This is a genomic window from Methylobacterium nonmethylotrophicum (assembly GCF_004745635.1).
GTDB lineage: Bacteria > Pseudomonadota > Alphaproteobacteria > Rhizobiales > Beijerinckiaceae > Methylobacterium > Methylobacterium nonmethylotrophicum.
This window is the reverse complement of the sequence record NZ_SRLB01000004.1, coordinates 340,181-397,851: the sequence shown is the minus strand read 5'-3', so window position 1 is coordinate 397,851 and position 57,671 is coordinate 340,181. Positions and strand designations below refer to the sequence as shown.

The window sequence follows — 57,671 nt, the reverse complement described above, 5'->3', positions numbered from 1 at the left end:
GGACGCCTCGCCGGCCTTCGGCCAGGGCCGGGTCGACGCCTGGTCGATGTGGACGCCCGCCGTCGACATCGCCCGCGACCAGTACGATGCCAAGACCATCTTCTTCGAGGGCACCGACCTCGACTTCCTGATCGACTACTCGTCCCTCGTCACCTTGCGCGACTTCGCGACCAAGAACTCCGCCCTCGTCCGCGCGGTGATCGACGCCTATGCCCGCGAGGGGCAGTGGATCAGCGACAACCCGGTCGAGGCCGAGACCATCGCCCAGAAGGAGGGCAAGTACGGCGACGCCGTGCGTGACCACCTCGCCAGCCTCAAGCGCCGGAACCGCTTCTACGAGGCCGACGACGCCGCCTTCCTGGCCGATTTCCAGAAGGCGGCCGACTGGCTCGCCGACCGGGCGATCCTGCCGCAGCGGGTCCGGGTCGCCGATCATTCCGTGCGGGTCTGACAGTCCCCTCCCCCGTCTCCGCCCGGAGCACGACCATGCCCACGCCCAAACCCGTCCGTCTCGGCGTCAACGTCCTCGCCTCCGGGCGCCACGACGCCGCCTGGAAGACCTTTTCGGATCCGGCCTCGCTGTCCACCGACATCGACGCCTTCCTGCGCATCGCCAGGATCGCGGAGCGGGCCAAGATCGACGCGCTCTTCCTCGCCGACGGGCCCGGCGGCCTCGTCGACGAGGCGCTGCACCGGCCCTGGCGCGCCCTCGACCCGGTGACGCTGCTCGCCGCCCTGTCGCAGGCGACCGACCATATCGGGCTCGTCGCCACCACCTCGACGATCTTCGGCCATCCTTACGCGGTCGCGCGCCAGATCGCCTCGCTCGACCACGTCAGCAAGGGCCGGGCGGCCTGGAACATCATCACCAGCCAGACTCCGGTGGCGCTCGCGGCTTATGGGCTGCCCCACGGCTTCGACCAGGAGGAGCGCTACCGGCGTGCCACGGAGTTCGTCGAGATCGTCACCGGCCTGTGGGACTCGCTGCCCCGCGACGCGGTCGTGGCCGACCCCGACCGCCACGTCTTCGTCGACAAGGCTCGCTTGCGCCCGATCAGCATCGAGGGCCACCATTTCAGCGCCCGCGGCGCGCTGTCGGCCCCGGTCGGCCCGCAGGGGCGGCCGGTCATCTTCCAGGCCGGGCAGTCGGAGGACAGCAAGGCGTTCGGGGCGCGGTATGCCGACGCCCTGTTCACCGGCCAGCGCCTGATCGGGCCCGCGCAAAAGTTCTACGCCGACGTCAAGGCGCTCGCCCGGGCGAACGGCCGCGATCCCGACCAGCTCCTCGTCATGCCGGGGCTGTTCCCGATCGTCGGCAGCACGGAAGAGGAGGCCCTGCGGCGCAAGTCCGACCTCGATGCCGGCCTCGACATCGAGTTCCTGCGGGCCGAGCTCGCCCGGCACTTCGCCCTCGATCCCGACGACCTGCCCCTCGACGCCCCCCTGCCCTACGACCTCATCGCGGCGGCCGAGCCGCGCGTGCCGATCGCCTCGCGCTGGCCGCGCAGGCAGATCCTCGCCGAGGCGGTCGAGCATGGCTGGACGGTGCGCCAGGCCGCGCTCAGCAACATCGTCGGCGGCCACCGGATGATCGTCGGCCCGCCGGAGGCGATCGCGGCCGACATCCTGCACTGGCTCGACAGCGGGGCGGCGGACGGCTTCAACCTCAACATCGACGTCCAGACGAGCGGGCTCGAGGACATCGCCGATGCGGTGCTGCCGCTCCTGCGCAAGGCCGGACGATTCCGCGACGACTATACCGGCCAGACCCTGCGCCACCATCTCGGGCTCGAGCCCTACACCGACCCGCGCGACGCCGAGCCCCTGCGCCGCACCGGTACCGGCCGATAGGAGCGCCCCCATGCTGCAGGGACACAAGCTCGACCCGGCCGCCGCGACCCGGCCCGACTGGAGCCCCGTCACGCGCCGCCTCGGCCTCGACGCGCTGTTCGCGGAGTTCGCCGCGGGGGCGGCCGAGCGCGACGTCGCGCGCCGCCCGATCACCACCGAGACGGCGGCCCTGAAGGCGCGGGGCTTCGGCGCCGTCCGGCTCGCGCCCGCGGAGGGGGGCGCGGGCGTGAGCCTGCCCGAGCTGTTCGCGCTCGCCCGCGACCTCGCCAGCGCCGACCCGAACATCGCCCACGTCTTCCGCAATCACTTCTTCGCCGTCGAGCAGCACCGGAAGACGCCGGCGGACCCGTTCTCCGCCCGCATCCTGGCGCTGGCGGGCGAGGGCCGGATGTTCGGCAACGCCGTCTCCGAGGCCGGCGGCGGACCCGCCGGCAGCCGCGGCCAGGTGCCGGGCGCGCGGCTCTCTCGCGACGGCGACGGCTACCGGGTCTCGGGCCGCAAGATCTACTCGACCGGCAACCTCCATGCCGACCACCTCTTCGTCTCGGCGATGGACGAGGCGAGCGGGCAGATCATGCAGTTCCTGGTCTCGACCCGGGCACCCGGCGTGATCCTCGACGACGACTGGACGGGCTTTGGCCAGAAGCTCACCGGCTCGGGCACCACGGTCTTCGCGGACGTGGCGGTCGCGCCCGAGGACCTGTTCGCGCTCCCCGAACGACAGGAGGGCGAGCCCTACCTCTACGGCTTCACCTTCCACCAGGTCTACCTGACGGTGGTGATCTCCGGCATCGTCACCCGGATCCTCCAGGACGCCCTGGGGCTGGTGCGGGGGCGCTCGCGAAACTACTACCACGCGCTCGCCGAGCACCCCTCGGGCGAGCCGGAAATCCAGGCGGTGATCGGCCGCATCGCCGCCCACCGGGCCGCGATCCTCGCGGTGACCGACCGCGCCGTGGCGGCCCTCGACCTCGCCTGGGCGCGTGCCGCGCATCCCGACGCCGAGGCCCTGTCGATCGCCGCCAGCATCGCGGCGGCGGAGGCCAAGATCGTGACCGACGAGGTCGCCGCCACGCTCGCGGGCCTGCTCCTCGACGTCGGCAGCGGCAGCGCCGTCGCGACCGAGCGGGCGCTCGACCGCCACTGGCGCAACCTGAAGGTCATCGCCGCGCACAACCCGCGGATCTACAAGGAGCGGGTCGTCGGCGACCACTATCTCAACGGCGCCCTGCCGCCGACCGGGGCGTTCTTCTGAGCCGGGCCTTCTGCACCCGCCTGACACCCAAGGGATCCGGATGACCAGGACCATCACCGCGCGGGACCTGCGCGCCCGCTGGGCCGAGGGCCGGGAGATCGCCCTCCTCGACGTGCGCGAGGAGGGGCCCTTCGCCGAGGCGCATCCGCTCTTCGCCCTCAGCGTGCCGGTGAGCGAGGTCGAGACGGCCGTGCCCGCCCTGTTGCCGCGCCTCGCGGCCCCGGTCGTGATCTACGATGCCGGCGAGGGCTTCGCCGCGCGGGCGGCGGCGCGGATCGCCGCCCTCGGCTATCGCGACGTCGCGATCCTGGAGGGCGGGCTCGCCGCCTATGCCCGCGTGGGCGAGGTCTATCGCGACGTCAACGTGCCCTCGAAGGCCTTCGGCGAGCTGGTCGAGGCCATCCGCCATACGCCGTCCCTGCCGGCGGCCGAGATCCGGCGCATCCTCGACGAGGAGCAGGACGTGGTGGTGGTGGATGCCCGCCGCTTCGAGGAATTCTCGACCATGAGCATCCCGGGCGGCCGCAGCCTGCCGGGGGGCGAGCTGGTCTACCGCATCCGCGAGGCGGCGCCCTCGCCCGACACCCTGGTGGTGGTCAACTGCGCCGGGCGCACCCGCAGTATCATCGGCACCCAGAGCCTGGTGAATGCCGGCCTGCCGAACCGCGTCGTGGCGTTGCGCAACGGCACGATCGGCTGGACGCTCGAGGGCCTGCCCCTCGCGACGCGCCGCACCGAGCGGGTCGCGCCGCCCTCCGCGGAGACGCGCGCCTGGGCGCGCGAGCGCGCGGGCGCCTGGGCGGCCCATGTCGGGGTGCCGGTGATCGGGGCGGAGGACCTCGCCCGGTTCCGCGCCGAGGCCGATGCGCGCACCCTCTACACCCTCGACGTGCGCGACCCCGCCGAATACGCCCTCGGCCATCCGGCGGGCTTCGCCTCCGCGCCGGGCGGGCAGCTCGTCCAGGCGACCGACGAGTGGCTCGGCGTGCGCGGCGCCCGTGTCGTGCTCTTCGACGACGACGGCGTGCGGGCGCGGATGGCGGCCTCCTGGCTCCTCCAGATGGGCTGGGACGTGTTCGTCCTCGCCGAGGATGCGGCGTTGCCCGAGACCGTCCCGGTGCCGGAGCCTGCCCGGGCGACCTGTCCGACGGAGCCGGCGCTGACGCCGGACGGCCTGGCGGCGCGGACCGACGCGACCGTGGTCGATCTCGCCCGCAGCCCCGCCTACCGGCGCGGCCACGTCCCGGGCGCCTGGTACGCCTCCGGGCCGGCGCTCGCCCGCGATCTCGCCGCACTGCCGGGCGACGGCCCGGTCGTGCTGACCTCGCCCGACGGGCGGGTCGCGGCGGCGAACCTCGCTGAGGCGCGGGCCGCGACGGGGCGCCCGGTCCTGCTGCTCGCCGGCGGCACCCGGGCCTGGACGGAATCCGGCCGGCCGCTCGAGACGGAGGGCCGCTTCCTGTCGGAGCCGATCGACGTCTACAAGCGGCCCTACGAGGGCACCGACAACGCCCGCGCCGCCATGCAGGGCTACATCGACTGGGAGCTGCAGCTCGTCGCCCAGCTCGCCAGTGACGGGATCGCCCGCTTCCACGTCGCCCGCGCTCCGGACCCGCGGCCGGCCTGACCCCGCGGCGCCCGATATGGGAAAGCCCCGTGATACCGCCGGGCCTTCGAACGGTCTCGTTCGCAGGCGCTGGCTCAGCCCGAACGGGTTCGCGCCGACAGGCGCCGGGCGCTGATGCGCCGAACGCCCTCGCATCGCTATGTCGATGCGAAGGCGCCAGGGTATGACGCGGCCGTTATCCGGCCGTCGGGGCCCGCCGACGATGGTGCGCCCGCGGCCTGTCGCGGCGAGGACGTCGACCGGATCGGTCGACGGATCGCCGCTCTCCGCCACGGCGTGCCGGCCAGGGCACCCTCCCTTCGCCGGACGGTTCACGCAGGACGACGGTGCCGACCGACACGGGCAGTACCGGCTCGAGGCGACGGTCCGCCGCCCCGGCCTGCCGCCGAGCGCCCGCACCGGCGTCGCCGAGGTCGCCGCCCTCATCGGTGCTGAGGTCGCGCCCCTGCCGGCACCGTCCCGACGGGCCGTGCCGGCGCGAGCGGCAGTACGCGCCAGGAGACAAGATAATCCTCGTCGATTTCAGTCGGCCGAGAGCGAAGATCTTCTACGCCCGGGTAGAAATAAAAAATGCTGCGTCAATTGACGATCCGAAATTCGTCTGGAATCCATTCGAGATCCGAAGTCGCCAGACAGTGCGGACGCTTCGGGCCAGATCAGGCGTGACGCTCCGGAAGGCCGGGCGGTCCTTGAGGAATGACGACGATGCGCAAGATCCTGTTTCGGCCGGCCCTCGCCGGCGCCGCCCTGGCGGCCCTGCTGCTTCCGGCGGCCCCCGCTCTCGCCAATGCAGGGGCGACGGCCGCGGCGGCCCCCGTCCGCGACGGCGAGAAGAGCCCGCTGGTCTCGACCGAGTGGCTCGAGAAGAACATCGACTCCCCCAAGCTGCGCATCGTCGAGGTCAGCGTCGATCCGGGCGTCTACGAGCGCGGCCACATCCCGGGCGCCCACAATGTCGCGTGGCACACCGACCTCGTCGAGACGGTGAGCCGCGACATCGCCGGGCCGGAAAAATTCGCGGCGCTGGCCCGCCGACTCGGGATCGACCGCGACACCACCGTGGTGCTGTACGGCGACAACAACAACTGGTTCGCCGCCTGGGGCGCCTGGGTCTTCGCGCAGTACGGCCTCGTCGACACCGTCAAGCTGCTCGATGGCGGGCGGAAGAAGTGGGAGGCCGAGAAGCGCCCCCTCGACACCCGCACGCCGGAGGTCGCGGCCTCCACCTTCGCCGTGACCCCGGCCACGACGGCGCTCAGGGCCCGCTTCACCGACGTGCTGGCGGTGGCGCGCAAGGAGAAGGACGAAAAGATCCTCGACATCCGCTCGCCCGACGAGTTCTCCGGCAAGGTGATCGCCCCGGCCGGCGTGCCGGAACTCGCGGTGCGGGCCGGCCATATCCCGGGCTCGGTCAACGTGCCGTGGGGCAAGGCCGTGAACCCGGACGGCACCCTGAAGCCGGTCGAGGAGCTGAGGAAGCTCTACGCGGAGGCCGGCATCGACGGCACGAAGCCGGTCATCACCTCCTGCCGCATCGGCGAGCGCTCGAGCCATTCCTGGTTCGTGCTGAGCCGGGTGCTCGGCTACCCGGCCCGCAACTACGACGGCTCATGGACCGAGTACGGCAACGCCGTCGGCGTGCCGGTGGTGAACCTCGCCGGCACGGTCTGGGGCGGCAAGTGACGTCGAGCGCGGCGGCCCTGCCGGCCGTCCCCGTCGGCGCGGGGATCCGCGCCGGCCTCGGCCTGACGCTCGCCGCATTCCTGGCGGCGAGCGCCTGGCACCTCTCGGGCGAGGCCGGCGGCACGCGCCTCGCGCTGTCGCTGGTCTTCGGGGCGCTGTTCGGCTTCGTGCTCCAGCGCTCGCGCTTCTGCTTCCTGTGCGTCTGGCGCGACCTCCTCGACCGCGGCGACCCGCGCGGGGTGCTGGGGATCCTCGCCGCGCTTGCCGTGGGGATGGCCGGCTACGCCGTGGTGTTCGGCGCCTGGCTGCCGGACCCGTCCGGGACGCGGCTCCCGCCCGGCGCCCATATCGGGCCGGTGGGTCCGGTCCTGGCGCTCGCCGGCCTCGCCTTCGGAGCCGGGATGGCCGTGTCCGGCTCGTGCCTGAGCGCCCATCTCTACCGCCTCGGCGAGGGCTCGCCGACGGCGCCGTTCGCGCTTCTGGGCGCCGCCCTCGGCTTCGTCCTTGGCTTCCTCACCTGGAACCCGCTCTACCTGTCCGGCATCGCGGAGGCGCCGGTGACCTGGCTGCCGCGCCATCTCGGCTACGCGGGCAGCCTCGTGGCCGGTCTCGCGGTCCTGGCCGCACTGGCCCTGTGGCTGCTGCGGCGGCCGCTCCCTCCCCGTCCGGTGCCGGACGCCGTCGATCCGCTGCGGGCGGTGTTCGCGGCGGTGTTCGTGGCGCGCTGGCCGACCTGGCTCGGCGGCCTGGCGGTCGGGGCGATCGGGACCCTGGCCTATCTGCGGCTCGGTCCCCTCGGGGTGACCGCCGAGATCGGCGGTCGCAGCCGGCAGGCCGCCGCGAGCCTCGGGCTGCTGCCGGAGCGGCTCGAAGGGCTCGACGGCTTTCGCGGCTGCGCCACGGCGCTCCGCGACGGGCTCCTCACCCCGAACGGCCTGTTCGTCGGCGGGCTCGTGGTCGCGTCCTTCGCGGCCGCTCTGGCGGCCGGCCAGTTCCGCCCGGTCCGACCCGGGCGGGGCCACGTCCTGCGCGGTCTCTCGGGCGGGATCCTGCTCGGCTGGGGCGCGATGACGGGCCTCGGCTGCAGCATCGGCACGCTGCTGTCGGGCATCATGGCGGGGGCGCTGTCGGGCTGGGTGTTCGGGATCGCGATGCTCGCCGGCATCACCGTCACGCTGCGCCTCGGCCGCGGGCTCCTGACGTGACGCGGCGCGGCCGGCGCGAATAAAAATAATCTCCTGGGAACGTGCGGTGCCTGAGCAAGACCGATCTCCACACGGCGTTTAATGTAAAAGAACGTTCCGGTTGACGGCGATACCGGAGAACGCCAGATATCCGATGCCGGATCGAGAGTATCCAGGCTCCCGCGACCGACGAGACCATGCCGATGATCAAGCAACGCGCCGGGCTTCTGCGCCGGCACGCCGCCGCCCTGCTCGGAGGCCTGGCTCTGCTGGCGGCTCTGCCGGCCGCCGCGGCCGAGGGACAGCTGCGCATCGCCAAGCAGTTCGGCGTCGTCTACCTGCTCCTCAACGTCGCCGAGGACCAGAAGCTGATCGAGAAGCACGGCCGGGAGGCCGGGCTCGACATCAAGGTCGAGTACCTGCAGCTCTCCGGCGGCTCGGCGGTCAACGACGCGCTGCTCTCCGGCAGCGTCGATATCGGCAGCGCCGGCGTCGGCCCGCTCTTCACGCTCTGGGACCGCACCCGCGGCCGCCAGAACGTCCGCGGCGTCGCCTCGCTCGGCAACTTCCCGTACTACCTCGTCAGCAACCGCCCCGAGGTGACGTCCATCGCCGACCTCACCGACAAGGACCGCATCGCCCTGCCGGCGGTCGGCGTCTCGGTCCAGGCGCGCATCCTGCAGATGGCCTCGGCCAAGCTGTGGGGCGACAAGGATTTCGCCCGGCTCGACCGCAACAGCGTGGCGGTGCCGCACCCGGAAGCCGCCGCCGCGATCATCAAGGGCGGCACCGAGATCACCGCGCATTTCGGCAACCCGCCATTCCAGGAGCAGGAACTGGCCGAGAACCCGAACGCCCGGGTGATCCTGAACTCCTACGACGTTCAGGGCGGGCCGGCCTCCTCGACCGTGCTCTACGCGACGGAGAAGTTCTATCAAAACAGCCCGAAGACCTACCAGGCCTTCCTCGACGCCCTCGACGAGGCGGCGCGCTTCATCGCCGCCGATCCGGAGCGGGCCGCCGACATCTACCTCAAGGCCAATGGCAGCCGGATCGACCGCACCCTGCTGCTCAAGGTGATCAGGAGCCCCGAGGTGAGCTTCAAGGTCGAGCCGCAGAACACGCTGGGCTTAGGCCAGTTCATGCACCGCGTCGGCGCGATCAAGAACGAGCCGAAAGCCCTGAGCGACTACTTCTTCGCCAATCCGCGCATCGGCGCGGGCAGCTGAAGGCAAACCGCATGACGCTCGTGATCGAGCGCGACGCACCTGCCGTGGCGCCCTCACCCCTGGCGGCGGCGCGCGAGATGCTGCGCCCCTTGCCCGACCCGCTGCTGCGCATCGCCGGGGTGTCGCTCGAGTACCGCACGCCGGGACGCGTGGTGCGGGCGGCGCACCGGATTGACCTCGACGTCTACGAGGCCGACCGCTTCGTGCTGCTCGGGCCGTCGGGCTGCGGCAAGTCCACCCTCCTGAAGGCCGTGGCCGGCTTCATCGCCCCGGTCGAGGGCGAGATCACGCTCGGCGGCGTGCCGGTGCGCAACCCCGGCCCCGACCGCATCGTGGTCTTCCAGGAATTCGACCAGCTGCCGCCCTGGAAGACCGTGGTCGAGAACGTCGCCTTCCCGCTGCGCGCCGCCCGCGGGCTCGGCCGCGCCGAGGCGCTGGAGCGGGCCCGCGCCACCATCGACAAGGTCGGGCTCACGGCCTTCGCCGGCAGCTACCCGCACCAGCTCTCCGGCGGCATGAAGCAGCGCGTCGCCATCGCCCGGGCGCTCGCCATGCAGCCGAAGGTGCTCCTGATGGACGAGCCGTTCGCGGCCCTCGACGCGCTCACCCGGCGCAAGATGCAGGAGGAACTGCTGGCGCTCTGGGACGAGGCCCGCATGACGCTCCTGTTCGTCACCCACTCGATCGAGGAGGCGCTCGTCGTCGGCAACCGGGTCGCCCTGCTCTCGCCCCATCCGGGCCGGGTGCGCGGCGAGTACAATTGCCACGAGTTCGACCTGTCGAGCCTCGGCAGCCGGGCCTTCCAGGCCGCCGTCAAGCGCCTGCACGACCGTCTGTTCGAGCCGGCTCCCGAGGCCGCACGATGAACCAGGCCCTCTCGCCGCCGATCCGCCCGGAATACGACCGGCCGCTGCCGCCCTTCGTCGAGGCGCCGGTCGCGCGTGCCCTGCCGCTGACGACCCGGCTGTGGCAGCAGGGCTGGCTGCGCCGCGGCCTGATCCTCCTGGCGATGGCCCTCCTCTGGGAGGGCCTGGCGCGCTGGCAGGACAACGACCTGCTGCTGCCGGGCTTCGGTGCCACCCTGTCGGCCCTCGTCGACGGCCTCGCCACGGGCGAGATCCTGGAGCGGACCCGGATCTCGCTGACCGTGCTGGCCCAGGGCTACGCCCTCGGCGTCCTCCTCGCCTTCGGGCTGACCTCGCTCGCGGTCTCGACGCAACTGGGCCGCGACCTGCTCTCGACGCTGACCGCGATGTTCAACCCGCTGCCGGCGATCGCGCTGCTGCCGCTGGCGCTGCTCTGGTTCGGGCTCGGGCAGGGCAGCCTGATCTTCGTGCTGGTCCACGCGGTGCTGTGGCCGCTCGCGCTCAACACCTATGCGGGCTTCCAGGCGGTGCCGGATTCCCTGCGGATGACCGGGCGCAATTACGGGTTGGAGGGGCTCGCTTACGTCGGCCAGATCCTGGTCCCGGCGGCGCTGCCGGCGATCCTGTCGGGCCTCAAGATCGGCTGGGCCTTCGCCTGGCGGACGCTCATCGCGGCGGAGCTGGTCTTCGGCGCCTCGTCGGGCCGCGGCGGGCTCGGCTGGTACATCTTCCAGAACCGCAACGAGCTCTACACCGACCGGGTCTTCGCCGGCCTGCTCCTCGTCATCGCGATCGGCCTCGTGGTCGAGACCGTGGTCTTCGCGAGCCTGGAGCGGGTGACGGTCCGGCGCTGGGGACAGGTGCGCTAGATTAGGCGAGAACCGGTCCCGACACACAAAGCGAGCCATGACACAGGACACGATGCGCCTCGGCGCCTTCTTCTACGCCACCGGCCACCACGTCGCCGGCTGGCGCCATCCGTCGAGCGAGGCCGATGGCGGGCTCGTCCTCGAGCGCTATGTCGGCTGGGCCCGGCGCGCCGAGGCGGCGAAGTTCGACCTGATCTTCCTCGAGGACGGCACCGGCATCCGCGACGCGGACCTGCGCTCCAGCGAGCGCACCGCCCGCTCGGCCCATTTCGAGCCCGTCACCCTGCTCTCGGCGCTGGCCGCCGTCACGAGCCGCATCGGCCTCGTCGCCACCACCTCGACGAGCTTCAACGAGCCCTACAACGTCGCCCGCCGCTTCGCCTCCCTCGACCACCTGAGCGGCGGCCGCGCCGGCTGGAACCTCGTCACCTCGGCGACCGACCTGGAGGCCGCGAATTTCGGCAACGACAGGATCGCCCGCCACGCCGACCGCTACGAGCGGGCGGAAGAGTTCGTCGACGTGGTGCTGGGCCTCTGGAACACCTGGGACGACGACGCCGTCGTGATCGACAAGGCGTCGGGCCAGTTCTCGAAGCCCGACGGCTTCCGGCCCCTCGATCACAAGGGCAAGCATTTCGAGGTCCGCGGCCCGCTCAACATCGCGCGCACGCCGCAAGGCCAGCCGGTGCTGGTCCAGGCCGGCTCCTCGGGCCCCGGCAAGGACCTGGCGGCGCGCACCGCCGAGATCGTGTTCACGGCCAACCAGACCCTCGACGAGGCGGTGGATTTCTACCGCGACCTGAAGGGCCGCATGGCCCGCTTCGGCCGCGCGCCGGACGACCTCAAGATCATGCCGGGCCTGTTTCCGGTCGTCGGCCGCACCGAATCCGAGGCGCGGGCGAAGTTCGAGGAGCTGCAGGCGCTGATCGATCCGGTCGTCGGCCTCGCGCTCCTGAGCCGCATGGTCGGGCACGACCTCTCGGGCTGCGATCCCGACGGCCCGGTGCCGGAGCTGCCCGCGACCGAGGGGGCCAAGTCGCGCCAGCAGCTGATGGTCGACCTCGCCCGCCGCGAGGGCCTGACGCTGCGCCAGCTCTACCTGCGCATCGCCGGCGCCCGCGGCCACTCGCAGATCGTCGGGACGCCGGCGCAGATCGTCGACGAGATGGAGGCGCGTTTCCGCGCCGGCGGCGCCGACGGCTTCAACATCATGCCGCCGACCCTGCCGGGCGGGCTCGACGACTTCATCGCGCTGGTCCTGCCCGAGCTGCGCCGGCGCGGCCTGTTTCGCACCGAGTACGAGGGGCGGACCTTGCGGGCGCATCTCGGCTCGCGCCCGCCCGTGGGCTACGGGCCGGGGAAGGTGGGTGCGTGAGCCGATCCTGGCGCGGCGGCGCGGCCTGAGGCCGGGATCTGCCCGTCGGACGGTCAGGCCGGCCGGGTTTCGACGCTCACGGCGCGCGGCGGAGGCGATGCCTGCGCCCGCTCCGGCCGGCACCGCCGGTCACGCGCATCGCGGCTGATCCCGACCACGCGCCGCCCAGCCGCCGTGGCCCGCCAAAGCCGTCCGCATCGCCTCGTGGGCGAAGGCGTCGTCCCCGGGCTGCCGCGAGCGCGCGTCAGGGCATCGCGATGCGGTGGCGGGCGCGCGTCAGCGTCGGCACGGCTCCGCAACGGCGTAGACCCGGCGGCTCGTCGCACCGAGCCGACTACTCCACGGAGGCACCGTGGCTCGCCGTACCGTGGTTCGCCGTGCCGACCCCGAGCGCGGCCAGGAGCGCCTCCAGCCGCGTCCGGACATGGGAGCGGATCGCCTCGCCGGACGGGGGCGGCATGGTCCCCGGGTGGTCGCCCAAGCGCCGAGCCTGATACGTCATCGCATCGTTCCCCGTTCCATCCGAAAGAGCCTGGTGCCGACGCCACCGATACCGGGCGACCGGAAGCGTGCTCCGGCCGCACGACCATCCGGTGATGGCATCACGCACGATGCGACCGGCCGAGCCTGTCGTCCGGCGGCAGGTTGGCCGAGGATTGTTGCGCCAGTATTGCGCACTGCACCACGAAACGGACCAAGCAGGGCGGCGGCCGTGGGCGGCCGGCCCGTCGCAAGTCCCTACCGCACCGGAACGCCCGCTGCGGGCGCGCCTTGCGCCGGCGAGGCCGCCGCCGCGCGTCGCGCGGCCCGCCTCACTCCCCCGGGGTCGCCAGCCCCCGAGCGTCGCCGGCCGCCGCCTTGCCGTCGGGCTGGCGCGCCTTGCCCTCGGTCTGGCGCGCCCTGCGCGTCCCGGCCCGGGCCGCGACCCCGCGATAGAGCCGCTTCGGCAGGTCGGAGATCACGCACATCAGGCAGAACACCGCCGGCACGAAGATCAGCGACAGGATGGTGGAGAAGAGCAGGCCGCCGATCACCGCGATCGCCATCGGCGAGCGGAACTCGCCGCCGGCCCCGACCGCAAGCGCGCTCGGCACCATGCCGGCCACCATGGCGATGGTGGTCATCACGATCGGCCGGGCGCGCTTGCGGCCGGCATCGATGATCGCCTCGTTGCGGCTCATGCCGTGTCGCATCGCCTCGATGGCGAATTCCACCAGCATGATGGCGTTCTTGGTGACGATGCCCATCAGCATCAGGATGCCGATCCAGACCGGCGTGGTCAGCTGCTTGCCGGTGACGAGGAGCGCCATCACGGCGCCGCCGAGGGAGAGCGGCAGCGAGAACAGGATGGTGATCGGGTGCAGGAAGGAGCCGAACAGCATCACCAGCACGGCGTAGACCATCAGGAGGCCCGCCTGCATCACCTCGGCGAAGCCCGCCGAGAGCTCGGCGAGGTTCTCGGCGTCGCCCGACTGGCTCACCTGCACGCCCTTGGGCAGGTTCTTCATCACCGGCAGGGCGTCGATGGTCTTGAGCACGTCGCCCAGCGCCGCGGTGCCGACGAGGTCCGCCGCCACCGTGGCCTGGCGCTCCCGGTCGTAGCGGGCGATGTTGGCCGGCCCGTCCTGGAAACTGAGCTCGGCCACCGCCGAGAGCGGCACGCCGCCCTTGGCGGCCGGGCTCGGGATGCGCAGGCCCTCGATCACCGCCCAGTTGAGCCGGGCGTTGTCGTCGAGCTGCACCCGGACCGGCACCAGCCGGTCGCCGGCGTCGAACTTCGCGAGCGCCGGGCCGACATCGCCGATGGTGGCGACGCGGATCGTCTCCGACAGGGTGTCGGCGGTGATGCCGAAGCGGGACGCGAGGTCCATCCGCGGACGGATGCGCAGCTCCGGCCGGTCGAGGGTGGCGCCGGAGATCACGTTGGCGACGGTCGGCAGCCGCCGCATCTGGTTGGCGAGTTCGTTGGCGACGCTCGCCACCGTGCGGCTGTCCTGGCCGTTGACCACGAGCGAGATGGCGCGCAGCCCGTTCTCGTCGACGAACCAGTAGCGGATGTCCGGGATCTCCTGGAGCCGCCGCTCGACCTGCTGCTCGAGCGCGTGCTGGGTGACCGTGCGCTCGGACTTGTTGGTGTAGTTCAGGATCAAGGAGGCGCGCCGCACCTCGGCGCTGCCCTGCGGCAGGCGCCCGCCATTGACGAAGACGCTCTTCACCTCCGGGATCTTGTGCAGCTCGGTGACGATGCTGTCGGTGACCCGCTGGGTGTCGGAGACGAGGGAGCCGGGCGGCAGCTCGATCGAGAGCAGCGAACGGGCGGTGTCCTGGGCCGGCAGGAAGCCCTCGGAGAGGAGCCGCATGCTGGCGATCGAGGCGGCGAACAGGCCGATGCCGAAGAGGACGGTGAGGAAGTAGAACTTCACCGACTTGCTCACGAGCCAGACATAGGCGCGCTCGACCCGGCCCGGCGGCTTCTCCTCGTGCACCTCCGGCTTCATGATGTAGGCGGCGAGCATCGGGGTGACGAAGCGGGCGGCGAGCAGCGAGAACAGCACCTGCACCGCGATGGTGATGCCGAACTGCTTGAAGAACTGCCCGGCGATGCCGCCCATGAAGCTCGCCGGGGCGAAGATCGCCACGATCGTGAAGCTGATGGCGATGACCGCGAGCCCGATCTCGTCGGCGGCGTCGATCGCCGCCTGGTAGGGCGACTTGCCCATGCGGATGTGGCGGACGATGTTCTCGATCTCGACGATCGAGTCGTCGACCAGGATGCCGGTGGAGAGCGTGACCGCCAGGAAGCTCACCAGGTTGAGCGAGAAGCCCAGCATGTCCATGGCCCAGAAGGCCGGGAAGATCGACAGCGGCAGCGACACCGCCACGATCACCGTGGTGCGCAGGTTGCGCAGGAACAGGAACACCACGATGACGGCGAGGCCTGCGCCCTCGAACAGCGTCTTGATCGCCGCCTCGTAGTTGCCGACCGTGTAGTCGACCGAGGTGTCGATCAGCGTCAGCTTGACGTCCGGGTACTCCTCCTGGATCTGGTCGACCTTCGCCTGTACGGCCTTGGCGACGACCACGTCGCTCGCGCCCTTGGCGCGCTTGATGCCGAAGGCCACCACGGGCTTGGTGTCGAGGCTCGCGAAGGTGCGCCGGTCCGCCACCGTGTCGGTGATGACGCCGAGATCCTGCAGCCGGATCTGCCCGCCGGTGGAGAGCGGGATCATCACGCCTTTCAGCTCCTCGAGGGAGCGGGCGCCGGCGAGCGCCCGGATGGCGTAGTCCTGGCCGCCGAGCTGGGTGCGCCCGCCCGCCACGTCGACGTTGATGCCGCGCAGGCGCCGGCTGACGTCGACGGCGGTGAGGCCGTAGGCCTGGAGGCGGTCGGGATCGAGGGAGACCAGGATCTCGCGCTCGACGCCCCCGATGGTCTCGAACTGCGCCACGCCGCGGATGCTCTGCAGGCGCCTTTTGACCACGGTGTCGACGAACCAGGACAGCTGCTCGGGCGTCTTGCTCGTCGCCACCGCCGCGTAGGTCACGATCGGCAGGCCGACGACATCGACCCGCTGGATCAGCGGCGTCTCGGCGTTGCGCGGCAGGTCCGCCTGGATGCGGGTGATCGCGTCCTTGACGTCGTTGAGGGCCCGGTCGGTGTTGGTCTCGAGGCGGAACTGCACCGTCGTCACCGAGATGCCGTCGGTGATGGTCGAGGAGATGTGGCGCACGCCCTCGACGCCGGAGACGCCGTCCTCGATCGTCTTGGTGACCTGGGTCTCGAGCTCCGCCGGCGCCGCCCCGAACTGGGCCACCGCCACCGAGATGATCGGGATGTCCGCCGAGGGCAGACGGGTGATCGGCAGCTTGGTGAAGCTCGTCCAGCCGAGGATCAGCAGGATCAGGGAGATCAGGATCGAGGGCAGCGGCTGCCGGATCGCCCAGGAGGACACGTTCAGGGACAAGGGCGGCCTCGACTCGCGTGAGATGCAATTCGGATGAGCGGCGTCGTCAGGGCGCCATGGTCAGAAGGCCATCCCGGCATTGGCGACCACCGCCTCGCCCTCGGCGAGACCGCTGCGGATCTCGACCTCGTCCTCGGACGAGAAGCCGATGGTGACCCGGCGGGTGTCGATGCGGCCGTCGCGGGCCATCACCTGCACGCTGGTGAGGTCGCTGCGGCGCAGGATCGCGGAGCGCGGCACGGCGATCCCGCAGCTCGACGCGGTGTCCACCAGCGCCCCGGCGAACTGGCCCGGCCGCAGGCCGGCATTGGCCGGCAGCGACACCAGGGCGCGGCCGAACTGCGTCGCCGGGTCGACGTCGGTCGCCGGCAGCCGGACCTCGCCGCGCAGGGCCGCGCCGGATTCGGTCAGGATGCGGGTGGCGGCGCCCTGGCGCACCTTGGTGACGTAGAGGCTCGGCACCTGCACCATCAGGTCGAGCTCCCGATCGGTGATCAGGCGCACCAGCGGCTCGGCCTGCGGGCCGGTCAGGGCGCCGACCTGGCCGGTGCTCCGGCCCACCACACCGGCATCCGGCGCCTTGAGGGCGAGGGTCGCGGGCATGCGCGCGGCCATCGGGGAACCTGCGGCGGCGCCCTCCTCGGGGGCGATGCGGGCGAGGCGCACGAGCTCCTGGCCGGCGCTCACCGTGTCGCCCTCCTGCACCAGCACCTCGGCGACGCGGTAGCCTTCGACCGGGTAGGTCACGTAGGCCTCGCGCCGGGGCATCACGTAGCCGGTGACCCGCACCGAATCGGAGAAGCAGGCCTTGCGGGCCCGGATCGTGACGGTGGGCTCGCTCGGCACGCCGGCCGCGACGGCAAGGCCCGGCACGCCGGCGGCGAGGCCGAGGGCCAGCAGCCGCGCCGCAAACGGAAACATCAGCCGCGCGGCGGCGGGCGGAAGCCGGGTATGGTCACGCGACATGACGGGCTCGACGCTCTCAACACTGGGCCCGCGGCGCCGGGCGAAGGCGGGCTTCTCGGGTCGCCCGCCGGCCCCTCGAGGGACGGCGGGCGCGTCACGGGTCGCCGGCGGATCAGTAGCGGGAGGCCGACTTCACGCCCGACATGTTGACGGCGGTCACGCGGCGGTTGGCCGGCGAGAGCGGGTTGGCGGCATCCTTCAGATGGGCCTTGCCGTAGCCGACAGCGACGATGTTGGCGCCCGGCACGCCGTAGTTCTGGATGATGTACTGCCGCACCGCCTCGGCCCGGCGCTCGGACAGGGCCTGGTTGGCCTGGTCCTTGCCCTTGCCGTCGGTATGACCGACGACCAGGAAGGTGCTGCCCTTCGCCACGGGGCGGGCGAGGGTCGCGCCGAGGGTCTTGACCAGCGGCAGGGCCTTCGGGCTGATCGTCGCCGAGTTGTACTCGAACGGGATCTCCAGATCGAAGCTCGGCTTGTCGGCCGAGGCGGCGGCGATCTTCTCGCGCTCGGCCGGCGAGAACGAGGTGCGGTTGCGCAGGGTGTCGAGGAAGGCGCTGTCGTCGGTGCCGCCGGGCTGGCCGCGCACGCCGGTGGAGAGGCTGCGGGTCAGGGGCTTCTGCTCCGGGAAGAGGGCCCGGGCGATGTCCTCCTCGGAGGGCGTCTGCTGGGCCTGCGCGGCGGTCGCGCCGAGGGCCAGGAGGACCGCCAGCGTCGCGGTCAGCGGGGCGGCGCGGCGGGAACGGTTGGACGTGGTCATCGTGATGCTCCTTGTGCGATCCGCACGCTCGTCGCGGCGTGCGGCGTGTTCAGGGTGTGCGATGCGTTCCTCGAACCATCTTTCGGTCCCCATCCGCGGTCCTGGGAGGCGGTGGGGCCTTGTTGTCACGCCGAGCGGGGAGCGTACGTCCCGCTCAACGGATTCCGTACCGGGCGAACTCCTTGGCGACGGTCGGATCCATCGCCAGGGCGTCGGTGATGTCGCTGTTGCCCTCCTGGGTCTCGCCCGTGCGCAGGCGGGCGAGCCCGCGGCCGTAGAGCGAGGACGCCTGCTTGCCGTTGCCGCGCAGCGCGGCGTCGTAGTCGCGGATGGCCATGCCGGGCAGCCCGATCTTGAGGTTGACCAGTCCCCGGCTGTCCAGGGCGTCCGGGAAGTTGGGGCGCAGCTTCAGGGCCTCGTTGCAGTCGCGCAGGGCCCGGTCGAGCTCCTCGATCATCGCCCGCACCCAGCAACGGTTGTTGAGAGCCTCGACGTCCTGCGGGCTGAGGCGGATGACCTCGTCGAAATCCGCGACGGCCTTCTGGAACTCGCGGTGGAGGGCATAGAGCTGGCCGCGGCGGTAGAGGGCTCCCACGTTGGTGGGGTCGCGCTCGAGCGCCCGGTCCAGCTCGGCCTTCGTGCGCAGGTCCTCCCGGGAATAGGTGAGCACCTGGGTGTCGGCGGGCGCCGGCTTCGCGGCCGCGTCGATCCGGTCGATCTCGGCCCGGGCCCGCTCGGCCCAGGCACCGTTCGGGTAGCGGGCGACGAAGTCCTGGTAGGCCTGGCGGGTGTTCGTCCGCTTGGCGGCCGCGAAGTCTCCCGCCGGATCCGGGGCGGCCGGCTTCAAGGCCTCCGGCGGAGGCTTGGGGACCTCCGGCGGCTGCCGGGCGGCCTCCTTGGTGATCTCGTTCCGCGGAGGCTCCTGGTTCCTCGCGGGCTCCTGCGGCCTCGCCGTCTCGGGACCGGGCCTGGCAGCGTCCTTGGCTTCCTTGGGCGGCTCCGTCCTGCCGGGCTTGGGGACCGGCCGCGGATCGGACCAGCCGCCGCCGGCCCCCTCCTTCAGGGTGGAGAAGATCCACGGCACCTGCGCGCCCTGGCTCGCGGCCGAGACCGCGGTGCGGGCCTTGTCGAAGGCGGGGCGGGACAGGCCGTCGCTGCCGAGCGGTCCGACCAGCTCGTCCGCGAAGGCGCTGCGGGTGCCGCTGCCCGGGCGCAGCATGGTGCCGGGGCCGGTGGAGTACACGACCAGCGTGTTGGCCGGCGGATCGGTCACTGCCGCGAGGCCGGTCGAGAAGCCGCGGAACCGCCGCTCGAACGGGTTGCGGTTGGCCGCGTCCAGCACCACGAACTTCAGCTCCGCGCCGCGCCGGTCGATCTCCGACATCACCCAGTCGGCGGTCACGCCCTCCCGCCGCAGGTCGGCCTCGTTCCAGATCTGGCCGTCGATCGGGATCAGGTAGTTCTTCTTGCCGGACTGGATGCCATAGCCTGAGAAGTAGAAGAAAACATTCGATCCGGGCTTGATCTTGTCGAAGAACTGCGCCAAAGCCTGCTGCATCGCCTGCTTGTTCGCGTTCTCGGCGATATCGACCGTGTAGCCCTTGCGCTGGAGGGCGGCGCCGACGGCGCGCACGTCCTGGACGGGCGTGGTCAGCGGGGTATCGCTGTCCGGATACTGGGCGTTGCCGATCAGAAGCGCCACGCGATCACCCTGCTTGTTGTCGGCCGCCGCGGGGCGCGCGAGGCACGCTCCGGCCGCGAGCACGAGACAAACAAACCACCACGCGCGCATGCTGCCCTCGAAAGACTTTCGCAAAGGCCTGTTTCGGCGCGTGAACCTTAAAACCACTCGACCCCGCTGACAAGTTTGGAGGCCGCACCCGAAGGACGGTGAACAACAGTTTTACCCGGCTATCAATCGCAACTATCGATTGATCACCTCAAGCTGATTCCGGCCCGGCCTGCGAACGCCCGCATCGCGTGCACCCCCGTGATCATGTCGATCGAAGAAAGAGGGATCGATCGGCCCAGCAACTCCGGCTAGATCCGGGGCGCCGGGCCGTTCGATGATTGAATGTCTACATCGGCGGCCTCGATGCCGCCGTGCGGGCCCGCACCCGCCGCGGCGGCGTCGCGCGCGCCCTCAGGGGGTCGCGATGCGGGCCTCGACGCGACGGTTGGCCGGGTCGAGGGGATCGCTCGCGAGGGGACGGGCCTTGCCGTAGCCCTTGGCGGAGAGATGCCCGGCCTCGACGCCGCGGCCGGAGAGGTACTTCACCACCGCGTTGGCGCGCCGGCTCGACAGGCCGAGGTTGAAATCGTCGCCGCCGCGGCCGTCGGTGTGCCCCTCCACCACGAAGCTCGCCGACTTCAGGCGCGCGTCCCGCAGGGCCTTGGCGAACTCGTCGAGATTCGCCCGCGCCGCCGGCGTCAGCTGATCCGAGTTGTAGTCGAAATTGACCACGAGGTCGAAGGCGGCGGCGGGCTTGCGGGCCGCCACGCCGGCATTGCACTCGCTGTGCGTGCCGACGCACAGGCCGCGGGTCCGGCCGAGATCGGGCTGATCGGCCGTCGCGAAGTGCTTGACGATGTCGTCGGCCGTGTAGGCCGGACCGGCCTGGGCCATCCCGGACATCGCCACGACTTCGAGAGCCGCAATCAGAACCAGCGCGCGCATCGCCTCAATCCTCCTGTCAGGCTTCCGGTTATGCACATCGGTCAGTCTATCGTCAACATCGGTCCCGCGACTGTTTTCAACAATACTCGAATTGTGACGAGGACGAAATGATCCGGCGGCGAGGCCCGGCCGCAAGTCCGGCGGGATATTTCGTTGACGCAACAATCCGGGTGAAGGACCGGCCCGGGACGCCGGCGGCCGCGCGTCCGCGACGGCAAAGCTTGTGCATGACCGGGCCGGCCCGGGCCGGCCGTCGGGCCGACGCTTGCCGAACGGGCCCGCCTCGGTCAGGGTACGACCGGCCGCGCGGCCGGCTGGCGTTCACGAGGAAGGATCGGTCGATGCCCGAGACTGCCCCGCAGGGCGGGGGAGAGACGCCGCGAGCCCCTGCGGCCCGGCTCGATCTCGGCGCGGCGAGCCATGTCGGCCATGTCCGGTCGCTGAACGAGGACCGCTTCCTCGTCGCCCCCGAGAGCGGCCTCTTCGCGGTCGCGGACGGCATGGGCGGGCACGCCGCCGGGGATGTGGCGTCGAGCGCGGTGGTGCAGGCGCTCGCGACGATCGCGCCGGCAGCCTCGGCCGGCGACCTCCTGGCCCGGATGAAGGCCGGCATCGCGACGGCGAATGCCGAGATCCAGAAGGTGGCCCTGGCCCGCGGCACCGTGGTCGGCACCACGGTGGCGGCGCTCCTGATCTTCGCGCCCCACTTCGCCTGCCTGTGGTCGGGCGACAGCCGGATCTACCGGGTCCGGGCCGGGCGCATCGTGCAGCTTTCCCGCGACCACACCGAGATCCAGTCCCTGCTCGACCGCGGCGTGCTGACGCCCGAGGAGGCGAGCGCCTGGCCGGGCCGCAACGTCGTCACCCGGGCGATCGGCGTGCAGGAGCGGCCCGACGTCGAGCTCGACCACGGCCTGCTGGAGCCGGGCGATCTCTTCATCCTCTGCTCCGACGGCCTGACCCAGCATGTCGGGGACCGGGAGATCCTGGGCCTCTGCACCGACGCCCCCGACGCCCAGGGCGCCTGCGACGCGCTGGTGTCGCTGACCCTGGCACGCGGGGCGAACGACAACGTCACGGTGGTGGCGGTGCGCTACCTCGGTCCGCCGGGCGCAGGCCCGCGCGACGCCGCCGGGCCGGGAGCATCCGGGTCATGAGCGAGGAGACGGTCTTCCTGCCGCAGCCCTCCCGCGCCTTCATCCAGCCCGGGACCCGGCTCAACGACACCTACGTGATCCGCAGCCTGATCGCCGCCGGGGGCATGGGCGAGGTCTACAAGGGCGAGGCCCTCGGCACCGGCGACGCCGTGGCGATCAAGGTGATCAAGCCCGAACTCGCCCGCAACACGGCGGCCCTGACGCTGTTTCGCCGCGAGGCCTCGGCGCTGCACCACCTCAACCACGAGGCCATCGTCCGCTACTTCGTGTTCTCGATCGACGCGAAGCTCGACCTGCCCTACCTGGCGATGGAGTTCGTCGACGGGGTGCTCCTGTCCGAGCGCCTGAAGACCGAGCCCCTCGACACCCCGACCCTGTCGCTGCTGCTGCGCCGGCTCGCGGCCGGGCTCCAGGCGGCGCACGAACTCGGCATCATCCACCGCGACGTCTCGCCCGACAACGTGATCCTGCCCGGCGGCAACGTCGCCCGGGCCAAGCTGATCGATTTCGGCATCGCCCGGGCCCCGAGCCAGGACGGAACGGTGATCGGCAGCGGCTTCGCCGGCAAGTACGCCTACGTCTCGCCCGAGCAGCTCGGCCTCTACGGCGGCGAGGTAACGCCGAAATCCGACATCTACAGCCTCGGCCTGCTCCTGGTCCACGCCGCCCGCGGCGAGGCGCTCGACATGGGCAGCAGCCATCTCGAGGTGATCGAGAAGCGCCGCCGGGTGCCGGATCTCGCGGGGATCGACGAGCGCATCCGCCCGGTCCTGACCGCGATGCTGCAGCCGAACCCGAAGGACCGTCCCGCCGACATGGCGGCGGTGGCGGCCCTCCTGCCCACCGGCGAGCCGCCGCGCCGGCGCCTCGCCCCGGCGCTCGGGGCCGCGGCCGGACTGGCGGTGGCCGCCGTCCTCGGCGGCGCGGCGGTGCTGGTCCTGCCCGGGCGCGAGCCCTCCCCTCCCCCGGTGGCCGAGACGCCCCGCCCGACGCCGCCGGCCAAGGACGCCCCGCCGCCGCCGAAGCCGCCGACGACCGACGCCACGCCGCCGCGCAGGCCCGCCCCGGAGGCGACGGCGCCGGAGCAGCGGCCGGCTCAGGAGCAGAAGCCCACGATCATCCCGCTCCCGGATCCCGGGCCAGATCCGGACGAGGCCGTGCAGCCATCGACGCCGAGGCCCAATCCGCCGCGGCCCAGCCCGTCACCCACGGCGGCGAATGCCGATCAGGTCGAGCGGTTCGTGCGCAACTACGACGGCGGCGAGTGCTTCTTCGTGACGGCGGTCTCGGCTCAGCCGCCGAACGTGACGGTCGATGCGTTCGGGTCCTCGCCCCGCCCCTTCATGACCTTCGACGCGGCCTTCCAGCGCAGCCTCGACATCGAGCCGCAGATCACGCTGCACCAGGTCACCGAGGCGCAGTGCCCGCTGATCGATTTCCTGGCGCGGCAGTTTCCGCTGCGCGACGCCCGCGCGGCGACGCTCGCCGTGACCTCCGACCTGCTGCACAGCGGTCAGGAACTGACCGGCACGGTCGAGGCCAGCCCCGACCGCAGCATCGAATTGCTGCTCGTCTCCGACGACGGCCGGGTCAGCAATCTCGGCCGCTCCGTGCGGCGCAGCGGCGAGGCGGCGCGATTCGCCGTCAAGGTCGATGGCAACGGCCCGCCGAAGCCGCAGATGCTGCTCGCCCTGACCAGCCAGAAGCCGCTCGCGAGCCTGCGGGGCATGGGGAGCGCGCGGGCGAGCCAGGTCTTTCGCCAGCTCGGCGAGGAACTCGACCGCGATCCCCGCCCGGCCGGGATCGCGATCCGCTACTTCAAGCTCGGAAGCTGATCGCGGGACCGGGACCCGGCCCTGCCTCGGGCGCCGGCACGCCTCAGGGCATCCGGCTCATCAGGCGCAGAGCCTCGACGTCGAAGCGGGTATAGGGCCGCGCGCCGTAGCCGTAATCGTACCAGGGCTGCCAGTGGTGGTTGGCCGCGTAGAGGGGCCGGAACTCGCGATGGACCGGCCGCTCGCTGACCCGCTCGCAGGACCATGGCGTGGCGCAGCGGACGTAATCGGCCCGTGCCGGCAGCGACGCCGCCAGGGACGTCGCGACGGCGGCGGACGACAGGATTGCAGCAACACGCAGATTCATGGTCTTTCCTCCGGATGTCCTCTGGCGGCCTTGGTAAGTCTTGAGGCCCGACATCCTCTCGATGTGGTGTCCTGCCCTGCCAATGCAAGCTTGACATCGCGACATTAGCGGATGGCGTACCGCAGGAACGTGTGTCGGCGCACGGCGCTGAATCGCTCGTGAACTTCATGCAGGCCAGACTACGCGCGGCCGCGGCGCGCACCGGGCACGGAGGCGGGGCTTTCGTCCATGAAAGAAGGGCCCGGCTGTCGCCGGGCCCTCGTCGTCGTGTCGCGTCAGGCCGGTCTCGGGCTCACCACTGGTAGCGCATGCCCACCCGGCCGCCGCCGCCGACCAGATCGCCGCCGATCCGGTAATCGGCCCGCACGAACCCCGACAGGCCCGTCTTCAGGTTGAAGAAGTTCACCGAGGCCTGGACCTCGCCGCGCACCTTGCCCTGCTCGCGCAGGCCGGTCGCGCCCGTGATCCCGTTGACCGCGCCCGAGATCCCGCTCTCGGTCAGGACCGAGTAGACGAAGCCGGTCACGCTCGGCTCGACCCGGATGTCGCCTTCGACGAACTCCGACCCGACCCGGGCGCCGATCCGCCCCCGCAGGGCGTCGCCGTCCCGCAGCGGAATCGCGGTCGGGGTCAGCGCGGATTGCTGGTTGAACGAGGTGGCCACGTATTCGAGGCCCGCCGTCGGCTCGACGTAGACCGAGTTCTGCAGCGGGATGCGGTAGCCCACGTTGGTGGTGTAGGCGTAGTTCTGCAGGCCGGTGCGCTGCAGCAGGCCCGGCGCCCGGATGTCGAGGCCGAGCAGGTCGACCTTGAACAGGTGGTCCCAGAACCACGGGCCGTTCAGGTAGGTACCGTAGACGCCAACCGTGCCGCCCTCGTAGTCCTGCCGGCCGGCGGCCTGGTTGAGGCGCACCGCGGAGGTGGTGTAGCCGCCCATCACGCCGATGATCAGGCCGTCATCCGCCGAGGTCAGGCGGCTGATGACCAGGTCGGCGCCGCCGAGCAGGCCGCCGCCGGCCTGGTTGTAGCCGAGGTCGCGGGTGAAGGTGGCGCCGGCGAAGGAGAACGAGGTCGAGCCGGAGCGGCGCTCGAGGTCGCCGTAGGCGCGCGCCCAGACGGCCGGACGGACGTTGCTCGGGGGCGGCTCCACCGGCTGGACCAGGTTCGGGGCGATCGGGTCCTTGGTGACCAGGGCCGCGTACTGGTTCAGGCCGGCATATTGCAGGGCCTGCGGGATCGACGGCTTGCCGGAGGCGGCGCGCTGGACGTCGGTGCGCAGCTGGGTCATGCGGTCGAGGACCGCGGTGCCGCCCTGGAACGCGATGGTGCGCGCGGCGATCACCGCCGTCGGGGCCGAGAGCGCGACGGCGTTCGGCACCGCGCCGAGCGAGAGGGCGGTTCCGTTGGAGGTCTGGGTGGAGACCAGCGTCGGCTCGAGGGTCCCGAAGTTCTGCAGGCTCCCCAGGGTGAAGGCGTTCGCCTGGGTGGTGCCCCGCACCACGACGATCGGGTTGCCGGTGCTGAACGGCACCGCGGAGGACAGGTTGGTGACCCTGATGCTGGTCGATCCGGACGCGTTGCCGGTGATGACCACCTGGTCGCCGATCCCGCCCTGCGTCAGGAACTCCGTGTCGATACGGCCGTTCTGGCCGACGTAGTTGCCCTGGATGGTCAGGGTGTCGCCCGCCCGCCCGTTGACGAGGCTGATCGTTCCGGCGTTGCGGAACTCCGACAGGCCTGCGAGCGTGACATTCGCCGCCTGCGTGGCGCCGGGCACGACCGCGAGCGTCCCGAGATTGCTGAAGACGGCATCGGTGCCGCCGCCGAGCGTGCTCGTTCCGATCGCGTCGACGCGGCCGGCATTGGTGACGGACGAGCCGGCGCTGAGGTTGAGCGCGCCGGTGATGGTGCCCTGGTTGGCGATCCGCGTCGCAACGCTGCTCGCGGAGGTGTCGATGGCGAGGCCCGACGTCCCGATGATCGAGCCGCCCTGGGCGTTGCTGATGGTGAGCGCGCTGCCGGTGCCGGCCTGCTGCACGGCCGCCCGGAGGCCGATCGCGCCGCCGAGCGCCCCGCTATTCGCAATCGTCAGGCTGCCGCCGTAGCTGGTCAGGTCCACGGCCGGGCCGGTGGCGGCGGAGATCGCGCCGCTGTTCGAGAAGCCCAGGCTCCCGATCGACATCGGGGTCGTGCCGCTCGCGGCCGCCCCCGCCTGCGCCACGACGCCGACGCCGCCGGCCCCGATGGTTCCGGTGTTCTGGATCGTCAGCGCGCCCCGCGCCAGAGCCGCGATGCCGATGGCGCCGCTCGTGATCGTGCCGGCGTTGGAGACCGACAGGTCGCCCTGCGAGAGGCCTGCCAGGGCCGTGGGCGTCACGTCCGGGCTCTGGGTGATCTGCGCGAGGGTCTGGCCGATAGTGCGCGCCAGGGTCGGGAGATTGTCGACGACGCCTGGGGTGAAGGGGCTGGCGATCGACGGATCGTAGGTCAGCGTGCCGGTATTCGCGATGACGCCGCCGCTCGTCGCGGCCGCCATGCCCACCCTGCCGAAGGTGATCGTGCCGGAATTGGTGAGGTTCGCGGCGCCCGATTGCGCGGCCATGCCGACGCCGGCCGTGATCGTGCCGGAATTGGACAGGGTCGCCGAGCCCGCCTCGCCCAGGATGCCGAACGGTGCGGTGATCGCCCCGGTATTCGTGATCCGCAGGGCGCCGACATTGGTCTGGGCGACGATGCCGGCTGTTCCGGCGGTGATCGTCCCGGCCGTGTCGACGGTGCCGGAGCCGGTGCCCCGGGCCGAATCGATCTGGATGCCCGCCCGGTCGGCGGACGTGATCGAGGCGCTCGCCGCGACGTTGACCGTGACGTTCGCGGTCGGCGTCCCGCCGGAGGTCGCGGTCGGCATCACCAGCACCGCCGCCGTCGCCGACGGCGCCGCGATGGTGGTGTTCTCCCGCACGGTCAGCGTGAACGGGTTGACCGGGGTGTAGAAGATCCCCTGGTTGTACGAGCTGTTCGGGCCGCAGACCGCCGCGGTCGTGGTCGAGGCGTTGTCCCCCGGCGAGCAGACATTGGCCACCAGGACGGTGCCGTTGCGGACCGGGAACAGGAACTGCCCGGGCACGCCGTTGTTCGTGCTCGAGACGAGGGCGTTGGGACCGCCGTCCAGCAGCGCTCCGTTCACCAGGGAGCCCGGGATCTGGTAGTAGGTGCCCGCGACGCCGGTGCCGGCCGAGTAGCCGGCCGAGGCCGAGGTGCCGCCGAGGCCGTTCGCGCCGCCATCGGCCTCGCCGGTCTCGAACTGGATGCGGGCGTAGTTGAAGTAGATGTCGAAGTTGCCGCTGCCGGTATCGGCGCGGTTCGTCATGATGAGCTGGAACGTGTTCGTCTTGTCGGCGCGGCTCGCATAGTAGCCGACGGCCGGCCAGGTCACCCCGAAAGCCGTCTGCCCGGCATAGGTGCCGTTGCCGTACGAGGTGATGCCGCTCGCGGTGTTGCGGGTGTCGATGTCGGCGAGGAAGGGCGCGATGATCGGCGCGCCGCGGTAGCTCGCGCCGAGGCCGACCGGCGTAAACTGGCTGGACGACTGCCCGAACGTCACGTTACCGTTGTTGTTGACGTAGAGCTGGCCGTAGGTCGACCCGAAATAGTTGACCGAGAAGGGCAGCGTGATCGCCCCCGTCGAACTGTCGTCGTTGCGGGCGAGCTGATTCGCATCGAAACCCGAGGCCACCGTCTGGGCGCCGGCGACGCCCGGCGCGGCCGCGACGGTGACCGCCGACACGCCCAGCAACAACACCCGCCGCACCCGCACGAGACCATGGCGATGTCTCGCGCGCGCCCCCACACCTTCCGTCGCCATAGCCTTCTCAACTCCATCTCGACCGGCTGCATGTGGGCACAGACAAGGTTAAGAAAAAAGCCGATTCGTCGCTTCGGCCTGGATTTGCGCGCTCAGTGGCCTCCGCGCAACGGATCTGCTGGCGCTCAGACAGTCGAACGAAGTCGCCTTCGTCGATGACTCAACTTGGCCACTGTGAATATTGCCTAAATGTTTTTTTGTTATTTTGGACAGTTGATGGCGCGAACTCGACCGAAGCAGCCAGATTGCAAAGCAATCAGGATCATGCAGGAGATCGGAGCCGGATCTCCGGTGCCTTTATGTTGCGGCACTCTCACGATCTAAGCGTTGCCGCCAGGGCACCGGGCGGCCGGGGCGGGCCTGGAAACCGAGAACCACCGCGTGCCATGGGCGGAGCCTCGCGAGGGCCCGGGTTCGACGGGAGCCATGCTCGACGGCCGAACGCGCGCGCCACGATGCCGGCATGGCATCTTTTTGGGCTTCTCGGCCGCGTGGGACTTGCATAGAGGGAGGCGCCGGCGGCATCCTGCCGGCGAGCCGCGGGGATCCGTCCGCACCGATGAGCAACACCGAAAACACCTCGATCGGTGTCCTGTTCTGCGACGTCGCCGGGAGCACCAAGCTGTACCGCGAGGTCGGCGACGCGGTGGCCCTGCGGGTGGTCGATGCGTGCCTCGACCTCGCCGCCGGCGTGGTGCGGACCGGCGGCGGTCGCCTGGTCAAGACCATCGGCGACGAGTTCATGGCGGTGTTCGACGACGTCTGCGCGATGTGCGACGCGGCGATCGCGGTGCAGCGCCGCTTCGAGGAGGCGGCGCCGAGCCTCGAACACGTCGCCGCCCACCGGCTGCAGTTGCGTATCGGCTTCCATTTCGGCCCGGTCGTGCGCACGACCGACGACTATTTCGGCACCACCGTGAACATGGCGGCCCGGATGACCGCGCTCGCCAAGGGCGGCCAGATCATCACCACCGGCGCCCTTGCGGATGCCCTCCCGCCGGCGCGCCGGGCCGCCACCCGCTCCCTCGTCGGGGTGCACGTCAAGGGGGCGGGCCAGGAGCTGCGGGTGGCCGAGGTGCTGTGGCACCTCTCGACGCACCAGACGACCGTGTTCTCGCTGATGCCCGCCGAGACGCAGGTGGTCGCGGTGCCGGAGCTGCGCCTCTCCCACCGGGGCCGGCGCTGGGTTTTCGACGAGGGGCGGCAGAGCGTCTCCCTCGGACGCGAGGCCAGCAGCGACATCCTGATCGAGAACGAGCACGCCTCCCGCCGCCACGCCACGATCGAGCGGCGCGGCGACAAGTGGGTGCTCGTCGACCACAGCACCAACGGCACCTTCGTGATGCTGTTCGGCGGCGAGGAGTTCTGCATCCGCCGCGAGGAGCTGGTGCTGCGCGACGTCGGCACCCTCGGCATGGGCCAGTCGGTCAGCCAGGACCGGGAGAACGGCCTCGACTACGCCCTGACGCTGCACGAGGGCGGAACCGGGGACTGACACCGCCGGATCCGAGAGGCGACGGTGCGGCCGGCTCCGCGAAGGCAGGCCCCGCGGGCCCGGGACGTCAGGCTCGAGCCCGCGCGCATCGTCCCGGACATCGGGCGGGAAACGCCCGGCCCGACACCAAGAAGGCCGGCCTCCGCGGGCGGGGGCCGGCCTTCTTGGTGTCGGGCCGCCCGGATGAGCGTCAGGGCATCCGGCTCATCATCCGGGACGCGCCGATCTCGGCCGGGCCGTAGCTCGACGCCGTGGCGGGCGCCGGAGCCGGGGTGTAGCTCGGCCGGGCGAGGGCCGGAACCTGGGCGCGGGCCCGGATCGGCTGCACGACCGTCACCTTCGGGCGCACCACCGGGCGGGCCGCCTCGCGGGCCGGATGCACCGGCTCACGCTCGCGGACCGGACGGGCCGCTTCGCGGACCGGGCGGGGCGTCTCCTTCACGGCGGGCTTGGCCACCGGCGCCTTCACGGCCGGAGGCTTGGCGGGCTTCACCGGCTCCGGCTCGGGCAGGGCGGCGCGCTTGATGGCGGGCTCCTTCACGGGGGCCGCGGCCTTCTTGGCCGGCTCCGGCACCGGCCGGGACGCCTCGACGGGCCGCGGCGTCGCGGCCGGGAGATTCGCCCGCTGGAGCTTCGGCGCGGGCCGGCACTCGTCGCCCTCGAGCGTCAGGCCCGGCGGGCAGGAGATGCGCACGCAGGCATCGCCCTTCTGCTCGGTCCCGGTCGGGCAGATCACCGGGCAGATGCGGCCGCTATAGCCGTTGAGCACGTCCAGGGTCGCCTGGTCGGGCATGTGAGAGACGATCTTGACCGCGCGGGTCAGGGCCGGCTTGGCCGTATCGCCGGCCTGGGTGACGCGGTAGAACCGCTCCAGCGCGTCCATCGAGTGCTTGCCCCAGGACGCCTCGGGCTTCTCGTTGTAGCAGCCGAGGGCGTTGAGGCGGTCCTGCACCGCGCGGACGAGACGGTCCTGGTTGGCCGGCGCGGTGGCGTCCAGGGCGGCGGTGGCCGGGGGAGCGTCGTCCTTGATCGTCAGGCTGGCATAGGCGACGGCCGGACCTTCCGCGGGCTTCGCGCCCTCGGCAGGCTTGGCGATCTCCGCCGCGACCCGGGCCACCTCGCTGGAGGCCTCGGATTTCGCGGTCTCGGGCTTGACCGATTCGGTCTTGGGCGTCTCGAGCATCGCGAGCTTGACCCGCTGCTCCTCGTCCCGGCGCGCGGCGAGGCGCGCTTCCTCGTCGCGCCGGACGCGCTCCAGGCGCGCCATCTCCTCACGGCGCTCGGCCTCGGCGGCGGCGGCGATCCGGGCGTTCTCCTCGTCTCGGCGCTTCTGCTCCAGACGGGCGGCCTCCAGACGGACGGCCTCCTGCCGCGCCGTCTCCTGCCGCGCCAGCTCCAGGCGGGCGGCTTCTTGGCGGGCCATCTCCTGGCGGGCGGCCTCTTCGCGACGCTGCGTCTCGGCGGCGAGACGGGTCCGGGCCTCCTCCTCGCGGGCCTTGCGGGCGAGGTCGGCGAGGCGCTCCTCCTCCCGGCGCTGGGCGATGAGCCTGGCCTGCTCGGCCTGGCGCCGCTCGTCCTCCTCGCGCCGCGCCTTGTCGCGCTGGCGCTGCTCCTCCTCGAGCCGGGCCCAGGCGACCCGGTCGTCGGCGTTGCGCCGCTCCTCGCGGCTGCGCCCGTCGTCGAGCGCGGCGACCGGCGGGCCGCCGCGGCCCTGCTTCTCCAGCATCTCGATGCGGGCGAGGGCGTCGTCCGTGAGGAAGCTGCCGGCGTATTTCTGCACGAAGCTCCGCAGATCGGTCACCTGGTTGCTGGAGCGCAGGCGGCTCCAGGCCTGGATGTCGGTCTCGTCGCGGTTCAGGTAGACCTCGCCCGGGTAGGAGCGGGTCACCTCCGGCAGCTGGCGGCCGTTGGTGACGGTCGAGACCGACATGGCCACGCGCTGGAAGACCTGCCCGACCTCGAGGCCCGGCTCGGCCATCGTCTTGATCAGCGCGGCGGCGTAGAAGCTGTTGCGGCCGGTGCCGTCGAACGCGACGCTGTTGGCCTGGGTGGCGTAGGCCATGATCAGGCCCTTGCGGCCGACCACGCTCGCGAGACCCGGGCCGCTCGCGTTGTCGCGCCGGCTGGTCTCCTTGAGCGGCAGGTCGCGGCAGGCGTCCAGGATCAGGATGCGGGCGCCCTTGGCGCTGTCGAGCGCGCCGATCACGCTCTCGACCGCGATGGTCTCGAACGGCACGTCGAAGCCGTCCTTGAGCTGCGCGTCGGTCGGGACGAGGTAGTTCTGGCCCTGATACTGCAGGCCGTGGCCCGCGTAGTAGACCAAAGCCGTGTCGGCGTCGTGCGCGATCCGGGAGAACTGGGCCAGCTTGCGGTCCATGTCGCGCCGCGAGAGGTCCCGTCCGTCCACCACCTCGAAGCCGACCCGGCGCAGGACCGAGGCGATGTCGTCCGCGTCGTTGGCCGGGTTGGCCAAGCGGCCGAAGCTCTCGTAGGCGGCGTTGCCGATCACGAGGGCGATGCGTTTGTCTCCCGGCGCCGAAACGGCCGCCGTGGCCCACAGCGTGAGCGAGAGAGAGAGGAGAGCAGGCAGCGTCCGTTTCATGTCTGCCAAATTACATCTTGACGACCACCCCGAGCAAGTGCCGCCGCGCACCACCCGGCAACTCTCGACCCGCGTTTTCCTGTGTTTCGGCCCCGGCGGCCGCCCGGAGCCAGAGGTCGTCCGGTTGTCCGCAAAACGCTGGCGCGCCTCACGACTGTGGCGATCTGCGCGGTGACTTCGCGCGGCCGCTCTCCGCGGGCCGGCCCCGGCCGGACCGGCGGCTCCCGTCTTGATCCGCACAGATGACGAAGCCGCAGCGGCTCCGAACGCGGGTTGACGGCGGTTTCCGGCTTGAGCGGAGGACGGCTCGATCACCCGGGAGGGGGAGCCCTGCCGATGAGCCTGACGGTCCTGGAGAGCCTGCCGGGGATCGGTCCCGCCTGCGCAAGGCCAGGCTCCGCACCAAAGCGAGGCCCCTTCTCAGGCGACGCGTCAGGCCCGGCAGCGCACCCACGCCCAAAAGCCTCAGGCTGCGCCGCAGGATCGCCGGCTGATCTCGACGCTGCCCTCACGGCTGGACCGCGTCGACCGCGATACGGCGCCCTCAGCGTCGGACGGGCCTGCCGACAACGCGTACGGCCGGGCCGATCGACGATCTCTGGCGGAGCGAGGGGGCGGAGCTCAACCGGACATCGCGGCCAGCCCGGCCGCATGCCCAGAACCTACCGGAGGGGTGATGAATGTCAACATTCGTCACTCGCCACAGGAGCCGATCCCTCGCCCGATGTGCGCCAGCGCACAACGGCGCTCCGGCCTCGAATCCGCCCGAGATCGTGTGTCTTGAAAGATGCGGAGCACGGAGCGTCCGGCCTTGGAATGGAATGTGGGACGTGCCGCAGGGATCGCGCCGCTGCTGCTGGCGCTCGCCGGCGCGGCGGCGGGCGCCGCCGGGGCCGACCTCGGGGGCTTCGAGGCGCGCTGGCACGATTGCGTGCGGCAGGCCTTCTCCGGTCAGCCCCTCGGGATGGAGCGGCGGGCGGCGCAGCGCGCGGCCCTCGCCGCCTGCAAGCCGCAGGAGGACGCCTACGTGCACGCGATGCTGGCCGCCCAGGAGGCCGAGGCCCGGGCGCGGGCGACCCGGGGCGTCGCCGCCCGCGCGCGGGACTGGGCGTTCGCCGCGGCGGGCTCGGCCCGCGCGACGCTCGGCGGGGTGCTCGACCGCCTGCGCTGGTGAACCGTGCCGCTCCGGGGCGGTTGACGGCATGAGCCCCGCCGAGACGCGTCCGGAGACCCGACATGCCCGCCCTTCTGCGCCCCGCGCTGCCCCTCGCCGCCCTGCTGGTCGCGGCACCCGCCCTGGCCCAGCAGTCGGCGCCGCCCGCCCCCGATCCGGCGCCGGGCTTCCTGACCCGGGCCGAGCCCGGCAGCCTGCGGGCCTCGAAGCTCGTCGGCGTCAAGGTGATCGGGATGGACCACGTCCGGGTCGGCGAGATCGAGGACGTGCTGCTTGCCGAGGACGGGCGGGTGCGCGCCGTGGTGATCGGCGTCGGCGGCTTCCTGGGCATCGGCCAGAAATCCGTGGCGGTGCCCTTCGACAGGCTGGCCTGGAACACCGGCGCCGCCGCGGCGGGCGCCCCGCCCTCCCACACCACGCCGGACCGGGCGCCGAGCGACGCCGCCGCGCAGACCGCCGGCCCGCAGACCATGCCGGGCGCGAACGTGACCGACCAGGCGCTCGCCGCCGTGCCGGCCAAGCGCAGCGGCACGGTCGACGATGCCACCGGCTCGGTCGCGGCGGCCGACCCGTCCCGGGGCCGCGCCACGGTGCTGGCGACGGGGGACGGCACGGTGGCGGAGGCGGAGATCCGGCTGACCAAGGCGCAGCTCCAGGCCGCGCCCCGCTTCACGTACGAGGCCGCCCGCTGAGCGACCGGATCTTGCGCTGGCGGCCGCTGAGGGTGCCGGACCTTCCGGCCGCCGCGGCGATCGCCGCCCGCGTCCACCCGCACCATCCCGAGGACGACGCGGTGATGGCCGAACGGCTGCGCCTGTGCCCGGAGGGCTGTTTCGCCCTCGCGGGCTCTGATGACGGGCTGCGCGGTTACGCCGTCGGCCATCCCTGGCGGGCGAGGTCGGTGCCGGACCTCGACATGCGGCTTGGTGCCCTGCCGGAGCCGGCGGGGGCCTGGTGCATCCACGACGTGGCGCTCGTCCCCGAGGCGAGGGGGCGCGGCGCCGCCGGCGAGGTCGTGGCGCTGATGCGCGGCGAAGCCGCGCGGCGCGGCCTGCCCGAGATGGTGCTGGTCGCGGTCGGCGACGCCGCCGGCTTCTGGCGCCGCCATGGCTTCCGGCCGATCCCGGAAGCCCCGCCGCCCGGCTACGGCGCGCGCGCCGCCCTGATGGTGCGCGACCTGACCCGCCCCGCTGCCGGAGCGTGAGCCGCGCGCGCGACTGCGGCACCTCCCGTCCGGACGCCACGCTGTCGCACCCGGGATTTGGCGTCTCTGGGGCATCTGGCCGTGGCCAAGCCCCGCGCCACCTAGCTTCGCATCGTTCCGAACCGGGTCACGGCATGACGAGGATGGCGTGCAGCGCGTGAGTCTCGCCCTGAGGCATGGATGCGGCCGGGCGTCCCCGAGGGACGCCGCTCCCGCCCGGCCCCGGACCTGATTCCGTGCGCCAGCTCTTCGCCCCGGGCGCCGACGCGCTCCTGCGCCTCGCGCTCCTCACCGCCGCCGCCTGCCTGGCGGCGCTGCCGGTCGTGGGGGCGGGGCTGGTCCGCTCCTCCTACGTCACCGGGGTCGGGGTGGCGCCGGCCCAGCCGGTGCCGTTCAGCCACAAGCACCATTCGGGCGAGCTGAAGATCGACTGCCGCTACTGCCACACCACGGTCGAGACCCAGGCCACGGCCGGGATCCCGCCGACCCATACCTGCATGACCTGCCACAGCCAGATCTGGTCCGGCTCGGACATGCTGGAACCGGTGCGGTCAAGCTACGCCAAGGACCGGCCCCTGGTCTGGACCCGCCTGAACAAGCTGCCGGGCTACGTCTACTACAACCACGCGGTCCACGTGACCAACGGCATCGGCTGCTCGACCTGCCACGGCAGCGTCACCGACATGCAGCTCACCTACCGGGCGAACGCCTTCACGATGAGCTTCTGCCTCGATTGCCACCGCAACCCCGAGAACTACGTGCGGCCGAAGGACCGGGTGCTCGACATGGCCTGGAGCCCGCCGGCGAACCAGGCCGAGATCGGGCCGGAACTGGTGCGCCAGTACCACATCCGCGGCGGCGAGCGGCTGACCGAGTGCGGGATCTGCCACCGATGACCGGCGACATCGCCTCGCTCCGCGCCCGCCTCGCCGGCGGCGACGGCCCGGCCTTCTGGCGCAGCCTCGACGCGGTGGCGGATTCGCCCGAGTTCCGCGCCTTCCTGGACGCCGAGTACCCGGCCGCCGCCCGCCTCGCCGCCGCGCCCGACCGGCGCGGCGTCCTCAAGCTGATGGCGGCTTCCTTCGCGATGAGCGGATTGGCCGCCTGCGGCCAGACCGACGGGCGCAAGCAGGAGGTGCCTTACGTCCGCCAGCCCGAGCGGATCATCCCGGGCGCAGCCCTCGCCTACGCGTCCGCGTCCCTGACCGACGGCTTCGCCAACGGCATCACCGTCACCACCCGCAACGGCCGCCCGCTCAAGATCGAGGGCAATGCCGAGCATCCGTGGAGCCGCGGGGGCACCGACGTGTTCGCGCAGGCCTCGGTGCTCGGGCTCTACGACCCGTTCCGGCTGCAGGCGCCGCGACATCTCGGCCGGCCGAGCACGTGGCAGGCCTTCCGCGCCGCGATGACCGGGCGCTTCGCGGCACTGAAAGCCGTGGAGGGCGGGCGCGGGCTCCACCTCGTCACCGGTCCGGTGACCTCACCGTCGCTGGCCGCTCAGATCGCCGCGATGCGCCGCGATTTCCCGGCGATGCGCTGGCACGTCTCGGCCCCGACCGGGCGCGAGGCGCTCTACGAGGGCGCCCGCCTCGCCTATGGCCGCCCCCTCGAGACCCGCTGGCGCTTCGACCAGGCCCAAGTCGTCGTCTCCCTCGACGGTGATTGTCTGGATGCCGGCCCGGGCCAGGTCGGCCAGGCGCGGGACTGGGTCGAGGCCCGCCGCAGGGCGGCCGCCGGCAAGCGCCTGCTGGCGCTCCACCATGCCGGCCCGAGCCCGAACCTGACCTCCGCCAAGGCCGACGCCCCCCTCGCCATCGGCTCCGACGGTCTCGAGCAGATCGTCCGCGACCTCCTGGCCCAGGCCGGCGGCGGGGCGCCGGTGACCCGCGACGGCCCGGCCGCGGCCTGGCGCGAGACGGCCTTCGCGGCGCTGAACGCGGCCCGCGGCAACGGCCTCGTGCTCGCCGGCGCCCAGGCCGGGCCGGAGTTGCTGGCCCAGGTCCACCGGCTCAACGCGGCCCTCGGCAACACCGGCCGCACGGTGTTCCACACCGCCCCGGTGCCGGTCCTCGACCCCGAGCCCCTGTCCGCCCTCGTCGAGGCGATGCGCCGGGGCGCGGTGCAGGTCCTGGTGATGCTCGACGTCAACCCGGTCTACGACGCCCCCGGCGACCTCGGCTTCCTGGAGGCCATGGCCCGGGTGCCGCTGAAGATCCATGCCGGGCTCTACCCGGACGAGACCGCGTTCCGCTGCGACTGGAACCTGCCGCTGGCCCATCCCCTCGAGGCCTGGGGCGACGCCCGCTCCCTCGACGGGACGGTGACCCTGATCCAGCCGACGATCCGCCCGCTCTACGACGGCCGCTCGGTGCCGGAGATCCTGTCGATCCTCACCGATGCCGAGGCGAAGGACGGCGGCTCCCTCCTCGACGCCCATTGGCGCCGCCCCGGCGAGGACGACGCGGCCTGGACGGCCCGGCGCGAGGCCTTCCTGCAGGCGGGCTTCCTCGAAGGGACGGCTTTCTCCCCCGAGCCGGTCGGCGAACCGGTTCCGGCCCCCGCAGCACTGCCCCGGCCCGCGCCCTCCCCGGCCGGCCCGGCCCGGCGGGTCGAGGTGCTGTTTCGCCCCGACGCGACGGTGTGGGACGGGAGCCTCGCCAACCTCGCCTGGCTGCAGGAGCTGCCCAAGCCCCTCACCAAGGTGGTCTGGGGCAACGTGATCGCGGTAAGCCCCGCGCTCGCCGAGCGCGAGGAGCTGCAACAGGGCGACCTCGTCACCCTCGAGGCCGGAGGCCGGCGGATCGAGGGACCGGTCTGGATCCAGCCCGGCCAGGCCGAGGATGCCGTGACGGTCGGCCTCGGCTACGGCCGGACGGTCCCGGAACAGCTCGCCGACGGGCTCGGCTACGACGCCTATCCGCTGCGCGCGAGCGCCACCCCCTGGCGCCTCGCCGAGGCGACGCTCGCCACCACCGGGCGCAAGGCCCTGCCGGTGACGACGCAGAACCACGGCACGATGGAGGGGCACGATCTCGTGCGCGTCCAGGCTGTAGGCAGCACGACGCCGGTCGCCGCCCGGGAGCCCCTGCCCTCGCTCTATCCCCCGGCGCCGACCTCCCCCGGCGGGCGCTTCGCGCGCGAGCGCGCCTGGGGCATGGTGATCGACCTCGACGCCTGCATCGGCTGCAACGCCTGCGTCACCGCCTGCCAGTCCGAGAACAACATCCCGGTCGTCGGCAAGGAGGAGGTCGCGCTCGGCCGCTGGCTGCACTGGCTGCGGATCGACCGCTACTACGAGGGCGGCCTCGACACCCCGAAAACCCATTTCATGCCGGTGCCCTGCATGCATTGCGAGCAGGCGCCCTGCGAGGTCGGCTGCCCGGTCGAGGCGACGGTCCACGACCGCGAGGGGCTGAACCTCATGGTCTACAACCGCTGCGTCGGGACCCGCGCCTGTTCGAGCTACTGCCCGTACAAGGTCCGGCGCTTCAACTACCTCGACTATGCCGGCGACGCGGCGCCGGTGCAGCAGCAGCAGCGCAACCCCGAGGTCACCGTCCGGGCCCGCGGCGTGATGGAGAAGTGCACCTACTGCGTCCAGCGCATCGCCGCCGCCCGGATCGAGTCGACGCGGGGCGACCACGCCCCGATCCCCGACGGCGCGGTCGAGACCGCCTGCCAGGGCGCCTGCCCGACCCGCGCCATCTCCTTCGGCGACCTGCGCGATGCCGGCAGCCGGGTCGCAGCGGCCGCGGCCGACCCGCGCAACTACGCCCTGCTCGCCGAACTGAACACCCGGCCCCGAACCACCTACCTCGCCCGGCTGGTCGAGGAGGCCTCCGTCAAGCCCGGGGGCTCCTTATGAGCGGCACCGTCACGCCCCTGCCACCAAAACCCCTGGCGTCACGGGCCGGCCTCCTCGGCGCCACCGAGGATTTCGCGTCGATCGGCCGGGCGGTCACGGGAGCGCCGGCCCGCACCCGCTCGCGGGCCTGGTGGATCGCCTTCTCGGGCGCCTGCGGGCTGCTGGGCGTGTTCGCCGCGGCCCTCGCCTGGCTGCTCCTCAACGGCGTCGGGATCTGGGACAACAACAACCCGGTCGTCTGGGCCCTCGACATCGTCGCCTACGACTGGTGGATCGGCATCGCCTGCGGGGCGCTGCTCACCTCCGCGACGCTGCGGCTCACCGGTGCCGCATGGCGATCGGGCATCGACCGCATCGCCGAGACCACCGCGATCCTGGCGGCGGCGGCCGCGGCCCTCTACCCGATCATCCATCTCGGGCGGCCCTGGGTGTTCTACTGGACCCTGCCCTACCCCAACACCCTGGCGCTCTGGCCGCAATTCCGCTCGCCGCTGGTCTGGGACGCGGTCGACATCCTCGGCTTCCTGGGTGTCTGCCTCGGCCTGTGGTCCGTCGGGCTCCTGCCCGACCTCGCGGCGTTGCGCGACCGCGCCTTCGAGGCCGCCCTGGCCGAGGCCCGCGCCGCCGACGAGGGGCGCGGCCGGCGCCGGCGGCTGACGCTCCTGCGGGCGCAGATCTACGGCATCCTGGCCCTCGGCTGGCGGGGGGCCTCGACGCATTGGGAGCGCTGGCTGCTCGCCACCCGCACCCTCTCGGTGCTCGCCCTCGTCGTCGTCGTGGCGCTCCAGACCGGGGCCTCGGTGATGCTCGCCGGCTCCGTCCTGCCGGGCTGGCACGACACGCTGCTGCCGGTGACGTTCCTCGCCGCCTCGCTGCTCTCGGGCGTCGGCGTCACCGCGGCGCTCGCGGTGCTGGTGCGCCGGGCGCTCGGCCTCGAGGCGCTGATCACCGGACGGCACCTCGTCCTGATGGCCCGGCTGATGCTCGGCCTCGGGCTCGCCTCCGCCTATTGCTACGCCACCGAGATCGTCTCCAGCCTGCTGCACGGCGATGCCTACGACCGGGCGGTGCTGGTGCGCCGCCTGTCCGGCTCGCATGCCTGGGCGTTCTGGATGATCGTCGTCTTCGCCCTGCTGCCGGTGCAGCTGTTCTGGTTCGATGCCTTCCGCCGCTCAGGCCGCGTCGTGGCGCTGGTCGGGATCGCCGCCGCCATCGGCAGCTTCGGCGACCACTTCATGCTGCTCATCGTGACGCTCAGCCACGACTTCCTGCCCTCCTCCGCCCATCCCTACGCCCTGGGCGCCTGGGGCCTGGCGACGCTCGCCGGCACGGTCGGGCTCTTCCTGGCGCTCCTGCTCCTCGGGTTGCGCACGCTCCCGATGGTCTCGATCACCGAGACGCGGCGCTTCGCCGAGAGCCACCCGGACGAGCGGCCGAGCGGCGAGCGGGCGCCGACCCTCGCCGAGACCGCGCAGGCGCCGCTCTGGGGCGTGAGCGCCGAGTTCGTGCAGGCCGGCGACCTCGCGGCCGCGGTAGAGGCCCTGACGACGCGCGACTTCGGCGCCCGGATCGAGACCTACGGTCCCGTGCCGATGGGCCGGGCGGCGGCGGCTCTGGGGCGTCCCGCGGGCATCCTGCCGCTCCTCGCCCTCGGGGCGGCTTTGGCCGGCGGGGCCGCCTTCATGCTGATGTGCCTCTACGCCTCCGGCTTCGCCTACGTGTTCGACGTCGGCGGCCGGCCGCGCTTCCCCTGGCAGGCCTTCCTGGTGCCGAGCGTGTCGTTCGGTGCCCTCTGCGGCGGCCTCACGACGGTGCTGGGATTGCTTTTTCAGAACCGCCTGCCGCGGCTCAACCACCCGGCCTTCGCGATCCCTGGCTTCACCCGGGCGAGCGAGGACCGCTTCTTCCTGGCCCTCGAGGCGGCGGGCCCGCGCTTCGACCCCGCCCGGATCGAGCGGGCGCTCGCCACCCTGCCGGAGGGCCGGCCGCTGATGGTCCGGAGGGTGCCGCTGTGAAGCGTCTGGCCCTCCTCCTCCCCCTGGCGCTCGCGGCCTGCGACCGGGCCGACATGGTGAGTCAGCCGAAATCCAAGACCTGGGACGGCAACCCGTTCTTCCCGCAGGGCCAGACGATGCGCCTTCCCGCCCCCGGCACCGTGCCGCGGGCCGCGCCCGACCGGCCGGTGCCGCAGCCGGCCTCCGCGACCCCCGCCCTGCTGGCCCGGGGCCAGGAGCGCTACGGCGTGTTCTGCACGCCCTGCCACGGCGGCGCCGGCCACGGCGACGGCATGATCGTGCAGCGCGGCTACCCGCGACCGCCCTCGCTCGCCGAGGCCCGCCTGCGGCAGGCGCCCGCGCGATACGTCTACGACGTCATCAGCAACGGCAAGGGCACCATGCTCTCCTACGGCGCCCAGGTGCCGCCGGCCGACCGCTGGGCCATCGTCGCCTATATCCGCGCACTGCAGCTGAGCCAGGGCGCGACCCTGGCGAGCCTGCCGCCGGAGGACCAGGCCTGGGTCGCGGCGGCTGGCCGGTCCAGTCCGGGAGAGCGGAAATGAGCCGCCGCCCGATCTCCCTCGCCCTCGGGGTGGCGGCCCTGGCGGCCTGCGCGCTCGCCGGCGCCTCCGGCAGCCCGGTCATGCCGTCCTATCTCGCCGCCTGGCTGGTGCTGGTGGCACTGCCGGCCGGCAGCCTGCCGCTCTTGATGGGGCTCGAGCTCGCCGGGTTCTCCGCCGGTCCCATGGCGGCATCCCTGCGCCGCCTGCTCGGCCTCCTGCCGATCGCCGGCCTGCTGCTGCTGCCGGTGCTGCTCAGCCTCAAGGGCCTCTATCCCTGGGATCGGGGCGCCCCCCCGCGCACGCCGCTCGCCGGCGTCTGGTTCACGCCGGTGTTCTTCGCCCTGCGCAGCCTCGCCTATCTGAGCCTCTGGCTCTGGCTCGCCGGCACCTTCCGGCGCCCCCCGGCGGAAGCAGGCAGCCCGGCCGCGGCGGCCCGCCGGCGCCGGGCGGTCCTCGGCCTGATCCTCACCGCGGTCACCGGCACGCTGGCGGCTGAGGACTGGGTGCAATCGGCCGATCCCGGCCTCGCCTCGACGGCCTTCGGCCTCCTGGTGATGACGATCCAGGCCGGCATCGCCCTCTCGGCGGCGGCCCTGATCGCGGCGCGCGACTCCTCCGGCCGGCCCGGACGCGACCAGCGCACCGCCGCCTCCTTCGCCGACCCGATCCTGGTGCTCCTGGCAATCTGGGGCTTCGTCCACGCCGCGCAGTACCTGATCGTCTGGTCGGCCAACCTGCCCGACGAGGCGCGCTGGTACCTCGCCCGCGACGGGACGCTCGGCCGTTTCGGGGTCTGGGTCGGCGTCGGCGTGATGGTGCTCGCGGCCCTCGTCCTGGTGCCGCGGCGCAATGCCGGCCGGCCGGCGCTTCTGGCCGGCATCGCCCTTCTGATCCTGCTGCTCCACGGCGCCGAGATCTTCTGGCTCGTCACGCCGGGCTTCCGCGGCGCCTTCCTGTTCACCTGGGCCGATGCGCTGGCGCTGATCGGGGTGGTGGGCGTCGCCGGCGGCCTCTACGGCCCGGTGGATCGCCGCCTTCGGGGGCGCACCTCGTGAGCGGCGACAGGCCCGGCCCCCTGTCCCTTCTGCCGGCGCTCGCGGCGGCCGGCCTCCTGCGCCTCTCCGGCTTCCGGCCGGCCCCGCCCCGCGCGGAGCCGCCGGCCGGCCCCCGCAATCCGGAGGGGTTCGAGGAGACGGATGTCGATGTCCGCCGCACCGCCTTCGTGGTCGTGGGGCTCGCCGCCTCCGTCGCCGTCGCGATCGCGGCGGTGTGGCTGATGCTGCGCCTGTTCGGCGCGCTGAACGTCGCCGGCACCCCGGCGCTGACGCCGCAGCAGACGGCCCGGGTGCAGCCGCCGCCGCCCAACCTCCAGGGCGCGCCCTACGAGGACCTCGCCCGCCAGGAAGCCGCGGAGCGGGCACAGCTCACCACTTACGCCCCCCTCCCCGACGGCCGCGCCCGCATCCCGGTCGAGCGCGCCATGCGGCTGATGGCCGGCCAATCCCTGGATCCTCTGCCCCCCGCCGGCGGAGCCCCCCCGCGATGAACCCGACCGACCTCGCGCTCCGCCTCTGGCCGCCGGCGGCCTCCGCCACCGCGGTCGAGACCGACTGGCTGATCCTCGCCTTCACGGTCCTGACCCTGCTGCTGACGGTGCCGGTCTTCGTCGCCATCACCTGGTTCGCGATCCGCTACCGCCAGGGCGAGCCGGCCGATCGCAGCCACGGCACCATCCGCAGCGTGCTGATCGAGATCAGCTGGATGCTGATCCCGTTCCTGCTCACCCTGATCTTCTTCGTCTGGGGCGCCCGGCTGTTCTTCATCTCGAAGCAGGCGCCCGGCGACGCCATGGTGATCGAGGCGATCGGCCGCCAGTGGATGTGGAAGTTCCAGCACCCGACCGGCCAGTCCGAGATCAACGACCTGCACCTGCCGATCGGCCAGCCGATCAAGATCCGGATGATCAGCCAGGACGTGATCCACAACCTCTACTTCCCGGTCTTCCGGATGCAGATGGCGACCCTGCCGGACCGCTATACCGAGATGTGGTTCAAGCCCGACCGCACCGGCACCTACCGGCTGTACTGCTCGGAATATTGCGGCACCGACCACTCGAGGATGGACGGCACCCTGACCCTGATGACCCAGGCCGACTACGCCGCCTGGCTGCAGAATGCGGGCGCGCAGCAGGGCGGCCAGGCCGGGGCCGGCCGCGCAATCTACGAATCCTATGCTTGCGGCACTTGCCACGATCCCGGCGCCAAGGTGCGGGCGCCCTCGCTCGCCGGCCTCTACGGGCGCGAGGTCAGGCTCGCCGACGGCCGCATCGTGACGGCCGACGAGGCCTACCTGCGGGACAAGATCCTGAACCCGAACCGGCAGAAGCTCGCGGCCGATTACAAGCAGGTCATGCCCGCCTTCCGCAACGTGATCCCGACCGACGACCTCGACCGTCTCGTCGCCTACCTGAAGAGCGGACGCGCGACGGCGCAGCAGGAGGCCAGCCCATGACCAGCGGCACCATCACCGACGGGCCGGCCCTGCGCGACCCCCATACCCCGGATTCCCGCATCGGCCACGGGCCCGACTACCTGCATGCCGAGCACACCCTGCGCTCGTGGTTCTTCACCACCGACCACAAGCGCATCGCGCTTCTCTACCTCGCCAGCATCACCGCCTTCTTCGTCATCGGGGCGGTGACGGCGGGGCTGGTGCGCCTCGCCCTCGTCGTGCCGGACGGGCAGGTCTTCACCAACGACACCTACAACAAGCTCTTCACGATCCACGGGGTCGTGATGGTGTGGTTCTTCCTGATCCCGAGCATCCCCGCGACCTTCGGCAACTTCCTGATCCCGCTGATGATCGGGGCGCGCGACCTCGCCTTCCCGAAGCTGAACCTCGCCTCCTGGTACGTGTTCATGACCGGGGCGTTCTTCACGCTGGTCAGCGTGGTGCTCGGCGGGGTCGATACCGGCTGGACCTTCTACACGCCGCTCTCCACCGCCTTCTCGAACACCTGGGTGGTGCCGGCCCTGATCGGCGTGACGATCGTCGGCTTCTCGTCGATCCTCACCGGCCTCAACTTCGTGGTGACGATCCACACCATGCGGGCGCCGGGCATGACCTGGTTCCGGCTTCCCATCTTCGTCTGGACACACTACGCCACCAGCCTGATCTTCCTGCTGGCCACCCCGGTCATCACCGTGGCGCTGGTGCTGCTCATCGCCGAGCGGGCCTTCCACATCGGGGTGTTCGATCCGGCCTATGGCGGCGACCCGGTGCTGTTTCAGCACCTGTTCTGGTTCTACTCGCACCCGGCGGTCTACATCATGGTGCTGCCGGGCATGGGGGTGATCTCCGAGATCGTCCCGGCCTTCGCCCAGAAGAAGCTCTTCGGCTACCGGTTCGTCGCCTACGCGGCGATCGGCCTTGCCTCGGTGACCTTCTTCGTCTGGGGCCACCACATGTTCGTCAACGGGCAGAGCGACCTCGCCAGCGTGGCGTTCTCGGTCTTGAGCTTCGCGGTGGCGGTGCCGTCGGCGGTCAAGGTCTACAACTGGACCGCGACGATCCACAAGGGCTCGCTCAAGCTCGACACGCCGATGCTCTACGCCATGGGCTATATCGGGCTGTTCGTGCTCGGCGGCCTCACCGGCCTCTACCTCGCGACGCTGGCCATCAACCAGCATGTCCACGCCACCTACTTCGTCGTGGCTCACTTCCACTACATCATGGTCGGCGGCACGGTACTGGCCTTCCTCGGCGGGCTGCACTTCTGGTGGCCGAAATTCACCGGGCGGATGTATATCGAGGCCTGGGGCCGCATCTCGGCGGTGCTGATCTTCATCGGCTTCAACGTCACCTTCTTCCCGCAATTCATCCTCGGCTATCTCGGGATGCCGCGGCGCTACCACGTCTACCCGGCGGAATTCCAGTTCCTCAACATCCTGTCCTCGGCGGGCTCGACCATCCTGGCGGTCGGCTACATCTTCCCGATGATCTACCTCGTCTATGCGATCTGGTTCGGGAAGCGGGCCCCGGCGAATCCCTGGGACGCCAGGGGCCTCGAATGGACCGTCGCCTCGCCGCCGCCGGCCCACAACTTCCTCACCGAGCCGCAGGCGCCGAAGGTGCCGTACGACTACCCGATCCAGGCCCGCGAGACCGGGAGGCAGCATTCGTGAGCGGCGGGACCTCCGTGGGCGTCAGGCTCGCCTCGCACTTCGCCACGGTGGAGCAGCAGAAGCACGCCGCCGTGCTCGGGATGTGGGCCTGGCTGCTCACCGAGCTGCTGCTCTTCGCCGGGCTCTTCCTCACCGCGCTGATCCTGCGCCTCACCCATCCGGAAGCGGTGCAGGCGGCGGCGCGCCACCTCAAGTTCTGGATCGGCGCCGTCAACACCGTCGTGCTGATCGGCTCGAGCCTGACCATGTCGGGGGCGATCCAGCTCTCGCGGCTCGGCTGGCAGCGCGGCATGGTCCGGTTCATGCTCGCCACGGCGGCGCTCGGCACGCTGTTCTTGGCTCTCAAGGGCTACGAGTACTACGCCGACTACCACGAGCACATGATGCCGTTCCTGTCCGACCGGCCCTACGCGCTGACGGATTCACCGCCCTCGCGGCTCTTCGTGAACCTCTACTACGTCGCGACCGGGCTGCACGGCCTGCACCTCCTCACCGGCATCGCCATCCTGCTGGCGATGACCCGGCAGGCGAGCCGGCCGGGCTTTCTGGCCGCGCACCAGAACCGGATCGAGATCTTCGGGCTGTACTGGCACTTCATCGACCTGATCTGGATCGTCGCCTTTCCGACCCTCTACGTGCTCAACCGGTAGGAGGCGCGTCCGTGTTCGGTACCAGCGAGGAGCGCCGCATCCTCTGGCGGCACATGCGCGAGCCGGTCCTGACGGCTTGCGCGCTGCTCATCATGCTCGGGGTCAACGTGGCGCTCGGCGCCACCCTCCCTTTCCCGCATGTCTGGATCGTCGAGCTCATCGTCGCCGGCCTCATGGTGGCGACGATTCTTGCGTTCTCGATGGAGGTCCGCCGCGAGCCGCCCCTGGTCAGGCTGTTCGCCTGCATCGGCTTCGTCTGGGTCGCGATCCTGTTCGCGATGACGCTGGTCGATTACCTGTCGCGACGCTGAAGGGACGCGGGCGGCGCGGTCTCCTCGACGCCGATCACCGTGCGGGCCCCGTCGAGGAACAGGCGCACCTTCATCGCCACGATGGCCGAGACGTCGTCGACCGGCATGTTGTACACGAACTTGCGCACGCCGAGATAGAAGATGCCGGCGTGCAGGCTCCAGATGGCCTCGACCTCCGGCGCCGTGACCGGCCGCTCGGCGAGCGGCGGGCGGCCGAACTCGTCGCGCAGCTGGGCGACGATGAGGGCGAAGACGCGCTCGCGCAGCAGGTCGAGGTAGCGGGTGTTGAAGTCGAGGCCCTTCAGGCCGGCGAACATGAACAGGCGGATCCACTCGTAGGTCAGGATCGCGGTCGCGTAATCGGTGTAGAAGGCGATCAGCCGCTCGCGCAGGGGCCGGGACGGATCCCGGATCGTCTCCTCCCAGAACGGGTTCCAGCGGCGCAGGAAGACCTCCTGGTAGACCCGCTCGACCAGGGCGTCCTTGGTCGGGAAGTAACGGTAGAGCAGCGGCTGCGTGATGTTCAGGCGCTTGGCGAGTTCCCGCGTCTGCCCCTCGAACCCGAACTCGGCAAAGAAGCCGACCGCCTCGCGGACGATCTCCTCCTCGCGCTGGGCGTGGCTCAGGCGCCGCCGCGCCGGCGCGCCGGTCCGGGCCCAATCCCGGCCCGCTGCGGGCGGGCGGCGGGCCGGGCTCATGAATTTCGTCGTCGCATCCACGGCGCCAGATTATCACGCGCTGCTCCGGCCTGGCCATCGCCGAGGCCCGGATCGGCCGTCCGGCCCGCGGGCCGGACAATTTCGTGATCGCTTGATCACCTCTCCGGTCAGGCTGCGTCGCGGTCGAGGCGCAGGGGCGGGTTGGCGCTGTCCAGGAACTCGACGGTGGTGAAGACCAGCTCGGTCTCGCCGATATTCTCGAGGTCGTGGATCATGAACGCGCCCGCCGCGTAGCGGTGGTGCTGGGTGTCGCCCGGGGCGTAGGTCACCTCCGCGATCCGCCCGTCGGCGTAGTGCGAGCGCGCCCGCCCGCCGGTCACCGCCGTCCAGAAATAGTCGAGGACGTGGGTGTGGAAGGCGATCCGCTCGCCGGGCGCGAGGCTGAGCAGCCAGACGCGGACGCGGTCGGTCTCGGAGACGAGCCGGCTGCCGACCTGGCCGTTGCCGGCGCGGGCGGCGAATTCCCGGCGCAAGGTCTCGGGCCAGGTATGCGGAGGGGTGGGCCAATCGTAGGTGGAGGCTGTCATCACGGGTCTCCTCGTCAATGGGCGGTGGCCAGCGGTGGCCGGCCGCGGCCGCTGCGCGCGAAGGCGAGCCGGCGGAAGACCGGTTGGCCCTCGATCCGCTCGATCTCCACGGTGTCGCTCCTCCTCTGGCCGATCGGGTTTTTCAGGCCGCGAGCCCGGTCGCCACGGCCGTCTCGGCCATGACCGCCTCGGGCTGCCGGTGGCGCTCGGCGAGGGCCCGCTCGCGCGGGTCGAGGATCTGGGCCTGCATGTAGGCGCCGAGCTCCCGCGCCCGGCGGATGACGGCCCGGCCGAAGGCGAGGCGCCCGGATTCGAACTGCGCGAGCGCGGCGGGACGATCGTGCGGATGGGCGAGCAGCGCCTGCGCCAGGGCGTTCGCGTCGCCCGCCGCCTTGGTCACGCCCATGCCGACATGGGGCCTTGCCACGAAGGCGGCGTCGCCCAGGATCACGGTGCGGGGCCCGAGCACCATCCGGGGCGCCTCAAGATCCTGGATCGCCTGCAGGAAGGGCTGGGCGGTGCGCTCCACCACCTCGGCGAAGGGCGGCGCCAGGAGCCGGCGCGCGTCGTGCCGCATCGCGGCGACCACCTCCGGCCGGATCCGGTTCGGGGCGATCGAGAGCGGCTGCGCGACGCCGTCGATATCGGTCAGGAGCGCCTTGAGGCCCGTCTCGGCCGCGGCCGGGCGGTACCAGACGAAGTTGAAGCGGCGCCCGCTCCCCCTGCCGCCCTTGCCCTCGCCGGCGACCGGGTAGCCGAGCATCTGCTCGCCGGGCGGCAGCGAGAAGCAGAAATGGTCGCACAAAGCCGCCCGGGTCTCCTCCGACAGCGCGGCCTCGTCGACGAGGCCGCGCCAGGCGACGTAGCCGGCATAGAGCGGCGCGGCCTCCGGCAGGAACTGTGCCCGCACCGTCGACCCGATGCCGTCGGCGCCGATCAGGAGGTCGCCCCGCGCGCTCGTGCCGTCGGCAAAATGCGCCGTGACCGCGTCCTCCGCCTCCTCGACCCGCACGAGGGAGCGGCCGTGGTGGCAGGCGTCCGCCGGCAGCGCCTGCCGCAGCAGGCCGTAGAGATGACCCCAGGCGGTGAGCACCTGCGGCAGGGCGCGCTCCCCGATCAGCGCTCCGTCGGCACCGAAGACCCGCCGCCCGGCCACAGAGACCCCGACCTCGGCCCGGCTGCGCGCGATGCCGGCGCGGTCGAGCACCTCGAACAGCTCGGGATGCGTCACGATGCCGGCGCCGCGCCCGGACAGGTCGCCGGGGACGCGCTCGTGGATCTCGGCCTGCCAGCCGGCCCGGCGCAGCAGCAGGGCCGCGAACAATCCCCCGAGCGAGCCCCCGACGATGATCGCCCGCCTGCCGGCGGGTGCCGCCCCGATCGCCATCACGGTCCTCCCCGTAGGCCGGCGCACGCGACCGGCCGACGCGACTGTCGGTTATCGTCCGATAACGTGCAAAGGAGCGTCAGCGGCGTCAAGCGTTCATGATCAACCGAAAAACACGGGTCGCGCCGGCGGGCCGGACCCTCGCCACCTCGGCGGCTATGGGCCTCCCGTCATCCTGGCGGCGGAGCGCTCGTAAGCGCCGGCTCGGCCGCGCGGCAGGCGGTCGGCCGAGCGGCCGTGGTGGGCCCGGGCGCTGCTCTCGTGGCCGCCGCGACCGCGTTCCAGGGCGTCGCGATGGGGCGGCGCAGAGGTTCAAAACGCCCGCATGATCGGACGAGCGCCGGCCCCCGGACGGCGCTCCGATCCCCGCCGGACGGTGACAGCCGAGCACGTGGGACGCGTCATCATCGGCCGGGATTGCCCGCCCCGTCGCGGATGGGGTGCTTCTCGCCGCCGCGCGGCGCGTCGAGCGGGCGCCGGCGGCGAGGCGTCGTTTCGCACCATCGGCACCGCACGTCCGGCGGGCGGTGCACCGCTGCGGCCGTCCTCAAGACCATTCGTGCGTGGATCTAGCCGTGATGTCCGTAGGCACTTACCCTGCGTGCGGATGCGTCGATCGTGCAAGAGACCGTGCTTGAGCGAGCAGCGAAACCTGTGGTTGTCTGCTGGTCCCGGCATGAGACGTACGAAGGCCATACGGCAGCGTAACACAATACCGATATTAATGAAAACGCCAGCAGAACAATTGTAAATTTTATCGCAGTTTTGACCTGCCTCAACGGCAATGAAGGTTTCTGTTCGATATTTTTTACGTTTATCCTGTGCATGCGCAAGTATTCGTTGCGGCTCGGCCGTGACGATCCGCGCCACGCAATCTCGTCGTCGATGTCTGCCCTTGCACCGGGATGATGGCGATACTCGCTCATGACTCAAGTCATTCCTTGGCAAGAAGAAGCTTCGATGCTTCACCTCTGCGTAGAATTACGCAGGCACGTTGAAGTATGTTAGTAGAACCATGTGAAAAAGTCATTAATATGAGATTAATGAATGAACAAACTGGCCGCTTAGATAACCGCTAAACAGATAATCGAGCGGAGACATCAGATTTACTACGGTAGAGTATATTTTGCAGCGTGCGATCGTTGTCCGGGGTGTGACCGTCCGCGACACCAGGGACGGGGCTGATCTGATCACGATCGTCCCGCCGCGCCGGTTGACGACGAGGCCTCGAGATCGAGGCAGGCGGGCGACAGCCGTCGCACCGCGTCGACCCCGATCAGGGCGAGGGTGCGGTCGATCTCCGAGGTCAGGATGTCGAGGGCCGCCGCGACCCCTGCCCTGCCGCCGGCGGCCAGCCCGTAGAGGGCGGCGCGACCGATCAGGACCGCGTCGGCCCCGAGGGCGCGCGCGGCCACGACGTCGCTGCCGCGGCGGAACCCGCTGTCGACCAGGATGGTGAAGTCGCGCCCGACGGCGGCCCGGACCTGCGGCAGGATCTCGACCGGCGAGATCGTCGGCTCGCACTGGCGCCCGCCGTGGTTGCTGAGCACGACGCCGTCCGCGCCGAGGTCCCGGGCGATCCGCACGTCGTCGACGTGCAGCAGGCCCTTGATCACCAGCTTACCCCCCCATCGCGCCCGCAGGCGCCGCACGGTGTCCCAGGTGATCCTCGCCTCGTTGCGGCGGATCCACGACCCAATCCGTGCCATCGTGGGCCGGGGATGGTCCTGGAACGGCACGAGGTTCTCGAAGGTCGGCTCGCCGGGGATGAGGTAATTGCCGAGAAGCCAGCGCGGATGGCACAGGACGTCGAGCCTGCTGCGCCACGACAGGTTTCCGGACCGGTCGTGGTTGCGCCGGTCCCACTCCCGGTTGCCCGGCAGGATCCCGTCCGCGGTGAGGAGGAGGACGCGGCTGCCACTAGCTGCCGCGCGCTCCAGCAAGGCGTCCGCCACGTGATCGCCGGCGAAGTAGTAGAGCTGGAACCAGTGATCGAGGCTAGGCGTCGCCGCGACGTCCTCGATGCGGGCCGTCGAGACCGTGCTCTGTCCCATCGGGATGCCGGCCGCGGCGGCGGCGGCGGCCATCGCGAGGTCGCCGCGCGGCCAGAACAGGCCCTGCCCGCCCGTCGGCGCCACCACGACCGGCAGCGCGGAGCGCGCCCCGAGGATCTCGACCGCGAGGTCGCGCACGGCGACATCCGTCAGGACGCGGGGCCGGAAGCGGAGCGCCCGGAGCACCGAACGGTTCCGCCTGAGCGTCGTCTCCTCCTCGGCGCCCCCCTCCAGGTACTCGAAGACGACGTTCGGCAGCCGCCGCTGCGCGATCGCCCGGAGGTCGGCGATGGTCACCGCCTCGCTGAGCGCACGCGGCCGGCGGCGCATCGGATTGATCGCGGCGGGCTCCTCCGGCCCGGCCGCGTCGGCGGCCCAGCCGGGGACGCGGGCGGCCCGCGTCGCTGCGGGCATGGCAAGGCCGTCCATGGCGCTCACCCCGCCCCGCCGTCGACGGCGCCGGTACCGTGCAGCAGCATGGCGGAGGCCAGAGCCGGCGCCAGCCGCTCCGAGATCAGGTCGTTGTGCGCGCAGGCGAGATCGAGGGTGACGAGGTCGGCCGCGACGTAGCGCGACCAGTCCGGCGGCCGGTCGCCCGCCGGCCGGTCGAGGGCGCGGACCGAGAGCGTCCGCACGTCGATCGCCCGCGGCCGGTAGCGCTTCTGGAGCGCCGCCATGTTGGCGAACAGGACGGCGATCCGCTCGGCGCGGTCGAGCTTGAAGCCCGGCGGCAGCCGCCCGGCCGCGGAGGCCCGGTCGATCACCCCCTGCACGCCCGTCGTGTCGTCGTCCACGAGGTCCGCGAGACCGAACTCGGCGGCGAGCGTGCGCGCGAGCTGGGTACCCGACATGTCCGACACGATGTCCTCCGGGATCGCCGTGTCCAGCATGGCCAGGAACGCGACCTCCCGTCCCGCCTCCCGGAGCTGGCGCGCGACCTCGAAGGCGATCAGGCCGCCGAGCGACATGCCGAGGAGCTGGACCGGTCCGTCGGGCCGCACCGCCGCGATGGCGCGGACGTAGTCGGCGGCCATCGCCTCGATCGAGGACGGCAGCGCCTCGGCCGCCTCGATGCCGCGCGCCTGGATGCCGTAGACCGGCTGACCGGCGCCGAGAGCCCGGACCAGCGGCAGGTAGCAGAAGACGTGGCCGCCGCCGGGATGGATGCAGAACAGCGGCGGCCGGTCGCTGCCCGCGCGCAGCGGCACCAGGATGCCGCCCGCCTCCCCGTCCCGGCCGCGCCGGAGCGCCGCGGCGAGCCCGGCGATCGTCGGGTCCTCGAACAGCGTGCGCATCGGCAGCGTGACGCCGAAGTGCCGGCCGATCTCGTGGATCAGCCGGATCGCGGTCAGCGACTGGCCGCCGAGATCGAAGAAGCTCTCGTCGCGCCCGACGATGGTCAGGCCGAGCACGGTCTGCCAGATCCCCTGCAAGGCCTCCTCGTCGGGGCCTTCCGGCGGGTGATGGGGGCGCGGCTCGCCCTCGTCGAGGTCCGGGGGCAGGGCCGCGACGTCCACCTTGCCGCTGCCGGTGAGCGGCACCGCCGCGATCGGCACGAAGGCGGACGGCACCATGTGGTCCGGCAGCCGCCGCTTCGCGTGGGCCTTCAGCGCCTCGGGCGGGCAGGTCCCGACCACGAAGGCGACGAGGCGCATCTGGCCGAGGGAGGTCCGGGGGACGACCACGGCCTTGCGGATGTCGGGATGCTCCATCAAGGCCGCGGCGATCTCCCCGAGCTCGACCCGGAAGCCGCGGATCTTGATCTGGTCGTCCTTCCGCCCGAGGAACGCGATGGTGCCGTCCTCCCGCCAGCGGGCGCGGTCGCCGGTGCGGTAGAGGCGGCCGGCGACGCTGTCGACGAACCTCTCGGCCGTGAGGGCAGGCGCGTTGACGTAGCCGCGCGCGAGCCCCGCCCCCCCGATGTAGAGGTCGCCCTCGACGCCCGGCGCGACGAGGTTGCGGTCCGGATCGAGGATGGTGGCCGTGTAGTTCGGCAGCGGCCGCCCGATGGGCAGGATCCCGGCCGCGACGTCGGCGGGCGTGGCGACGTGGTAGGTCGCGTCGATGCAGGTCTCGGTCGGCCCGTAGACGTTGACGACCTCGAGCCCCGGCAGCGTCCGGTGGATCCGGGCCAGGAACGCGCCGGGCACCGCCTCCCCGCCCAGCATCAGCCGCTTCAGGGCCAGGGGGCCGGCGCCGCGCGCCTCCGGCAGGACCGCGTCCAGGAAGGACGGCACGAAGTCGATATGCGTCACCTTCCGCAGCGACACGAGGCTCCAGAAGCCGTCGGCGCCGAGCCGGCGCACGTCGTCGGCCACCACGACGGTCGCGCCGCGCAGGAGCGGGAACAGCATCTGCTCGATCGACATGTCGAAACTGACCGAGGTCGCCGCCAGCACCCGGTCGCCGGGGCCGAGCGGGTCGTAGCTCGCGCTGCGGGCGTGGAGCAGGTTCACGGCCGCGCGGTGGGGCATCGCGACGCCCTTGGGCCGGCCCGTCGTGCCCGAGGTGAAGATGACGTAGGCGAGCCGGTCGGCGTCGCCGCAGGGCTGCAGCTCCGCCGTCCCGGACAAGCCCTCGATCGCGTCGAGCACCAGCACCGCCCCGGCATCCGCCGCCATGGCGTCGAGGCGCTCGGCGGGATAGGCCGGGTCGAGGGGCAGGTAGGCGCCGCCCGCCTTGAGGATGGCGAGCATCGCCACGATCGTCGCGGCGCTGCGCTCCATCCGGACGCCGACGACCCGCTCGGGACCGACGCCGCGCGCGGCGAGGTGGCGCGCGAGGCGCGTCGCGCGGGCATCGAGATCGCCATAGGCGATCTCGCTCCCGTCGCGGTCGATCACCGCCACGGCCGCCGGGGTCGCGCGGGCCTGGGACTCGAAGAGCCCGTCGAGGGTCCCGCCCGGGAACGCGACCGGCGGGCGGTTCCAGACCTCGAGGATCGTCGCGCGCTCCTCCTCGGAGAGGAGGTCGAGGGACGCGAGGTCCCGGTCCGGGTCGGCCGCGACCGCCGCGAGGAGGCGCCGGAACTGCCCGGCGAAGCGCGCGACCATCGCGGGATCGAAGCGGTCGGCGGCGAAGTCGAACGCGCCGGCGATGCCGTCGCGCCCCTCCGCCAGCGTCAGCAGCAGGTCGAACTTCGCATCCGTGGAGCCCACCTCCAGCGCCCGCACCGCGAGGCCGGACCCCTCCATCGACACCGGGGGCGTGTTCTGGAGGATGAACATCGTCTGGAAGACCGGCCTGTGTCCCGCCCGGCGGTCGAGCCCGAGGGCGGAAAAGAGCTGCTCGAAGGGCAGGTCCTGGTGCGCGAAGGCGGAGAGGTCGGCATCCGCAACGCGCGCGAGCAGCGCCCGGAACGATTCGCCCCGGCGCAGGCGCGTGCGCAGCGGCAGGGTGTTCACGAAGCAGCCGAGCATGCCCTCGAAGGCCGCGTGGCCGCGGTTCGCCGCGACAGTGCCGATGACGATGTCGTCCTGGCCGTTCCAGCGGCCCATGAGCAGGGCGAAGGCCGCGTGGAGCACCATGAACACGCTGGCGCCGTTCTCCTGCGACAGCCTCTGCAGATCCCGGCTCAGGGCCGCGCCGAGATCGACGGCGACGCGGCCGGGGACCCGCGCGAACGCCCCCGCCAGGGGCTCCCGCCCGGGAAGCTCGGAGCGGGGCGGCGCGTCCTTGAGTTCCTCCAGCCAGTAGCGCAGGTCGGCCTCGCGGTCCTGCGCCCGCTGCCAGAGGGCGAAGTCGGCGTAGTGCAGCGGCAGCGGCGGCAGCGGGTCGGGGAGACCGGCCGCGAAGGCCCCGTAGAGCGCCACGAACTCGCGGTGGAACACGCCCGCCGACCAGCCGTCGAAGGCGACGTGGTGGATCAGCAGGGACAGGACGTGGCGCTGCCGATCCTCAACGTCGCCTGCCACGGCCACCAGCCGGAACCGGAACGGCAGTTCGGTCTCGAGGTCGAAGCGGTGCGCGACGAGCCGCGCGAGGAGCGCCGGGAGATCCGCCTCCTCCGCCTCGATCACGGTCAGCGGCAGGCCGTCGAGGGGCTCGACGACCTGGACGGGCTCGCCGTCCGCGACGACGATCCGCGTGCGCAAAGCCTCGTGGCGCAGCACGATAGCTTCCAGCGCCCGGGCGACCGCCTGCCGGTCGAGGGCGCCTTCGAGCTCCAGGGTGATGGCGATGTTGTAGCTCGTGTCCTGCTGCAGGCGGTCCACGAACCAGATCCGCTCCTGCGGGTAGGAGAGCGGGACGCGGGCGGGACGCGGGCTGGCCGCGAGCGGCGCCGCGGCCCGGCCGGCGCCCGCCCTCAGGGCGTCGATGCGCCCGGCGAGGTCGCCGAGCCGCGGCGCCTCGAACAGGGTGCGAAGCGGCAACTCGACCGCGAAGGCCTCGCGCACCCTCGCGGCGAGCCGCGTCGCGAGGAGCGAGTGGCCGCCGAGCGCGAAGAAGCTGTCCTCCCGGCAGGCGTCCCGCGCCCCGAGGAGGTCGGCGAAATGCCCGGCGAGCCAGCGTTCCGTCGGGCTCGCGGGCGGGGTGCCCGCGCGGCCCTCGGGACCGACGGGTTCCGGGAGCGCGCGGTGGTCGATCTTGCCGTTGTGGGTCAGCGGGATGGCGTCGATGAAGCGGTAGAAGGCCGGGACCATGTGGGCCGGCAGGACGCGGGCGAGGTGGGCGTCGATGTCCTCGGCCGTCGGCGCGTGCCCGGCCTGCGGGACCACGTAGGCGACGAGGCAGCGTTCGCCGCCGGCGCCGGGACGGGCGACCACGGCCGAGCGGGCGACGCCGGGATGGCTGGCGAGGGCGCCCTCGATCTCGCCGAGCTCGATGCGGTGGCCGCGGACCTTGACCTGGTTGTCGGCCCGGCCGAGGAACGCGACCGTGCCGTCCTCCCGCCACGCCGCGAGGTCGCCCGTGCGGTAGAGGCGGCCGTGGCGCGGATGCGCCACGAACCGCTCGCGGGTCAGGTCGGGCTGTCCGACATAGCCGGCGGCAAGCCCCGCCCCGCCGATGAAGAGTTCGCCGGCCGCCCCGATCCCGACCTCCTCGAACCGCTCGTTCAGGATGTGGAAGGCGTAGTTCGGCAGGGGACGGCCGATGGGCAGGGTCGGCCAGTCCTCGGTGCCGCTCTCCGGGACCGGATAGGCGCTGGCATCGATGCAGGCCTCGGTGGGGCCGTACATGTTGACGATCCGCACGGGGCCGAGCCGCGCCTTCAGCCGCGCCGCGAGCGCGCCGCTCAGGGGCTCCCCGCCGAGCATCAGCTGCTTGAGCGCATGCTGCGCGGGCGCGCCGGGCAGCATGGCGTCGAAGAAGGACGGCACCGAGTTCACGTGGCTGACGCGGTGCCGGACCAGGAACTCCCAGAAGGCCTGGGGCGATTGCCCGCGCACGTCGCCGGACACGACCACCGTGGCCCCGCTCAGCAGCGGCAGCAGCAGCTGGCCGATGGAGACGTCGAAGCCGATCGAGATCGCCGCGAGCACGCGGTCCCCGGCGCCGATCGGATCGTGCCGCAGGCGCGCGACGGCGAGGTTGACTGCCGCGGCATGCGAGACGGCGACGCCCTTGGGCCGACCGGTCGAGCCGGAGGTGTAGACGATGTAGGCGAGGCTGTCGGGACCGACCTCCGGCAGGTTTGCCGGCGCCTCCTCGCCGTGGAGGACCCAGGATTCTTCGAGGGCGAGCGTTCCCCGCCCGGCGAGGTCCGGCGCGCCGGCCGCGTCGCGCACGAGCACGAGGCGGGCGCCCGCATCCTCGACCATCAGGGCGAGGCGGGCCTCCGGATAGGCCGGATCGAGGGGAAGGTAGACGCAGCCGGCCTTCAGGATCCCGAGGATCGCCGGGACGCTCAGGGCCGCGCGCGCCATCGCCACGCCGACCACGTCGCCGGGCGTCAGGCCGAGGGCGATCAGGCGCGCGGCGATGCGGGCGGCGGCCCGGTCGAGCTGCGCGGCGCTCAGCGTCGTCTCGTCGCTGACGACGGCCGGCGCGTCGGGCGCCGCCGCGGCCCTGCGCTCAACGAGGTCGGCGAGGCTCGCTGCGGGAACCGGCAGGCTCCCGCCCTCGGCCAGACCGGCGATCCGCTCGCGCTCCGGGCGGGCGAGGCCGGGAATCGCCGAGAGGCGGGTCTCCGGGCGGGTGCAGAACGCCGCGATGACATCGGCGAGAACGGCGCGCAGGCGGGCGACCTCCGCCCCGCCGAGCACCGTGCGGTCGTAGGAGAACTCGATCTCCAGCCCGGCTTCGCCGCCGAGCTCGCGCACGTAGAGGGCGAGCGGCGTGATCTCGACGGTCCGCAACGGTTCCGAGGAGGTCGTCGGCGCGGGCTCGCCCATGGGCGGCATGATCGTCACGACGGCGTCGAACAGGGCGTGACGCCCCTGCGCGCCGAGGCCGAGCTCCCGCCCGAGGGCGTCGACCGAGGTCTTGGCGTGCCGCAGGTCGAGGTCGAGGGCGGCGGCCAGCCGCTCGACATTCGCGCGGAGCGAGGCGCCGAGGTCCGGGCGGCAGCGCACGGGGATCAGGCCGGCCAGCATGCCGACGACGCCGCGGCTTCCCCCCTCGCGCCCGTGCAGGGCCATGCCGAGGGCGAAGTCGGCGCGTCCGTAGCGCCGGCCAAGCGTGATGGCGAGCAGCGCGACGATCGCGCGGTGGAGCGTGGCCTGCGAGCCCTTGGCCGCCTGCGCGAACGCCGCGAAACCCGCCCGGTCGAGGGCGAGGGGCGCCGGCGCCGCCTCCGATCCGTCCGGGCGCGGACGATCCTCGAAGACGAGGGCGGGCAGCGGCGTCAGGCGGTCGCGCCAGTACCGCAGATCCTCCGCCGCCCGGGGCGAGGCCGCGTAGGCCGCGGCCTCGCGGATCACGGCGAGGAAGGACGAGCGTGGCAGGACGACGGCGCCCAGCCCGCTCTCCTCCTCGTCGGACGCCGCCTCGCCGCTCAGCACCAGGTAGGCCTGCAGGATGTAGCGCTGCAGCAGCGCGATCGACATCCCGTCGCAGATCAGGTGATGGCAGATCAGCACGATGCGCCAGTCGGAGGGTCCGAGCCGGACGACCTCCACCTTGAAGAGCGGGGCGTCGCCCAAGGCGAAGCCCTCCGCCTGCACCCGTCGGACGTGCTCGGCGAAGGCCCGGGCCGGATCGGCCTCGGCGCTCAGGTCGTGGTGGCGGAACGGCAGGCCGGATTCCCGGGCGAGCCACTGCACCGGCTCGTCGGAATCCACCCGCAGGCGCAGCGCGTCGTGCCGGCCGACGACGACGCGGACGGCCTGCCGCGCGAGGCCGGGATCGATCTCTCCCCGGACGGTGATCGCGGTGCCGACCTGGTAGACGCGCGGATCGTCGAGCCGCTTCATGTCGAGCCAGACGGCGCGCTGGGCGTCGGTGAGCGCGAGGCGCTCGGGCCCGCTCGCGATCGCGGGACCGACGGTCCTCAAACCCGCTTCGTTGACCGCCATGGTGACAATAC

Annotated in this window: 40 protein-coding genes (1 of these 40 cut by a window edge); 26 read left to right on the top strand and 14 right to left on the bottom strand. The window is 72.1% G+C overall.

Annotated elements, in window-relative coordinates; translation table 11 throughout:
* From EU555_RS06740 to EU555_RS06695, 10 genes are all read left to right on the top strand, one after another.
* Nucleotides 1–451 carry the end of an NrtA/SsuA/CpmA family ABC transporter substrate-binding protein gene (locus EU555_RS06740; protein ID WP_135413889.1) on the top strand. It extends 569 nt beyond the left edge of the window, so 451 of the gene's 1,020 nt are visible here — the last part of the coding sequence; its start codon lies beyond the left edge, outside the window; the stop codon is at nucleotides 449–451.
* A gap of 35 nt (nucleotides 452–486) precedes the next feature.
* Nucleotides 487–1,851, top strand: a complete 1,365-nt coding sequence (locus EU555_RS06735; protein ID WP_135413888.1) for an NtaA/DmoA family FMN-dependent monooxygenase — start codon at nucleotides 487–489, stop codon at nucleotides 1,849–1,851.
* 10 nt (nucleotides 1,852–1,861) lie between these two features.
* The gene (locus EU555_RS06730; protein WP_167858465.1) at nucleotides 1,862–3,106 is read left to right on the top strand and encodes an acyl-CoA dehydrogenase family protein; all 1,245 of its coding nucleotides are present in this window, start codon (nucleotides 1,862–1,864) and stop codon (nucleotides 3,104–3,106) included.
* A gap of 40 nt (nucleotides 3,107–3,146) precedes the next feature.
* On the top strand, nucleotides 3,147–4,733 hold the full coding sequence (locus EU555_RS06725) for a rhodanese-like domain-containing protein (protein WP_135413886.1): 1,587 nt from the start codon (nucleotides 3,147–3,149) through the stop codon (nucleotides 4,731–4,733).
* A 705-nt stretch (nucleotides 4,734–5,438) separates the two neighbouring features.
* Entirely contained in the window at nucleotides 5,439–6,416 is a 978-nt protein-coding gene (locus tag EU555_RS06720; protein ID WP_135413885.1) for a sulfurtransferase, read from the top strand.
* The gene (locus EU555_RS06715; RefSeq protein ID WP_245524169.1) at nucleotides 6,413–7,621 is read left to right on the top strand and encodes a YeeE/YedE family protein; all 1,209 of its coding nucleotides are present in this window, start codon (nucleotides 6,413–6,415) and stop codon (nucleotides 7,619–7,621) included. The genes EU555_RS06720 and EU555_RS06715 overlap by 4 nt, the downstream gene beginning before the upstream one ends.
* Nucleotides 7,622–7,803: 182 nt before the next feature.
* Nucleotides 7,804–8,829: an ABC transporter substrate-binding protein gene (locus EU555_RS06710; RefSeq protein WP_135413883.1), complete on the top strand. Its 1,026-nt coding sequence runs from the start codon at nucleotides 7,804–7,806 to the stop codon at nucleotides 8,827–8,829.
* A 77-nt stretch (nucleotides 8,830–8,906) separates the two neighbouring features.
* Nucleotides 8,907–9,695: an ABC transporter ATP-binding protein gene (locus tag EU555_RS06705; protein ID WP_425375090.1), complete on the top strand. Its 789-nt coding sequence runs from the start codon at nucleotides 8,907–8,909 to the stop codon at nucleotides 9,693–9,695.
* Nucleotides 9,692–10,564 (top strand): ABC transporter permease, encoded by an 873-nt coding sequence (locus EU555_RS06700; protein ID WP_135413881.1) that lies wholly within the window; start codon nucleotides 9,692–9,694, stop codon nucleotides 10,562–10,564. Before EU555_RS06705 ends, EU555_RS06700 begins: the two co-directional genes overlap by 4 nt.
* 37 nt (nucleotides 10,565–10,601) lie before the next feature.
* Nucleotides 10,602–11,939: an LLM class flavin-dependent oxidoreductase gene (locus EU555_RS06695; protein WP_135413880.1), complete on the top strand. Its 1,338-nt coding sequence runs from the start codon at nucleotides 10,602–10,604 to the stop codon at nucleotides 11,937–11,939.
* A 334-nt stretch (nucleotides 11,940–12,273) separates the two neighbouring features.
* Here the strand turns inward: EU555_RS06695 and EU555_RS36050 are convergent, their stop codons facing one another.
* The 6 genes from EU555_RS36050 to EU555_RS06670 form a co-directional block, all read right to left on the bottom strand.
* The gene (locus EU555_RS36050; RefSeq protein WP_167858464.1) at nucleotides 12,274–12,441 is read right to left on the bottom strand and encodes a hypothetical protein; all 168 of its coding nucleotides are present in this window, start codon (nucleotides 12,439–12,441) and stop codon (nucleotides 12,274–12,276) included.
* Between the two features lie 310 nt (nucleotides 12,442–12,751).
* Complete coding sequence (locus tag EU555_RS06690; RefSeq protein ID WP_245524168.1) at nucleotides 12,752–15,904, bottom strand: efflux RND transporter permease subunit; 3,153 nt, start codon at nucleotides 15,902–15,904, stop codon at nucleotides 12,752–12,754.
* Between the two features lie 60 nt (nucleotides 15,905–15,964).
* Entirely contained in the window at nucleotides 15,965–16,870 is a 906-nt protein-coding gene (locus tag EU555_RS06685) for an efflux RND transporter periplasmic adaptor subunit (RefSeq protein ID WP_135413879.1), read from the bottom strand.
* 112 nt (nucleotides 16,871–16,982) lie between these two features.
* The gene (locus EU555_RS06680) at nucleotides 16,983–17,630 is read right to left on the bottom strand and encodes an OmpA family protein (protein ID WP_135413878.1); all 648 of its coding nucleotides are present in this window, start codon (nucleotides 17,628–17,630) and stop codon (nucleotides 16,983–16,985) included.
* A gap of 154 nt (nucleotides 17,631–17,784) precedes the next feature.
* Complete coding sequence (locus EU555_RS06675; RefSeq protein ID WP_245524167.1) at nucleotides 17,785–19,332, bottom strand: caspase family protein; 1,548 nt, start codon at nucleotides 19,330–19,332, stop codon at nucleotides 17,785–17,787.
* 441 nt (nucleotides 19,333–19,773) lie between these two features.
* Entirely contained in the window at nucleotides 19,774–20,307 is a 534-nt protein-coding gene (locus EU555_RS06670) for an OmpA family protein (protein WP_135413876.1), read from the bottom strand.
* 341 nt (nucleotides 20,308–20,648) lie between these two features.
* On the opposite strand from EU555_RS06670, the gene EU555_RS06665 reads away from it, so the two are divergent.
* Both EU555_RS06665 and EU555_RS06660 read left to right on the top strand, forming a co-directional pair.
* Nucleotides 20,649–21,464 (top strand): PP2C family protein-serine/threonine phosphatase, encoded by an 816-nt coding sequence (locus tag EU555_RS06665; protein ID WP_135413875.1) that lies wholly within the window; start codon nucleotides 20,649–20,651, stop codon nucleotides 21,462–21,464.
* Entirely contained in the window at nucleotides 21,461–23,299 is a 1,839-nt protein-coding gene (locus EU555_RS06660) for a serine/threonine-protein kinase (protein ID WP_135413874.1), read from the top strand. The genes EU555_RS06665 and EU555_RS06660 overlap by 4 nt, the downstream gene beginning before the upstream one ends.
* 43 nt (nucleotides 23,300–23,342) lie before the next feature.
* On the opposite strand, the gene EU555_RS06655 is transcribed toward EU555_RS06660, so the two are convergent.
* On the bottom strand, nucleotides 23,343–23,606 hold the full coding sequence (locus tag EU555_RS06655; RefSeq protein ID WP_135413873.1) for a hypothetical protein: 264 nt from the start codon (nucleotides 23,604–23,606) through the stop codon (nucleotides 23,343–23,345).
* Between the two features lie 292 nt (nucleotides 23,607–23,898).
* A complete protein-coding gene (locus EU555_RS06650) occupies nucleotides 23,899–27,405 on the bottom strand; it encodes an autotransporter outer membrane beta-barrel domain-containing protein (RefSeq protein WP_245524166.1) in 3,507 nt (1,168 codons plus the stop codon).
* A 622-nt stretch (nucleotides 27,406–28,027) separates the two neighbouring features.
* On the opposite strand from EU555_RS06650, the gene EU555_RS06645 reads away from it, so the two are divergent.
* Complete coding sequence (locus tag EU555_RS06645; protein ID WP_135413871.1) at nucleotides 28,028–28,963, top strand: adenylate/guanylate cyclase domain-containing protein; 936 nt, start codon at nucleotides 28,028–28,030, stop codon at nucleotides 28,961–28,963.
* A 190-nt stretch (nucleotides 28,964–29,153) separates the two neighbouring features.
* Here the strand turns inward: EU555_RS06645 and EU555_RS06640 are convergent, their stop codons facing one another.
* On the bottom strand, nucleotides 29,154–31,565 hold the full coding sequence (locus EU555_RS06640) for a caspase family protein (RefSeq protein WP_135413870.1): 2,412 nt from the start codon (nucleotides 31,563–31,565) through the stop codon (nucleotides 29,154–29,156).
* An 823-nt stretch (nucleotides 31,566–32,388) separates the two neighbouring features.
* Between EU555_RS06640 and EU555_RS06635 the strand changes: the two genes are divergently transcribed.
* The 13 genes from EU555_RS06635 to EU555_RS06575 all read left to right on the top strand — a co-directional run bounded on the left by EU555_RS06635 (nucleotide 32,389) and on the right by EU555_RS06575 (nucleotide 45,516).
* Nucleotides 32,389–32,739: a hypothetical protein gene (locus EU555_RS06635; RefSeq protein ID WP_135413869.1), complete on the top strand. Its 351-nt coding sequence runs from the start codon at nucleotides 32,389–32,391 to the stop codon at nucleotides 32,737–32,739.
* 62 nt (nucleotides 32,740–32,801) lie between these two features.
* The gene (locus EU555_RS06630; protein ID WP_135413868.1) at nucleotides 32,802–33,431 is read left to right on the top strand and encodes a PRC-barrel domain-containing protein; all 630 of its coding nucleotides are present in this window, start codon (nucleotides 32,802–32,804) and stop codon (nucleotides 33,429–33,431) included.
* 32 nt (nucleotides 33,432–33,463) lie between these two features.
* Entirely contained in the window at nucleotides 33,464–33,943 is a 480-nt protein-coding gene (locus tag EU555_RS06625; RefSeq protein ID WP_135413867.1) for a GNAT family N-acetyltransferase, read from the top strand.
* Nucleotides 33,944–34,179: 236 nt separating this feature from the next.
* Nucleotides 34,180–34,839, top strand: coding sequence for a cytochrome c3 family protein (locus tag EU555_RS06620; protein ID WP_135413866.1), 660 nt, complete (start codon nucleotides 34,180–34,182; stop codon nucleotides 34,837–34,839).
* Nucleotides 34,836–37,811: a TAT-variant-translocated molybdopterin oxidoreductase gene (locus tag EU555_RS06615; protein WP_135413865.1), complete on the top strand. Its 2,976-nt coding sequence runs from the start codon at nucleotides 34,836–34,838 to the stop codon at nucleotides 37,809–37,811. Before EU555_RS06620 ends, EU555_RS06615 begins: the two co-directional genes overlap by 4 nt.
* A complete protein-coding gene (locus EU555_RS06610; RefSeq protein WP_135413864.1) occupies nucleotides 37,808–39,826 on the top strand; it encodes a quinol:electron acceptor oxidoreductase subunit ActD in 2,019 nt (672 codons plus the stop codon). The genes EU555_RS06615 and EU555_RS06610 overlap by 4 nt, the downstream gene beginning before the upstream one ends.
* A gap of 53 nt (nucleotides 39,827–39,879) precedes the next feature.
* Nucleotides 39,880–40,371: a c-type cytochrome gene (locus EU555_RS06605; protein WP_135413964.1), complete on the top strand. Its 492-nt coding sequence runs from the start codon at nucleotides 39,880–39,882 to the stop codon at nucleotides 40,369–40,371.
* Complete coding sequence (locus EU555_RS06600; protein WP_135413863.1) at nucleotides 40,368–41,426, top strand: hypothetical protein; 1,059 nt, start codon at nucleotides 40,368–40,370, stop codon at nucleotides 41,424–41,426. The genes EU555_RS06605 and EU555_RS06600 overlap by 4 nt, the downstream gene beginning before the upstream one ends.
* Nucleotides 41,423–41,917 (top strand): hypothetical protein, encoded by a 495-nt coding sequence (locus EU555_RS06595; protein ID WP_135413862.1) that lies wholly within the window; start codon nucleotides 41,423–41,425, stop codon nucleotides 41,915–41,917. Before EU555_RS06600 ends, EU555_RS06595 begins: the two co-directional genes overlap by 4 nt.
* The gene (gene coxB, locus EU555_RS06590) at nucleotides 41,914–42,882 is read left to right on the top strand and encodes a cytochrome c oxidase subunit II (RefSeq protein ID WP_135413861.1); all 969 of its coding nucleotides are present in this window, start codon (nucleotides 41,914–41,916) and stop codon (nucleotides 42,880–42,882) included. Before EU555_RS06595 ends, coxB begins: the two co-directional genes overlap by 4 nt.
* A complete protein-coding gene (locus EU555_RS06585; RefSeq protein WP_135413860.1) occupies nucleotides 42,879–44,555 on the top strand; it encodes a cytochrome c oxidase subunit I in 1,677 nt (558 codons plus the stop codon). Before coxB ends, EU555_RS06585 begins: the two co-directional genes overlap by 4 nt.
* Entirely contained in the window at nucleotides 44,552–45,205 is a 654-nt protein-coding gene (locus tag EU555_RS06580) for a cytochrome c oxidase subunit 3 (RefSeq protein WP_135413859.1), read from the top strand. Before EU555_RS06585 ends, EU555_RS06580 begins: the two co-directional genes overlap by 4 nt.
* Before the next feature lie 11 nt (nucleotides 45,206–45,216).
* Entirely contained in the window at nucleotides 45,217–45,516 is a 300-nt protein-coding gene (locus EU555_RS06575) for a cytochrome C oxidase subunit IV family protein (protein WP_245524164.1), read from the top strand.
* Here the strand turns inward: EU555_RS06575 and EU555_RS06570 are convergent.
* The 5 genes from EU555_RS06570 to EU555_RS06550 form a co-directional block, all read right to left on the bottom strand.
* A complete protein-coding gene (locus EU555_RS06570) occupies nucleotides 45,498–46,214 on the bottom strand; it encodes a TetR/AcrR family transcriptional regulator (RefSeq protein WP_135413858.1) in 717 nt (238 codons plus the stop codon). The genes EU555_RS06575 and EU555_RS06570 overlap by 19 nt on opposite strands.
* A gap of 128 nt (nucleotides 46,215–46,342) precedes the next feature.
* Nucleotides 46,343–46,762, bottom strand: coding sequence for a cupin domain-containing protein (locus EU555_RS06565; protein WP_135413857.1), 420 nt, complete (start codon nucleotides 46,760–46,762; stop codon nucleotides 46,343–46,345).
* A 142-nt stretch (nucleotides 46,763–46,904) separates the two neighbouring features.
* Complete coding sequence (locus EU555_RS06560) at nucleotides 46,905–48,149, bottom strand: FAD binding domain-containing protein (RefSeq protein WP_135413856.1); 1,245 nt, start codon at nucleotides 48,147–48,149, stop codon at nucleotides 46,905–46,907.
* A gap of 1,190 nt (nucleotides 48,150–49,339) precedes the next feature.
* Nucleotides 49,340–50,617 carry an alpha-hydroxy acid oxidase gene (locus tag EU555_RS06555; protein WP_205820814.1) on the bottom strand — a complete coding sequence of 426 codons (1,278 nt, stop codon included), beginning with the start codon at nucleotides 50,615–50,617 and terminating at the stop codon, nucleotides 49,340–49,342.
* Nucleotides 50,618–50,637: 20 nt separating this feature from the next.
* On the bottom strand, nucleotides 50,638–57,660 hold the full coding sequence (locus EU555_RS06550) for an amino acid adenylation domain-containing protein (RefSeq protein ID WP_135413855.1): 7,023 nt from the start codon (nucleotides 57,658–57,660) through the stop codon (nucleotides 50,638–50,640).
* Nucleotides 57,661–57,671: the final 11 nt, after the last annotated feature.

Bases quoted from the DNA above. Each gene is read 5' to 3' on its own strand.
- EU555_RS06640 (WP_135413870.1), bottom strand. From the start codon at position 31,565: ATGAAACGGACGCTGCCTGCTCTCCTCTCTCTCTCGCTCACGCTGTGG.
- EU555_RS06565 (WP_135413857.1), bottom strand. From the start codon at position 46,762: ATGACAGCCTCCACCTACGATTGGCCCACCCCTCCGCATACCTGGCCC.
- EU555_RS06630 (WP_135413868.1), top strand. From the start codon at position 32,802: ATGCCCGCCCTTCTGCGCCCCGCGCTGCCCCTCGCCGCCCTGCTGGTC.
- EU555_RS06670 (WP_135413876.1), bottom strand. From the start codon at position 20,307: ATGCGCGCGCTGGTTCTGATTGCGGCTCTCGAAGTCGTGGCGATGTCC.
- EU555_RS06560 (WP_135413856.1), bottom strand. From the start codon at position 48,149: ATGGCGATCGGGGCGGCACCCGCCGGCAGGCGGGCGATCATCGTCGGG.
- coxB (WP_135413861.1), top strand. From the start codon at position 41,914: ATGAACCCGACCGACCTCGCGCTCCGCCTCTGGCCGCCGGCGGCCTCC.
- EU555_RS06695 (WP_135413880.1), top strand. From the start codon at position 10,602: ATGACACAGGACACGATGCGCCTCGGCGCCTTCTTCTACGCCACCGGC.
- EU555_RS06570 (WP_135413858.1), bottom strand. From the start codon at position 46,214: ATGAGCCCGGCCCGCCGCCCGCCCGCAGCGGGCCGGGATTGGGCCCGG.
- EU555_RS06615 (WP_135413865.1), top strand. From the start codon at position 34,836: ATGACCGGCGACATCGCCTCGCTCCGCGCCCGCCTCGCCGGCGGCGAC.
- EU555_RS06730 (WP_167858465.1), top strand. From the start codon at position 1,862: ATGCTGCAGGGACACAAGCTCGACCCGGCCGCCGCGACCCGGCCCGAC.
- EU555_RS06685 (WP_135413879.1), bottom strand. From the start codon at position 16,870: ATGTCGCGTGACCATACCCGGCTTCCGCCCGCCGCCGCGCGGCTGATG.
- EU555_RS06660 (WP_135413874.1), top strand. From the start codon at position 21,461: ATGAGCGAGGAGACGGTCTTCCTGCCGCAGCCCTCCCGCGCCTTCATC.
- EU555_RS36050 (WP_167858464.1), bottom strand. From the start codon at position 12,441: ATGACGTATCAGGCTCGGCGCTTGGGCGACCACCCGGGGACCATGCCG.
- EU555_RS06705 (WP_425375090.1), top strand. From the start codon at position 8,907: ATGCTGCGCCCCTTGCCCGACCCGCTGCTGCGCATCGCCGGGGTGTCG.
- EU555_RS06605 (WP_135413964.1), top strand. From the start codon at position 39,880: ATGGTGAGTCAGCCGAAATCCAAGACCTGGGACGGCAACCCGTTCTTC.
- EU555_RS06700 (WP_135413881.1), top strand. From the start codon at position 9,692: ATGAACCAGGCCCTCTCGCCGCCGATCCGCCCGGAATACGACCGGCCG.
- EU555_RS06710 (WP_135413883.1), top strand. From the start codon at position 7,804: ATGATCAAGCAACGCGCCGGGCTTCTGCGCCGGCACGCCGCCGCCCTG.
- EU555_RS06550 (WP_135413855.1), bottom strand. From the start codon at position 57,660: ATGGCGGTCAACGAAGCGGGTTTGAGGACCGTCGGTCCCGCGATCGCG.
- EU555_RS06645 (WP_135413871.1), top strand. From the start codon at position 28,028: ATGAGCAACACCGAAAACACCTCGATCGGTGTCCTGTTCTGCGACGTC.
- EU555_RS06655 (WP_135413873.1), bottom strand. From the start codon at position 23,606: ATGAATCTGCGTGTTGCTGCAATCCTGTCGTCCGCCGCCGTCGCGACG.
- EU555_RS06555 (WP_205820814.1), bottom strand. From the start codon at position 50,617: ATGCCCGCAGCGACGCGGGCCGCCCGCGTCCCCGGCTGGGCCGCCGAC.
- EU555_RS06680 (WP_135413878.1), bottom strand. From the start codon at position 17,630: ATGACCACGTCCAACCGTTCCCGCCGCGCCGCCCCGCTGACCGCGACG.
- EU555_RS06665 (WP_135413875.1), top strand. From the start codon at position 20,649: ATGCCCGAGACTGCCCCGCAGGGCGGGGGAGAGACGCCGCGAGCCCCT.
- EU555_RS06610 (WP_135413864.1), top strand. From the start codon at position 37,808: ATGAGCGGCACCGTCACGCCCCTGCCACCAAAACCCCTGGCGTCACGG.
- EU555_RS06725 (WP_135413886.1), top strand. From the start codon at position 3,147: ATGACCAGGACCATCACCGCGCGGGACCTGCGCGCCCGCTGGGCCGAG.
- EU555_RS06585 (WP_135413860.1), top strand. From the start codon at position 42,879: ATGACCAGCGGCACCATCACCGACGGGCCGGCCCTGCGCGACCCCCAT.
- EU555_RS06735 (WP_135413888.1), top strand. From the start codon at position 487: ATGCCCACGCCCAAACCCGTCCGTCTCGGCGTCAACGTCCTCGCCTCC.
- EU555_RS06600 (WP_135413863.1), top strand. From the start codon at position 40,368: ATGAGCCGCCGCCCGATCTCCCTCGCCCTCGGGGTGGCGGCCCTGGCG.
- EU555_RS06720 (WP_135413885.1), top strand. From the start codon at position 5,439: ATGCGCAAGATCCTGTTTCGGCCGGCCCTCGCCGGCGCCGCCCTGGCG.